Below are 56,500 nucleotides of genomic sequence, written 5' to 3'. Positions count from 1 at the left end.
TCCCGTCCGGGCGTCGACGGGGTGCTGGCCACCGCCGACATCCTGGAGGACCTGCTGCTCCTCGGGGTGCTGGAGAACAAGGTCGTCATGGGCTCGATGAACCGCGGCGGCCTGGCCGGCGCGTCCTTCGAGATGGACGACCGCTTCACCGGCCACCGCGCCGAGGACATCTCCCGGCTGGGCTTCGACGCGGGCAAGCTGCTGGTGCGCATCGACTACGACGACCCCGGCTCGCTGACCACCATGGAGTCCGCCGCCCGCGCCGTCGACGCCATGGCCGAACGCCGGCTGCCGGTGTTCGTGGAGCCGTTCATCTCGCGCCGGGTGGACGGCCGGGTCCGCAACGACCTGTCCGCCGAGGCCGTCACCCGCTCCATCGCCATCGCCTCCGGTCTGGGCGGCACCTCCGCCTACACCTGGCTGAAACTCCCCGTCACCGACGACGTCGACGCCATGCCGGAGGTGCTGGGGGCCTCCACGCTGCCCGTCGTCCTGCTCGGCGGCGAGGTCGGCGACCAGGAGGCGGCGTACGAGCGGTGGGGCAAGGCGCTGCGGCTGCCCACCGTGATGGGGATGGTCGTCGGCCGCTCGCTGCTGTACCCGGCCGAGGGCAGTGTGGAGACGGCGGTGGACACGGCCGTCGGTCTGCTGTGAGAAGCCCGTTCCGAGACGGAGGCATGCCATGACGTACCACCTTCCCGCGGGCAAGGCCCTCGCCGGCCCCCACGTCGTCGACGTGACACCGGAGACCGCCGGCTGGGGCTACTCCAGCCTGCGCGTCCTTCAGCTGCCGCCGGGCGGCACCCACACCTTCGACGCCGGCGACAGCGAGTGGATCGTGTTGCCGCTGAGCGGCGGCTGCACCGTCACCGCCGACGACGACTTCGGCCACGACACCTTCGAACTCACCGGCCGCACCAGTGTGTTCGACGGCGTCACCGACTTCGCCTACGTCCCGCGCGACGCCCGCGCGACGGTGTCCTCGACGGACGGCGGACGGTTCGCGCTCACCGGCGCCCGCTGCACCCGCCGGCTGCCCGCCCGTTACGGACCGGCCTCGGACGTTCCCGTGGAGCTGCGCGGCACCGGGAACTGCTCACGGCAGGTCAACAACTTCGGTGCCGCGGGCACGTTCGAGTGCGACAAGCTGATCGCGGTCGAGGTGCTCACCCCGGGCGGCAACTGGTCGTCCTTCCCGCCGCACAAGCACGACGAGCACCGGCCGGGCGAGGAGTCCGTGCTGGAGGAGATCTACTACTTCGAGTTCGCCGCCCACGACGGCACGCCCGGCCTCGGCTACCAGCGGGTCTCCCCGTCCGGGCAGGGACAGGGCACGGACGTACTGGCCGAAGTGCGCGACCAGGACGTCGTGTTGATCCCCGACGGCTGGCACGGTCCGTCCATGGCCGTGCCCGGCCATCACATGTACTACCTCAACGTCATGGCGGGACCCGGGGCCGAACGCGCCTGGCTGATCTGCGACCACCCCGACCACGCCTGGATCCGCGACAGCTGGCCGGACCAGGCGGTCGACCCCCGACTCCCCCTCTACACCGCACCGGAGAGGTCCTCATGAGCGCCACCACCCGCCGACTGACGACCGCCCAGGCACTGGTGCGGTTCCTGTCCGCCCAGTACACCGAGCGGGACGGCGTGCGCCGCCGGCTGATCGCGGGCACCTGGGGCATCTTCGGCCACGGCAACGTGGCGGGCATCGGGCAGGCGCTCGTCGAGTACTCCGCCGTCATGCCGTACCACCAGGGCCGCAACGAGCAGGCGATGGTGCACGCCGCCGTCGGGTACGCCCGCCAGCTGAACCGGCTCTCGGCGCAGGCGGTGACGACCTCCATCGGCCCCGGCGCGACGAACCTCGTCACCGGCGCCGCCCTCGCCACCGTCAACCGGCTGCCGGTGCTCCTGCTCCCCGGCGACTACTTCGCCTCGCGCGTCGCCGACCCGCTGCTCCAGCAGCTGGAGCACCCGGTCGAGGCCGACGTGTCGGTCAACGACACGCTCCGCCCGGTGTCGAGGTACTTCGACCGCGTCACCCGCCCCGAGGCCCTGATCCCCTCCGCGCTGGGCGCCGTGCGGGTGCTCGCCGACCCGGCCGAGACCGGTGCGGTGACGCTGGCCCTCCCCCAGGACGTGCAGGCGGAGGCGTACGACTGGCCGGAGGAGTTCTTCGCCGAGCGCGTCTGGTCCGTACGCCGTCCCGCGCCGGACCCGGCGGAGCTGACGGCGGCCGTGGCGGCCGTACGGGCGGCGCGGCGGCCCCTGATCGTCGCGGGCGGCGGGATCCACCACAGCGAGGCCGAGGAGGCGCTGAAGGCGTTCGTGGACGCCACCGGCATCCCGGTCGCCTCCACCCAGGCCGGCAAGGGCTCCCTGCGCCACGACCACCCCGCCGACCTCGGCGGCATCGGCCACACCGGCACGGCGGTGAGCGACGGACTCGCCCGCACCGCCGACCTGGTGATCGGCGTCGGCACCCGCTACTCCGACTTCACCACCGCGTCCGGCACCCTCTTCCAGAACCCGGACGTGCGCTTCCTCAACCTCAACATCACCGGCTTCGACGCGCACAAGCTGGCGGCGCGCACCCTGGTCTGCGACGCGCGCACGGGTCTGGAACAGCTGGCCGGGGCCCTCGCCGGCCACCGCGTGGAGCCGTCGTACGAGGCGGAGTACCGGGCCGGCAAGGAGCGCTGGGAGCAGGTCGTCGAGACCGCCTACCGCGCGGACGACGACACGGCCGTACCGACGCAGACGCAGGTGCTCGGCGCGCTCGACGCGGTCGTCGGCGACCAGGACGTGGTGATCAACGCGGCCGGTTCGCTCCCCGGTGACCTGCACAAGCTGTGGCGCTCGCGCAGCCCCCGCCAGTACCACCTGGAGTACGGCTACTCCTGCATGGGCTACGAGATCCCGGCCGCGCTCGGCGTCCAGCAGGCCGCGCCCGGCGTCCCGGTCTGGGCGCTGGTCGGCGACGGCACCTACCTGATGAATCCGACGGAGATCGTCACCGCCGTCCAGGAGAATCTCCCGGTCAAACTGGTCCTGGTGCAGAACCACGGGTACGCCTCCATCGGCGGTCTGTCGGAGTCGGTGGGCGCCGAACGCTTCGGCACCGCCTACCGCCACCGGGCCGACGACGGCACCTTCACCGGCGCCCCGCTGCCCGTGGACCTCGCCGCGAACGCGGCCAGCCTCGGCATGGAGGTGCTGCGCGCCAAGACCGTGCGGGAGCTGCGGAACGCGCTGGCCGAGGCGCGCGCCTGTGACCGTCCGACGTGCGTGTACGTCGAGACCGACCCCGCTCCCACCGCTCCCCCGGCCGAGGCCTGGTGGGACGTGCCGGTGGCCGAGGTGTCCACCCGCGAGGCCGCCGCCCGGGCCCGCGCACGGTACGACACCGAGGTCGCCGGCCGTCGCCGCCACCTCTGAACCCGCCCGCTCCGCTACAGGAAGGTATGTCCATGGCGAAGACCGGTGACCCCGCACGTGCCGCGACCGGACCCGCGCTGAGCACCCTGGACTTCGCCCTGGACCGGGGCAGTCCGGTGCCGCTGTACCACCAGCTCGCGCAGCAGCTGGAGGCGGCGATCGAGCAGGGCGTCCTCGCTCCCGGCAATCTCCTGGGCAACGAGGTCGACCTGTCCGTGCGCCTCGGCCTGTCCCGCCCCACCGTCCGCCAGGCCATCCAGTCGCTCGTCGACAAGGGGCTGTTGGTCCGGCGGCGCGGGGTGGGCACGCAGGTGGTGCACAGCCAGGTGAAGCGCCCCCTGGAGCTGAGCAGTCTCTACGACGACCTGGAAGCGGCCGGGCAGGACCCGAGCACGGAGGTGGTCCGCAACGAGACGGTCCCCGCGCCCACGGACGCGGCGGCCGCCCTGGGGCTGGCCGAGGGCGACGAGGTCGTCCTGCTGGAACGCCTGCGCCGCACCCACGGCCGGCCGGTCGCCCTCCTGCGCAACTACCTCCCGTCGGGACTGCTCGGCCTGGACAGCGCCCGTCTGGAGTCGACCGGCCTGTACCGGATGATGCGCTCGGCCGGCATCACCCTGCACAGCGCCCGTCAGACCGTCGGCGCCCGCGCGGCCACCGCCCAGGAGGCCGGCCGGCTGGACGAGAAGGAGGGCGCCGCCCTGCTCACCATGCAGCGCACGGCCTATGCCGACACCGGGCGGCCGGTGGAGTACGGCACCCACGTCTACCGTGCGTCCCGGTACTCGTTCGACTTCCAGCTGCTCGTCAGACCGTAGGGCGGGGCCCGGCGGGTCAGTGCGCCGCGTCCAGCCGGGCCCGCTGCTCCGCCGACAGTTCCAGGGCCACCGCGCCCAGGTTCTCCTCCAGTTGCTCCAGTGCCGACACCCCGGCCAGCGGGAGGATCGGCAGTTCATGGCCGATCTGCCAGGCCAGCACGACCTGGTTGAGTGTCGCCCCGGTCTCCCGGGCGACCTCGCGCAGCACGGCGAGGCGAGCGGGGGTGCCCGGGTGGTCGTAGTCGCCGGGCAGACGTTCGGGGCGGGTGTAGGCACCCCTGAGCAGCGGCGAGTAGGCGACCAGGGTCAGGGCGGGCTCGGCCCGCAGATACCCGGCCAGCTCCGCGCCCGCGTGGCCGAGGCTGCCGTCGGGGAAGAGCGCGTCGGGGACGTCGGTGCGGGCGCGCAGATAACTGTGGTGGTACTGCAGGACCTCGTAGCCGGGCAGCCCGGCCGCCGCGGCGAGTGTGCGGGCCCGCTCCACCCGCCACACGGCCTGGTTGCTGACGCCGAGCAGCCCCACCGCGCCCTCGGCGACCAGGGCCCCGAAGCCCTCGACCGTCTCACGCTGGGCGACGGTGTGGTCGTCGATGTGCGCGTACAGCAGGTCCAGCCGCTCCAGCCCGAGCCGTTCGCGGCTGCGTTCGGACGACTCCCGGATCACCTTCGCGGACAGGCCCTCGGGGTTGTCGGTGTAACTCGTGCCGGGGGCGAGGGGGCGGGCGCCGAGCTTGGTCGCGAAGACGATCTCGTCGCCGACCCTGCGGCTGCGCCGCCAGCGGCCGAGCAGTTCCTCGCTCTGCCCGCCCTGGCCGCCGTCGGTCCAGAAGGCGTAGTTGTCGGACGTGTCGATGAAGTTCCCGCCGGCCTCGACATAGCGGTCGAGCAGGGCGAAGGAGGTCTTCTCGTCGGTCACCGACCCGAACAGCATCGCCCCCAGCGCGAGCACGCTCACGTCGCGGCTGTGCGGACCGGTCCCGATGGTGCGGTACTTCATGCCTGATCCCTCCCGTCACGCACCCCGCTGTCGGGGCACGGCCGGGAGTCTTCCGCTTGAAGAGCGCTCCAAGTCAAGCGTGGGCGCGGCACATCGAGGCGAACGTGACTCGGCGGCGATGACGGTCTTCCGCCGGATCCGGACATGACCGTCCGGCGCGATGGAGACCGTGCCCGCGGTGGGACGGGCGGGCGTTCTCCCGTACCCGCTCACACCCTTCACGGGAGTTCTCGACAGACTCCCGCACGATCCCGTCCGGCCGTCCGGGCCCTGTGCGGGCCGGCACCCTGCGATCGACGCGCCACAGTCCAGTCAGGTGCGCCGGTCCCCGGGAAAGATCGAGGGGCCGTTTCAGATCTCCTCTGAAACGACCCCTGACCTGCGACTTCATAAAGTCGGGACGACAGGATTTGAACCTGCGACCCCTTGACCCCCAGTCAAGTGCGCTACCAAGCTGCGCCACGTCCCGGTGCGATCACATGGGGTGGATCCGCGTGATCGCGCGAACAGCACTTTACCCCACGCCCCCGGGACGACCCGAACCGGAGCGGGCGCGGGACAATCGGCGTATGGGCAGCATGGAGAGCACTTCCTCGGGCCGGACGGCCGACGCGCGGGACCGGGACAGCGAGGGGCGGGCGCGCAGTGCCCGGCCGCGGGACGGACTCGGGCGGCCCCTGCCGTACGGCGCACCGGGCGTGCCCCGGCAGCCCGAGGGGATCGTGCGGCGGCCGGAGGAGAGCGTCGCGGAGGCGCAGCGACTGCTGGACGAGGGGAAGCCGTTCCACGCCCACGAGGTGTTCGAGGACGCCTGGAAGTCGGGGCCGGAGGAGGAGCGTGAGCTGTGGCGGGGGCTGGCCCAGCTCGCCGTGGGGCTCACCCACGCCGCGCGCGGGAACGTCACCGGCGGGGCGCGGCTGCTGCGGCGTGGAGCCGGTGCGGCGGAGGCGTGGGCCGCGGGGGCGGGGGCCGGTCAGCGGCCGCACGGGATCGATCTTTCCGGTGTGATCGCCTGGGCCCGGGAGCTGGCGGCCGAAGTGGAGCGGGGTGCTCCGGTGGACGCGGGGGCGCGGGCGCCCCGGCTGCGGGGGGCCTCCTGACGCAGGGACCGGGTGCGGTGCACGCGCTGTCGGTGGTGTGCGGCAGACTCGGGGACGTGCGAGAGATTCATGTCATCGGTATCGGCGCGGGCGACCCCGACCAGTTGACCCTGCAGGCGGTCAGGGCGCTGCGGAGCACGGACGTGTTCTTCATCCTGGACAAGGGCGAGGCGAAGGTGGACCTGACCCGGCTGCGCCGGGACATGCTCGACGCGCACGTACCGGAGGGCGCCTACCGCGTCGTCGAGGCGCGTGACCCGGAGCGGGACCGGGCGGCCGGGGGTTCGGCCTACTCGCCCGCCGTCGGGGACTGGCGCAGTGCCCGCGCGGACATCTACGAGCGGCTGATCGCGGAGGAGCTGGGCGAGGACCGGACCGGGGCGTTCCTGGTGTGGGGCGATCCGTCGCTGTACGACAGCACGATCGGCATCCTCGACGAGGTCCTGGAGCGCGGCCGCGTCGCCTTCGACTACGACGTCGTACCGGGCATCAGCAGTGTCTCGGCGCTGGTCGCCCGGCACCGCACGGGGCTCAACCGGGTCGCCCGCCCGGTGCAGATCACCACGGGCCGGCGGCTCGCCGAGGGGTTCCCGGAGGGGGTGGACGACGTGGTGGTGATGCTGGACGCCCATCAGGCCTTCCGCGCGTACGCCGACCAGGACGTGGACATCTACTGGGGCGCCTACATCGGTACCCCGGACGAGATCCTCGTCTCCGGGCCGCTGGCCGAGGCCGCTCCCCGTATCGAGCGGCTCCGCGCGGAGGCCCGCGAACGCAAGGGCTGGATCATGGACACGTACCTGCTGCGCCGGGGGCCGGCCGAGGGCTGAGCCGACGGTCAGGTCAGGGCGTCCAGTCGGCGCAGGACCGCCGGCACGTCACCGACCGCGATCACCCCGTCCGGCAGGGGCGGGCGGCGTACGACGACGACCGGGAGGCCGAGGTCGCGGGCCGCGGTGAGTTTGGCGGAGGTCGCCGCGCCGCCGCTGTCCTTCGTCACCAGTACGTCGACGCGGTGGTCGCGCAGGAGGGCCGTCTCGTCGGCCGTGGTGAAGGGACCGCGGGCCAGCAGGACGTGCGTGTGCGGCGGCATGGGCGGCTCGGGAGGCTCCACCGACCGGACGACGAAGCGCAGGTCCGTGAGATGGGCGAAGGCCGCGAGGCCGAGGCGGCCGGTGGTGAGGAGGACCCGGTGCCCGAGTCGGGGCAGCAGGTCGGCGGCCGCGTCCAGTGACGGGACCGGGTGCCAGTCGTCGCGCGGGCCCGGTCGCCAGCCCGGCCGGCGCAGGACCACCAGCGGCAGCCCGGTCGCGGTCGCGGCCCGTACCGCGTTCGCCGTGATGGTCTCCGCGAAGGGGTGCGTGGCGTCCACCACCGCGTCCGCCCGCTGTGCGCGCAGCCAGTCCGCCAGCCCCTCCGCACCACCGAAACCGCCGACGCGCACCTCGCCGGCGACCGCGCCCGGCCGTCTCACGCGTCCGGCGAGGGAGGTGGTCACCCTGGTCCCGGGACGGGCGGACAGCTCGGTGGCCAGCGCGCGTGCCTCGGTGGTACCGCCGAGAACCAGGACGTGGGGGGACATGGCGCCGAGGGTACGAGGCCCGGATGCCGTGGCCGGCACCGGCTCGCCCGACGAAGATCGGCATCCGGCCGCACACTCGTACGCACACGCCCTACGATGACGCCGGGTGACTGGAGGAAGTATGGCCGTGGACTGGAGTGGGCGGGGCTATCACGCCCAGCGATGGGCGGCGCGGGGAGCGCTGGCCGCCGCCGCGCTCGCGGTGGCGACCCCGCTGGTCTACGGAGGGCTGACCGGTCTGCTGCTGCTGGTGTGCGGGGTCGCGGGACTGGGACTCAGCGCGGCCGCCGTGTGGTGGACGCTGACCCTGCGGGGCCCGCTGCGGTGGGTGTCCGCGCTGGTCGCCGTGTGTGTGCCCGCCGGTCTGATCGCCCTGTTCGCCGTGACCCTGTTCTGGGCGCTGCTGGTGTCCCTGGCCCTGTGGGGGCTGGCGGTGTGGAGCGGCAGGTTCGCGCTGCGGGGCACGGGCGGCGGGCACGTACATGTGCGGGAGCGGCGGCTGCCGCCGCCCCGGAAACCGGTGCTGATCATGAATCCCCGGTCGGGCGGCGGCAAGGTGGGCCGGTTCCGGCTGCGGGAGAAGGCGGAGCGGCTGGGCGCCCGGGTGGTGCTGCTCGAACCCGGCAGGCAGCACGACGTCACCGCGCTGGCCCGGGCCGCCGTCGCGGACGGCGCGGACCTGCTGGGCGCCGCCGGCGGCGACGGCACGCAGGCGCTGGTGGCGGCCGTGGCCGCCGAGCACGACGTCCCGTTCCTGGTCATCAGCGCCGGGACGCGCAACCACTTCGCCCTGGACCTCGGCCTCGACCGCGGGAACCCCGCCGCCTGTCTCGACGCGCTCACCGACGGCGTGGAACTCCGTATCGATCTGGGTTTCGCGGGTGAGCAGCCGTTCGTGAACAACGCCTCCTTCGGCGCGTACGCGGCGATCGTGCAGAGCCCCGCCTACCGCGACGACAAGATCGGTACCAGTCTGGAGATGCTGCCCGGTCTGCTCACCGGCCGGCAGGGGCCCCGGCTGGTCGCCCGCGCGGGGAACACCACGCTCACCGCTCCGCAGGCCGTGCTGGTCAGCAACAATCCCTACCGCACCGGCGACCCCTTCGGCCTCGGCCGGCGGGAACGGCTCGACTCCGCCGCGCTCGGCGTCCTCGGGGTGAGGCTGGAGGGCGCCATCAGCGCCGCCGCCCTGCTGCTGAACCCCGAGCCGAGCGGGCTCACCATCGTGACCGCCACCGAGGTCGTCATCGAGGCGGACCGCGCGGAGATCGAGGCCGGGGTCGACGGGGAGGCCATGGTGCTGCCCGCCCCCGTCCACTGCCGCATCGCACCCGGCGCGCTGCGCGTCCGGGTCCCGCGCAGGCGGCCCGGTGCCACGCAGTCCCCGCCACGGCTGGACTGGCGGCGGCTGCGCAAGCTGGCGGCGACGGTCGGCCGTACCGCCGCGCCGAGCCGGCTCCACCACTCCCACGAGGCGCCCCACGAGCCGCAGCAGCCGGCCGGGCCCCGCTCAGGGCACAAGTAGCTGCAGACCGCCCACCACCGTCGCCGCGATCACCAGCCGTTCGAACAGTCGCTGGTTGATCCTGTTCACCGCCCATCTGCCGAGCAACGCGCCGGGCACCACGAACAGCACGAGCGCCGCGTCGAGGAGCAGCGAGTCGGCGTCGATCAGGCCGAGACCGGCGCTGAAGGGCAGCTTGGAGGTGTTGACGATCAGGAAGAAGAACGCCGAGGTCCCCAGGAAGCCGAGTTTCCGGAAGCCCGCGGAGAGCAGGTACATCGACATCACCGGGCCGCCCGCGTTGGCGACCATGGTGGTGAAGCCGCCGAGGACGCCGTAGGAGCGGGCCCTGGCACGGCCGGCCCGGGTGGTGACCCCGTCGGGCCCCTCGTCCGCGTCGGCCGTCCGCCGCCGCCACACCGTCACCCCGGCCATCAGCAGCAGGATCACCCCGATGGAGATCCGTACGATCCCGTCGTCCGCCCACACCAGGAACAGGGTCCCGGCGACGACGCCCGCCGCGACCGCCGGGAACAGCCGCCACAGCGTGGGCCAGTGGGCGTGCCGGCGGTAGGTGAGGACGGCGAGCACGTCCCCGGCGATCAGGATGGGCAGCAGGACGCCGGTGGAGGCCCGGGCGGGCAGCACGGCGGCGAAGATGGCGAGGCTGACCGTGTTGGCCCCGCTGACGGCGGTCTTGGAGAAGCCGACGAGCAGGGCCGCGCAGGCGAGCGCGGCGAATTCCCAGCCGTTGAGGTGCCAGAGCGTCATCATGTTCATTGCGGGGACCGATGCTATGCGCAAGCAATCGACGCCCGTAAGGAGCGTCTCGCCTGATGGCGCCCCAGGGCGGTGGTCAGTGCCTCTCGACCAGCACCGCGCTCCCCTGCCCCACGCCCACGCACATCGTCGCCAGGCCCCGTTCGGCGCCGGTGCGGCGCATGCGGTGCAGCAGGGTGGTGAGGATGCGGGCGCCGGAGCCGCCCAGCGGGTGGCCGAGGGCGATGGCGCCGCCGCTGGCGTTGACCAGGTCGGGGTCGATGCCGAGTTGGTCGACGCAGGCCAGGGCCTGTGCCGCGAACGCCTCGTTGAACTCGGCCTCCTGGAGGTCGCCGATGCCCCAGCCGGCGCGGGCGAGCACCTTGCGCGTGGCGGGGACGGGGCCGATGCCCATGACGTCCGGGTGGACGCCGGCGGAGGCGCCGGCGACGTAGCGGCCGAGCGACTCCAGGCCCAGCTCGTTCAGGGCCTCCTCGCTGACCAGGATCAGGCCGGCGGCGCCGTCGTTCATCGGGGAGGCGTTGCCCGCGGTGACCGAACCGCCCGCGCGGAAGACGGGCTTGAGCCGGGCCAGCTTCTCGACCGAGGTGTCCTCGCGGATGCATTCGTCGGCATCGACGACCACCCCGTCCGGGCGGGTCACGGGCAGGAGTTCGTCGTCGAAGTGGCCGTTCTTGCGGGCGTCGGCGGCGCGTCGGTGACTGCGCAGCGCGAACTCGTCCTGGCGTTCGCGCGGGACGCCGTACCGGGCGGCGACCTCCTCGGCCGTCTCGCCCATGGCCAGCAGCCCGTGGAGGTCCTTCATCGCGGGGTTGACCAGCCGCCAGCCGAGGCGGGTGTCGGCGGTCTCCATGCGGTGCGGGAGGGCCTCGTCGGGGCGGGGCAGGACGAAGGGGGCGCGGCTCATCGACTCGGAGCCGCCGGCGATGACGATGTCGGCCTCGCCGGCCGCGATGGTGCGGGCGGCGGTGGTGACGGCCTCAAGCCCGGAGGCGCACAGCCGGTTGACCGTGGCGCCCGGGACGGACTCGGGGAGCCCGGCGAGCAGCGCGGCCATGCGGGCGACGTTGCGGTTGTCCTCGCCGGCCTGGTTGGCGGCGCCCCAGTAGACCTCGTCGACGCGGGCCGGGTCCAGCGCGGGCACGTCGGCGACCAGGCCGCGGATCACGGCGGCGGCGAGGTCGTCGGGCCGTACGGTGGAGAGGGCTCCGCGCAGTTTGCCGATGGGGGTGCGGCGGGCGGCCGCGAAGTGGACGGGACGCACGACAGGACTCCTGACCGATGCCGATGGCTGTGCTGTGTGATCGGCGACTGCTCTTAATTAGCACCGCTAGTTTTAGACTATAGACCGCGGACCGGCCCGCGGGGAAGCTCCCGGGCCCGCGGTCGCCTCCCGCCCCGCACCCGGGCCGGGTTTGCGCCGGAGGGCCGGGGGCACCCGCGCGTTCACAAAGTGGTCGCGGAACGCGACCCGTGTGGGAGAGGACCCGGAGCCGTTCTTCCCCGTCGGACCGACGGGGCCGGCGTTGCGGGACCTCACCGCCACCGAGCGCGTCCGCGCGCGGTGCACGGGTGACCACGCGGTGTCCCGGCTTCGCGTTCGACAGCGGTTCGGCCCCGGGCGTCCGGGGCGGCACCGGCGAGGACGAGCGCGAGGCACCCCTCCGCGGGACCACGGACGATTCGAGAAGGAGGAACAGCACTCCATGACCGTTGTGAGGAGCACCCTGCCCGACGAGGCCCGCAGGATTTCCTGCGAGGCCCTCCAGGACACCCTGGTGGACCTGCTCGGCCTGTCGCTGATCGGGAAGCAGGCGCACTGGAACGTCGTGGGCCCGCGGTTCCGTTCCGTCCACCTCCAGCTGGACGAGGTGGTCTCCGCCGCGCGCGCCCACGCCGACACGGTGGCGGAGCGGGCCGCGGCGCTCGGTGTGCCGCCGGACGGCCGCCCGGAGACCATCGCCAAGGTCTTCTCGCTGCCGGCCCCGAAGGAGGGCTGGCTGCGCGACTCGGAAGCCGTGAAGGTGATGACGGAGGCGCTCGGCGCGGCCATCACGCGCCTGCGCGAGCGCATCGACGCCACCGAGAAGGCGGACCTGGTCACCCAGGACCTGCTGATCTCGATCACCGCGGACCTGGAGAAGCAGCGCTGGATGTTCGAGGCGGAGAACTTCCCGGGCGAGTCCTGACCGCCCCGGCACCGGGGAACGCACACACGTAAGGGGCACACCATGAGCGATGCCCTCGAGAGGGACGCGCTGTGGGAGGACTTCCACCGCGTGGTGAACATGACCTCGGCGGAACTGGCGGCCTGGCTGCGGGTGAGTGACGCCGACGAGGCGACGGAACCGCTGCCGGACCGGGCGGGCAGCGGGACGGGGCAGCATGTCCTCGCCATCCTGCAGAAACGCCGCACCGACCTCACCGAGGACGACTTGCGGGTGATGGAGGAGGTCGTGGACGCCGTCACGGCGCAGACGGATCCGGAGAACGAGCCCGCGGCCGAGGACACGCCCCGCCGGCACCGCCTGATGACCCTCGGCCACGACCCGCTCAAGCCGTAGCCGCCGTGGCCGGCAGGGACGAGCGGGGGGTCCGCGCCCTCGTCGACGCGTACGGCCGGACGTACGCGGAGGAGGCCGGCATCGGGCTGGAGGACACCCCGCAGCCGCTGTACCGGCTGCTGGTGCCGGCCCGTCTGCTCAGCGCCCGTATCAAGGCGTCGATCGCCGTGGCCTCCGCCCGTGCCCGGCACGGGGCGGGGCCGCGCGATCCCCGCCGTACGGCGGAGGCCGACCGGCAGGAACACGTGGACGCGTTCGGCCGGGGTGGCCACCGGCGCCACGACGAGCGCACCGCGACCCGACTGGGCGCCGGGGCCGAGCTGTTGACCGAACGCCGGGGCGGTGACCTGCGCGGGCTCCGCAAGGCGGCGGACGGTGACGTCGACGAACCGCGCCGTCCGCCGCAGGAGTTCCCCGGCGTGGGTCCGGCCGGTGCCGGCGTCTTCCTGCGCGAGGTCCGGCGCGTCCGGCCGGAGGCGGCACCGCGGCTGGACGCCAAGGCCCTTCGAGGCGCGCGGCGGCCGAAGCCGCCGCAGGACCCGGACCGGCTCCTCTGCCTCGCGGGACGCACCGGACCGGCCGTCCTGGCGGCGGCACCGGTCCGCGCGGCGATCGACGGACACGTGGCCGAGAACCCGCCGCACCGGGCGGATTCCCCGTGACCTTCTGTCAACAGGGCTTTTCCGCTCCCCCGTTCGCGGGACAACGTGATCACCACGCGGCACAATGGCCGCGGCGGCCCGATCGCGGCCGTACGGGCGAGGGAGAGGGAGAGACCGTGAGTGAGAGCCACACCCCGTCGAGCGGCTCGGCGAGGCTGAACACCGGTGTGGCGCACAACGCGCGCGTGTGGAACCACTGGATCGGCGGCAAGGACAACTACGAGGTCGACCAGCAGGTCGGCGACCACGTCGCCTCGATCAACCCGGTCGTCCGGGACATCGCCCGCGCGGACCGGGACTTCCTGGGCCGGGCGGTGACGTATCTGACCCGCGAGCGCGGTGTGCGGCAGTTCCTCGACATCGGCACCGGCCTTCCGACGGCGGACAACACCCATGAGATCGCGCAGCGGATCGCGCCGGACTCGCGGATCGTCTACGTCGACAACGACCCGATCGTGCTCGTCCACGCCCGCACCCTGCTGACCGGCACACGCGAGGGCGCCACCGACTACATCGACGCCGATGTGCACGACCCGGAGGCCATACTGGAGCGCGCCGCAGGGACCCTGGACCTCACGCGGCCCGTCGCGGTGATGATGCTGGGGATCCTCAACTTCGTGCTCGACACCGACAAGGCCCGGGAGATCGTCCGCCGGATCATGGCGGCGGTTCCCTCCGGCAGCTTCCTGGTCCTCACGCACCCCACGTACGACCCCGAGGTCGGCGGCGAACTGCAGGTACCGGCCATGGAGTTCTGGAACGAGAACGCCACTCCCCCGATCACCGCCCGGAGCGCCGCGGACATCACCGCGTTCTTCGAGGGACTGGACCTGGTCGAGCCCGGTCTGGTGTCCTGCTCTCAGTGGCACACCACCTCCGACTCCGCCGTCACGGTGCCGCAGTACGGTGCGGTGGCCGTGAAGCCCTGACCGCTGAAAGTATGATCAAGCAATGTCTGACATGACCGAAACCACGCCGGGCTGGCTGTCCTCCGACGATCTGGAGATGACACGCGCCCGGATGCCGATCCTGTATGTCGAGGCCGTGCCCGTGCGCGTCGACGACAGCGGTGAAGTCACCAGCGTCGGTCTGCTGCTGCGCATCGGACCCGACGGAACGGTCAGCCGGGCTCTGGTCTCCGGCCGGGTGCTGCACCACGAACGGGTCCGGGACGCCCTGCTGCGCCATCTGGAGAAGGACCTCGGCCCGGTGGCGCTGCCCCTCGTCCCGGCGTCACTGCAGCCGTTCACGGTCGCGGAGTACTTCCCCACGCAGGGCGTCACCCCCTTCCACGACCCCCGTCAGCACGCGGTGTCACTGGCGTACATCGTGCCGGTGACGGGTGACTGCCGGCCCCGGCAGGACGCCCTCGACCTGGTGTGGTTCAGCCCGCAGGAGGCCGTGTCACAGGCGGTCCACAGCGAGATGCCGGGCGGTCACGGGGTGCTGCTGAAGCAGGCACTGGCCCACGCGGGCTGCGTGATCTGACGGGCGGGTGGCCTCAAGGACTTCCCGCGTGGGTGAGGTTGGTGCCGGTCGACGGGTCGAAGACATGGGCCTTGCCCATGTCGACCCGGAGTTCGACGGGTGCGCCCTCACGGGCCCGGGTGGCGGCGTTCAGCCGGGCCACGATCTGCTGGGTTCCCCCGGCCCCGGTGTCGCGCGCGCCCGAGTCCGTGGCGAGTTCCTCCAGTTCGGCGGTGGTCACCGGCCCGCCCTCCGCGCTGAAGTAGACGTACGCGTCGGAGCCCAGCGATTCCAGCACGTCCACGGTGGCGGTGACGACGGGGCCGCCCGTCCCGTGCGCCAGGCTCGCGTCCTCGAAGGCCTCGGGGCGCAGCCCGACGATCACCTCGCCCGGCGCGTCCCGCCGTTCCAGCGCCCGGCGCACGCGGTCGTCGATCGGCAGGTCGCCCAGCGGGGTGCGCAGGACCCCACCGGACAGGGAGGCGTTGACGAAGTTCATCGCCGGGGAGCCGATGAAGCCCGCGACGAACAGGTTGCGCGGCATGTCGTAGAGCTGGGCGGGGGTGCCGACCTGCTGGACCAGGCCCTGCCGCATCACCACGACCCGGTCGCCGAGGGTCATCGCCTCGGTCTGGTCATGGGTGACGTACACGGTGGTGGTGCCCAGGCGGCGCTGCAGCCGGGAGATCTGGGTGCGCATCTGCACCCGGAGCTTGGCGTCCAGGTTGGACAGCGGTTCGTCCATGAGGAACGCCTTGGGGTCACGGACGATCGCCCGCCCCATCGCCACCCGCTGGCGCTGGCCGCCGGAGAGGTTGGCGGGCTTGCGGTCCAGGAACTCGCTCAGGTCGAGCACCCGGGCGGCCTCCTCGACCTTGCTGTCGATGGTGGCCTTGTCCACCTTCGCCAGCCGCAGCGGGAACCCCATGTTCTCCCGCACGCTCATGTGCGGGTACAGGGCGTAGCTCTGGAACACCATGGCGACGTCGCGCTCCTTGGGGGCGAGGTCGTTGACGACCCGGCCGCCGATGCGCAGGGTGCCCTCGGTGATGTCCTCGAGCCCGGCGATCATGTTCAGGGTGGTCGACTTGCCGCAGCCGGACGGGCCGACCAGGATCACGAACTCGCCGTCGGCGATGTCGAGGTCCACGTCCCGCACGGCGAGGGATCCGTCCGGATAACGCTTGGTGACCCCCTCTAGGACGATCTCGGCCATGGGCGGCTCCTCCTTGCCTTCACGCTCATCCCTTGACCGCCCCGGAGGTCAGTCCGGCGACGATCCGCCGCTGGAAGAGCAGGACGAAGATGATGATCGGGATGGTGATCACCACGGCGGCGGCGGCGATCGACCCGGTGGGCTGCTGGAACTGCGAGCTGCCCGTGAAGAACGCGATCGCGGCGGGGACCGTGCGCGCGGACTCGGTGGAGGTCAGCGAGATCGCGAACAGGAAGTCGTTCCAGCAGAAGATGAACACGAGGATGGCGGTGGTGAACACGCCTGGCGCGGCCAGCGGCACGATGACCAGCCGGAAGGCCTGTGCGGGCGTGGCCCCGTCCACCTTGGCGGCCTTCTCCAGGTCCCAGGGGATCTCCCGGAAGAACGCCGACAGGGTGTAGATCGCCAGCGGCAGCGAGAAGGTCATGTACGGGATGATCAGGCCGAGCCAGGTGTCGAAGATCCCGATGATCCGTTCGATGTTGAACAAGGGAGAGACCAGGGAGATCGGCGGGAACATGGCGATGAGGAGTGACATGCCGATCAGCAGCCGCTTGCCGGGGAACCGCAGCCGGGCCACCGCGTAGGCGGCCATGGTGCCGAGGATCACCGCGATCACCGTGGCGATCAGGGCGATGCCGATCGAGTTGATCAGCGCCCGGGTGAACTCGGAGGTCTCGAAGATGCCCTGGTAGTTCTCCCAGGTCCAGTCCCGCGGAATGTAGTTGCCGTCGGTGAGGGTGCCGGGGTCCTTGAACGACAGCGCGGCGATCCACCACACCGGGAACAGGGCGTACAGCACCACCACGACATTGACGACGCCCCATCGGGCGGCGTGGGACCTGCCGGCGGCGGCCATCAGCGCTTCACCTCCGCGCCCGGTGCGGCGGCGCCGAACAGCTTGACGAAGGTGAAGGCGATGATCCCGACACAGAGGAAGATCAGGACCGAGATCGCCGACCCGATGCCCAGGTTCAGCGCGGTGAACAGGTTGTCGTAGCCGAGGATCGACAGGGAGCCGGTGCCCTGGGCGCCCGCGGTCAGGACGTAGATGTTGTCGAAGATCCGGAAGGCGTCCAGGGTGCGGAAGAGCAGGGCGACCAGGATGGCCGGTTTCATCAGCGGCAGCATGACCTTGGTGAACCGCTGCCAGGGGGTGGCGCCGTCGACCATGGCCGCCTTGAGGGTCTCCTCGGGGACGAGGGCGAGGCCGGCCAGCAGGAGCAGCGCCATGAACGGGGTGGTCTTCCACACCTCGGCGAGGACGATCAGCCACAGCGCGGGCCACTGTTCGGTGAGCGGGGCGTCACCGCTGGGCAGCAGCTCGGCGAGGTAGCCGAGTTCGGGGGTCCAGGCGTACTGCCAGGAGAAGGCCGCGACGACGGTGACGATGCCGTACGGGATGAGGACCGCGGTGCGCACCGTGCCGCGCAGGAAGAGCGTGCGGTGCATCACCAGGGCGAGGCCCATGCCGAGGACGAGCTCGATGGCCACGGACACGACGGTGAGGAACACCGTGACCCAGAAGGCGTCCCACCAGAACGGGGAGGACAGCACCGCGCCGTAGTTGCTCAGGCCCACGAACTCGGCCCGTGCAGGGAAGCGCAGGTCGTAGCGCTGGAGGGACAGGTAGACCGCGTAGCCGATGGGATAGGCGGTCACGGCGGTCATGACGAGGACGGCCGGTGCGCACAGCAGCCGGCCCAGGCGGCGCTCCTGCCTGGCTCCGGCCGACAGGGCCTTCTTGCCCTTCGTCCTGCCCTTGGTGGGCTCCGCCCTCGTGCTCACGGGATCACACCCTCGGATCGCAGGGCCTCGTCGATCTGCTCCCCGATGGTGTCGACCGCGCTCTCCGGCTCGATGCCGGACGGCGGGGACAGGGTGTGGGAGACGGCGATCGACACGTTCTGGTAGGCGGGGGTGAGCGGCCGTACGCTCGCCGATTCCAGGGCTGCCAGCACCTCCTCGGAGAAGGGGTACTCCTTCATGAAGGCGGGCTCGTCGTACAGGGCGCGCAGGGTGGGCGGCAGTCCGCCCTCGAGCGCGGCGGTGAGCTGGTTCTCCCGGTTCCGCAGGCACAGGGCCGCTTCGAAGGCCAGGTCGGGGTGGCGGGAGTAGGCGCTGACGGCGAGGTCGATGCCGCCGATGGTGGGGCGGGCGGGGCGGCCCGCGTCGACGCGGGGGTAGGGCGCCCAGCGGAAGTTCTCGAACAACCGCGGGTTGTTCGCCTTCATCGACGGATAGACGAACGGGTAGTTGAGCTCGAAGGCCGCCACGCCCGACTCCATGGCCAGGCGGTTCTGGTCCTCCATCTGGTTGGGCAGGGAGGGGTCGGCTGCCGGGGAGTTCGCGAGTTCCCGCATGATCGAGGCGGCCCGTACGGCGGGCGGGCCGAGGGAGGGCTCGGTGGCGCCGGTGTCGAGGATGGTGCCGCCCGCGCTGTTGATCAGCGAGTTGAACCAGACGGTGAGGCCCTCGTACTGGGCGCCCTGGATCTCCACGTGGTGCGGCCTGCCCTGCCGGGCGAGGTCGCGGGACATGTTCAGCATCTCGGACCAGGTCTTCGGCGGGGTGGGCACCAGGTCCTTGCGGTACCACAGGAGCTGGGTGTTGGTGTTGTACGGGACCGCGTACAGCTTGCCCTTCCAGGTGGCCGTCTGCAGCGGGACGCGGAGCGTGCCCTCGGTGGCCCGCCGTTTCGCCTCGCCCGTCCACTCACGGATCCAGCGGGCCTCGGCGAACTCCGCGGCCCAGGTGACGTCCAGGCCGAGGATGTCGAGGGAGTCGTCCTCGGCGGCGAGCCTGCGCACCATCTGCTGACGCTGGCCGTCGGCGGCCCGGGGCAGTTTGTTGTAGCTGATGCGGTAGCGGCCGCCGGACGCCCGGCTGCAGCGGTCGGCGGCCTGCTGCAGGGCGCCGGAGTCGTCGGGGAAGTTGTACCAGTCGAGGGTGGGCCGGGAGGTGTCCTCGTCGCCGCCGCAGGCGGCGAGCGCGGATGCCAGCAGGGTCAGCGCGACCAGCGCCCGCGTCCGTCGCGGCCTTCCGGTACGTCCGCGCCTCGCGTGCACGCGCTCCACACCTCGCTTCCGGGATGGCGGCGCGGGTGTCCGACCCCGCGGTAGTGCCTACCCGGCGAACATTAAACGGGACATAGGGTTACATCAAGGACATTCATTGATGACTCACCCACGGCACTCGGCGTGCGGGTGCCGGTTCAGCCGGTGGAGCCACCCGGCACCACCGGGCCGGTCCCGTAGGCCACGACGACGGCCCGGGCGTGGCTGTCGAGGTCGGGCTCGGTCATCGTGCGGTTCGGACGGGTTCGGCGAGGATCTTCGGCGCGCGGGGAGCGGGAGGCCCCGGGCGGTCCTCTTGACGAGGCCCCCTCCCCGCGCTCGGCCGTGCCCTGCTCGGCGCACGTCGGGTCGCGCGGCTTCCCCGTGTACCGCGCCGGCTCCGGGTCCGCGGGCGAGGTGCGGCCCGAGAGCGCTACGGCCGTGGTCGCGGTCGGTGCCGCGCGGAGGGAGGCGAGCAGAGCCCTCGTCCCGCCGTGACCATTCCTGATCACGGGTGAATCCACGCCGTCGGCTCCGGCGGATCGTCAGCCCGCTGGTCGACGATCGCGGTGAACCTCGGCGGTACTCCGTCGGAGGCACCCGACCGCGGTAGCAGGCGGCCCCTTCGGCCGGCGCGTGGAGAAATGGCGAAGAGGCCGCCTCGGGTGTCCCCGATACGGCCTCCGACCTGCTGCTCAACAAGTCGGGACGACAGGATTTGAACCTGCGACCCCTTGACCCCCAGTCAAGTGCGCTACCAAGCTGCGCCACGTCCCGTTGCCCGCCTGACCTGGGGATTCCCCGGGCCGAACGCGCACGGAAACCATACCGCACTCCGGGCGGTGATCGCGCACCCGTTTACGGCCGCGGGCGCTCCTCGGGGGCCGGGCGGACCGGGACGACGAGGCCGGTCGCCCCGGCGATCAGCGGTCCGAGGCGTTGTCAGTCCGCGGGCGGCAGACCCAGCAGGGGGTGTGCCTCGAGGAGCCGGGTCGGGGCCGCCTGGCGCCAGGAGTCGGCGAGGATGTCGCGCAGCTCGCCCTCGCCCTCCAGGGCGGCGAGGCGGACCCTGACCCAGGCGAACTGTGCCTCGTGGCCGGCTATCCAGAACTTCCCCGGTTCGGCGAGGGCCAGTTCGTCACGCTCCTCCTTGGGGCAGCGCACGGCGATGGAGGTCTCGTCCTCTGGCAGGGTGGCGAACATCTTCCCCGCGACCCGGAACGTGGGCATGCTCCAGGCGACCTTCTCCGTGGTGTCCGGCAGGGACAGGGCGATCCGTCGTACGTCTTCGGCATCCGGCATGGCAGGCACCGTAGCGGCCGGCACTGACACTCACCCTGTGACGGCCGGTACGGCGTCCGCTCCCGGGCGCTTGTAGTAGATCGTCGTCGGCCGCAGCACCCCGGCGGGGTCCGCCGCGTAGTCGGGGATGGCGCCGACGGGGGTCCAGCCGGAGGAGCGGTAGAGGTGCTCGGCCGGGCTGCCGGTCTCGGTGTCCAGGTGCAGCAGGGTGACGCCCCGCGCGGTGGCGGCCTCCTCCGCGACGGTCAGCAGCCGCCGGCCGAGGCCCCGGCCGCGGGCCGCGCGGTGCACCATCAGCTTCACCAGTTCCGCGCGGTGGGCGCTGTTGGGCTTGTCGGGGAGGGCGAGGCTCACGGTGCCCAGCACCCGCCCGGGTTCCTCGTACGCCACCCACACCGCGAGCCGGCCGGCGGCGACGGCCGCGGCCCGTTCCCTCCACCAGGCGGCGGCCTCCGCGCGGTCGAGCGGGGCGAGGAAGCCGACGGAGGCGCCGCCGTCCACCGTGTCGGCCAGCAGCTCGGCCAACGCCGGGGTGAAGTGGGTCAGTTGAGCGGCATCCAGCCGGATGGTGTTCACGGTCGCACCACCGCCAGTACGTAGCGCACGCCCCCGGGGCCGGGGCAGCGGAACCGGGTGGGTCCCCAGACGCGGAGTCTGAGGCAGTCGCCGTCGCCGAGACGGTGCTCGACGTCCCGGTCCGTCACGGCGAGGGTTCCCGCCAGGACCCAGATGTGCTGCTCCAGGCCGGGTACGGGCGGCCGGTCGTAGGCGATGTCCGCACCGGGGTCGAGCCGGCCCTCGACGAGCTCGCCGCGCAGTCCGCCGTGCGGCGGGGAGACGGAGCGTCGGACGAAACCGGAGGCCCTGTCCTCCCACACCGGTTGGTCGGCGGCCCGCACCACCGGTGCGGGTTCCGCCTCGATCTCGCTGAGCAGCTGGGACATGGTCCGACCGTAGACGGCGCACAGCCGGTTGAGCAGGGAGGCGGTGGGACTGGTCTCCGCCCGTTCGGCCCGGGACAGGGTGGACCGGCTGATCCCACTGCGCTCCGCCAGCTCTCCGAGCGACCAGCCGTGCTCACCCCTGAGCTCGGCCAGCCGCGCACCGAGCCGGACGTCGACGGGGTCCGGGGGCACGACCTCATTGCGTTTCACATTCGGGATAGTATCCCAAATACGAGATCTATTATGTCGCGTTCATGACAACATCGAGGCGGTCCGACCGGGCCGGAAGCCCGGCCGCTGACGGACGGGCCGTGGCCACCGTCCCGGGCGGTCCGGGCCGGGACCGGGAACGGCTCACTGTGGCCGCGCCCGGACGAGGCCGCGACACGTCCGGCCACCCGCCCGGGCGCTCCCCCCCGCCGCCTGACGGGTCTCCGATCTGCGATCAGGGACCCGTCCCGCCGAATGAGACACCCCTCGGTGTTCATTGACAGGCGCGCGCGGCTGCCCACAGGATGTGGCACATGCTCACGACGCACCCCGGCGTGGTGTGCCGCTACGTGGACCTGCGGCGCACCTGCAGCGCCCTCTGTCGCTGACCGACCGCCCTCCGCGGCCCCCAGGCGCCTGACCCCTTCCGTCGGTCACGGCCGTCCGCCGCTCGGCCGAGCCGCGCCCGCCGTCCGCGCCGCCCGCCTCCTGCGCGTTCCCCACCCCCCTCTCCGTGCGGGTCCGCCTCCGCGAACCCGTCGACGCCGTGTGCCCCGGCACACGGTGGCCCGCCGTGTGCGCCGAGCCCGTCCCGGCATGCCCCGGCACGCCCTGCCGGCGTCGGGGCGGTGGCGCGGCCCTCCCCTCCCCCGCCCCGCTCCCGCCTCCGGCCGTACGGCCCCGGGGGCCGGCACCGTCACAGAAAGTACGAGATGCCCGGACGACCCACGCCCCGACGACCCGGACCGCACCGCCGATCCGGCCGACCGCGTGCCGCCGCACCCGGCGCCGACCTGTCCGTCCCGGCCCTGTTGCCCGTCGGCGACGCGGACCGGCTCGCGGACCGCGACGCCCTCACCCGTACGGCCGAGCCCCGGTCCCGGGCCCGCCTTTCGGTGGTCCGGGGCGCCCGCCACGGCGTCCTCGACGACGTGAACCACCGCTCGGTGGCCGCCGGGACCGTCGCCTTCCCGGAGACGCCGCGCACCGCGCTGGTGCCGGTGGAGCCGAGCACCTGGTGAACACCGGGGCCACCACCGGAGCGCTCCCCCGGCTCGCCCTCCCCGCCCGAACCCCGATCCCGAAAGGTCCACCCATGGCCTCCATCCTGTCCGTCTCCGGAAGCCCCTCCACCGGTTCACGCACCGCGCGACTGCTGCGCCATCTCGACGACCGGCTGCGGCTGCACGGACACGACGTGACGCCGCTCGACGTGCGCACCCTCCCGGCGGAGGCACTCCTCGGCGCCGACTTCCGGCACCCGGCGATCACCGCCGCCACAGCCCTGTTCGAACAGGCGGACGGTGTGGTGATCGGCACTCCCGTGTACAAGGCCGCCTACTCGGGCCTGCTGAAGTCCCTGCTGGACCTGCTCCCGCAGTACGTCCTGACGGGCAAGACGGTCTTTCCGCTGGCCACCGGGGGCAGCACGGCCCACGTCCTGGCCATCGACTACGCGCTGCGTCCCGTGCTCAACTCCATGGGCGCGCTGCACATAGTCCCCGGCTGGTTCACCCTCGACCGGGACATCATCGTCGACGACGACGGCGCGACGGTCGTCGCGCCGGGCGCCGCCGAGGCCCTGGCACAGGTCACGGACCAGTTCTCGGCGGCGCTGGGAGGGGTCACGGCCAGGCTCGCGCCCACCGGCTGACCGGCGGGCCGCCGCGGCCGAGATCCACCTGCCCGACGGGGCACGGACGACGGCCGGGCCGGGCACGCACACGTTCACGACGCGGGGGGAGTGACCGGGAGGCGGCCGGGCTCCGGGAGGAGGGGCACGGGCAGGAATCACCTGGCCGGCTGGGGTGCGGAGCGGCGGGCGTCGACCGGCACCACTGCTCCCAGGGCTCCGAGCCCCAGCTCGTTCCACATGAACCAGGAGCGTTCCTGGCCGGAGGGCCCGAACAGATGGACCGCCAGTTCGTCACTGACGGTGACACGCCCGAAGCGCGGGACGACGGTGGTGGTCCTGACGTCGACGCCGGCCAGGTCGTCCGCGTCCGACCCGGTCGGGGGAGCGGCTCCGAGGCCGTGCCGCTGGATCGGCGGGTGCTTCACGGCAAGGGGAAGGCACGCACGGTCCGTGCCGTGCCGCTCGACAGTGTCCGGTCAGTTCTCCTGGAGCACGGAGAGGACGTTCCCGGCCGGGTCGGTGAACCACGCGATCGCCGCGGGGCCGTCGCCGCCGACCCGGACGACGCCCTTCTCGTCATGGTCGAATTCCGCGTAGCGCTCCAGGGTGACGCCGCGCCGCTCCAGTTCGGCGACGGCCGCCACGATGTCGTCGACGGGGAAGTTGAGGATCGTGAACGTCGCGGGGGCGTGCGTCTCCTTCGGGTAGACGAAGACCCGCGCGCCGCTGCCGAGCGTGAGGGCCAGCACCCGCATGTCCCCCTGCCCGGTCTCCTCCATCGGGAGGCCCAGAGTCTCGCCGTAGAACCGGCGGGCCTCGCCGAGGTCGTCGACCGAGAAACCGCTGAACGCCTGCGCCTGACCGAACATGCTCCGTGTCTCCTTCGCGGGTGGACCGTCCCACACGTCTCAGGCCACACCATGCGCGCCGGTGCGCGCCACACGGGGCGGCCGGATGGTCGCACGCCCTTCGTCCCGCAGGGAGACCGGTCCGTCCGGGAGCAGGTCACCCTGCCGCCGCTCCCGGACGGGCAGGGCGTCAGCCCCCCGAACAGACGGCGCCGTTGAGGCGGAGGACCGTCGGCTGCGGGTTGGGTCCGTCGTTGGCGCCGACGAAGCCGAACGCGGCCGTCGACCCGCCGTCCGGGGCCAGCGGCCCGGCGCCCTCGGGGGCGGTCACCCGTACGTGCCGGCCGGTCTGGTGGAACGTGGCGTTCCAGCCGGAGGAAACCGACTGACGGTCGGTCGGCCAGTCCCAGTCCACGGTCCAGCCGGTGATCGGGGTGTCCGAGAGGTTCCGGACGGTGACCGTGGCCACGAAGCCGTTGCCCCAGCTCGTGTCATGGTGGTAGGTCACCGCGCAGGGGGCGTCCGGCGGAGCACCGGTGGTGAAGGTCAGCGGGGTGGACGGTGCGGAGATCCGGCCCGAGGCGTCGGCCGCCAGCACGTTGACCGTGTGGGTGCTGCCCGGCGGCAGGTTCCCCAGGGTCACGGACGTGCCGGTGGTCTCGCCCACCACGTGGGTGTGCGCGCCGTCACGCTCCTGGACCAGGTAGCGGGTGGCGCCCGCCGCGCCCTCCCAGGACAGGCTCGCGGTGGTGTCGGTCACCGCCTCCAGACGCGGAGTCCCCGGAGCCTCGGCGCCGGAGGCGCCGGGCCCGGTGCCGGCCTCCGGGGTGAGGGTGACGGTGAGCATCCCGTACGGCGGCACGGTGACCCGGGAGGCGGACGCCCCGCCGTCGGAGAGGTCGGTGATGTCGCTGTCACCGCGCGCGTAACGGCTGACCTCGGGTGCGGCGGCGGACGGGGTGAAACCCGCGTACTCGAGGTCCACGGTCCGGGCGGCGTCCGGGCCCTTGTTGATGAGCAGGACGCTCAGCCGCCCGTCGCGACGGTGCACGGCGTGTACGGACACGTCCTGCGCGGAGGACGCGGCGGCGACCAGGGTGTCGCCCGCGGTGCCCAGTTCGCCGGTCATCTTCATGCCGTAGTAGGGGTGGAACGGCGTGTTGGGCGCCGGCTCGCAGACATCACCCGTACAGGCGCCGCTGGAGAGCATCCCCATGTCACCGTAGTCCGTCTCGCCGTCGACGGTGGTGATCCGGTCCGCGCCGTTGTGGGTGTTCCACCAGTCGACGGTGAAGACACCGTTCTCCAGGGCCGTCATGAAAGCGTCGGCCGCGAACAGGCCGTTGGGGCGGGCGGTGAGCCTGGCGCCGCCCGTGTTGGTGTTGATCTCGGTGAGGGCGATGCCGATGCGTGGTGAGTCGGCGCCCGCGTACCGGTCGAGCTGGCCGCGTACCTCCCGCAGTTCGCCGGGCAGCCTGGTCAGCCTCGTCATGGCGTCCTCGGCGGTGGTGTCGGCACCGCCCGCGTACCAGTGGACGCTCACGAAGTCGATGACGTCGGTGACTTCGGAGAGCACGGTGTGGTTCCAGTCGCCCGGATCGCCTTCGCCGACGACGCCGTCCGGCCAGTGGCCCGGGGTGGTGAGGACCGCGCCGATCTTGATGGTCGGGTCGACGGCCTTCATGGCCTCGGCGTAGGCGCGGACCTGACGGGCGTACTCCCGCGGGCTCTTGTCCTCGTGCTCGTCGTGCTCCCAGCCGTTGCCGTAGTGGCCGTTGCCGTAGATCTCGTTGCCGATCTCCCAGTACCGCGCGCCGTAGTCCTTGGTGACGTTGGCGTACCGGACCCAGCCGGCCGCCTCCTCGGGCGTGCCGGAGCCGTAGTTGGCGATCAGGATCGGCTGGGCGCCGGTGGCGCGGACGGTGCCCATGAAGGAGTCGAAGCCGGTGCCGGGGGCGACGTAGCCGCCGGGCGCCGTGTGCGTCTCCCAGTGGTAGATGTCCGCGTACGAGCCGCCGGGGTAGCGCATCGCCCCGACGTCGGCGGCCTTCATCAGGTCGGCGACCTCGGGATCGTTCATGTGGGAGTCCCAGACGGCCGCGTTGACTCCGCGTGCGGTGTCGGGCATGCGGCCCAGCGATGCCTGCGTGTTGACCCGGACGTCGACGTCCGCGGCAGGGGCCTCGGGGGCGGCGGCGGCCGACGCGACACCGGCGGCGTTCAGCGGGGACAGCAGGGCGAGCGCGGCGGTCAGGGCGGCGGCGGCGCGTGCGAGGTGGCGGGTGCCGGTACCGGCCGGCCGGCCGGGTCTCTGCGGCAAGGGCATGGGGGTCCTCCCTCGGGGTCCGGCGGCACGGGCGGGGCAGCGGGGGCCGGACCGTGCGCCCGGACAGGCGGAGTGCCGGCGCGGCAGCAGGACGTTCCGCGCCGGTGGCACAGGAAACGGTGCGTGGATGCGGTGCGGTCGTGCACGGGCGGCGCGCGGCGGATCCCGCCGATGGGAGCGCTCCCATGATGGGAGTGGTGTGACGTTCTGTCAACAGGCGGGCGGACTCCGGGGCATCGGACGCCCGGGGCGGCTGTTCCTCGCCGGTGCCGCGGTCCTCGCCGTCCCCGTCCGGTGGCGGCGCCGTCTCGTCACCCGGAACGCCCGGCCGGGAAGCACCGGGAGACACGCCGGACATGCACAGATCCCCCGACAGCGTGTCCTCGTTCGTGCGCGACGACCGTGGCGACGACGCGGAACCGGCCGTCGAACACGGACCGGACCTCGTCCAGCGGGTCCTCGGCGGTCTTCGTCTCGACGGACGCGCGGCACGGCCGGGGTGCGCCGCGCCTTGACGATCGCCGCCGATCCCGGTGACGGCGGTCGGCGGGTGCGTCACAAGCGGAGCGCGTGTGCCGCGGAACACCGGCCTGGCCCATGCCCAGGCCCCGGGGTCAAAACCCTTGGTCAACAGGTCTTCACGACGCGGAGGGCGAGGCACACGACGGGGGTGTCGTCCTCGACCTGCGCGCCCTCGCACCTCCAGAACCTGCGGTGGCCGGTGCGCCACTCCTCCAGGGAGGCGTCACCCTCGCCCTCGGCGGCGGCGTGTTCCCACGTGACCTCGCTGAAGGACCTCTGCTCCACCCCCGTGATCTCTATGGTGGCGATCGCGTGACCGTCGTCGTCCAGGAGGGCCATCCGCTCACCGACGAACTCGAGGCCCTCGGTCTCCTCGACGTACTCGGCCAGCAGACCGGTCGTGGCGGTCTTCCGCCCGGCCAGGACCAGGGAGTTCAACCGGCCCCGCAGCTCGCCCGGAGTGCCGAGCTCCATCGTGCGCATACCGTCAACTCGCGGCCACACCGCTCATCGCCTCGCTCGATCGTCCACGCGACGGGCGTGGGCCGCTTCGGAACGATCATTATGCGCCGCCGGCGAGCCCTCGCCCTCCCGCATCCCGTGGACCACGTGAAGGGCGGCCACCACAGCGTCTTCGGATGAGCCGCCCCGACGGTCCGGCGCGTCACCCGGGCCGGACCGGCGTGGTTCGTCCGGCGTGTGGCGAGCACTGCGACGAGAGACGTCACGGCCGACCCCGGCGGACCGGGCAGGAGCGGCCCCGGAGTGGTCGCCCGTTCGCAGGAGGAGCCGGGCGCCGAGCATGCGGGTGCCGTTGCACCCGCCCCTCGGGCCAATGATCCAAAACGCCCGTTGTGACCTTGGATATACCCTTTGGCTCCCGGTTGCGCGTAGCTTGGCCGACTGCTCTCGCACACGGTGCCGCAATATCGGATGCGCCTTACATCGATCGTTCAGGAGACCCATGCGCCCCCGGATAGCCTCTCTCCCGCCCGTCGCCCTGGCGGGTGGCGCGCTGACCGTCGGCATCGGCGGCCTGTACCTCGCCGGGCTGCTGCTCACCGGCGGTGAGATCGAGGCGGGGACGACGGTGCGCGGCGTGGACATCGGGGGCCTGACCCGCGAGGAGGCCACCCGGAAACTGGAGCGGCACCTGGTGGCGGCCGGCCCGCAAGAGCTGGCCGTACAGGTCGGCGACCGTAAAGGCGCGGTCGATCCGCGGCAGGCGGGGCTCACCTTCGGCATCCGGGAAACCCTGGACCGGGCGGCGTCCACCGGCGCCGGTCCGGTCAGCGTGATCGGCGGGCTGTTCCGCTCGGGCGGTGACATCGAGCCGGTCGTGCGAGTCGACGAGGACAGGGCCCGTACCGCCCTCGGGAAGCTGGCGAAGACGCTCGATGCGAAGGTCCGCGACGGTGCCGTCTCCTTCGCCGACGGCCGTGTCGAGCAGACCGCCCCGCGCACCGGGTACGCGCTGGACGTGGACGCCGCGATCGGCTCACTGCGCGCCCCCTTCCTGCGCGGCGCGGCGGACCCGGTCACGGTACTGCCCGCACGCGAGACCAAGCCCGAGGTCACGGCGGGAGAGGTCCGGCGGGCGGTGCGCGGGTTCGCGCAGCCGGCGATGTCGGCACCGGTCACGCTCACCGCGGGCGGCAAGCGGTTCACGCTCACCCCGGCCGTGCTGGGCGAGCACCTGACGATGCGGCCGGACGGCGCCGGCGGGCTCACACCGGAGCTCGACAGCAAGGGCCTGCGTGCCGCGCCGGTGGTGACCGACGCCCTGAACGGCCTCCCCGCCACACCCCGGAACGCCCGGCTGGGGCTCGAGGGCGACAGGGTCGTGGTGGCCGCCGACGCCAGGGCCGGCGTGGAGGTCACCGACAAGGCCCTGGGCAAGGCCGTCCTGCCCCTGCTCACCAAGTCGGGCACCGCCCGCACCGGCGAGGTGGACACGCGACGGATCCAGCCGGAGGTCACCCGCGAGAACGCGGCACGTCTGGGGCTGACGGAGCGGATGTCCTCCTTCACCGTCCATTTCGAACCGGCCGCCTACCGCACGACGAACGTCGGCCGGGCCGTGGAACTCATCAACGGCTCCGTCGTCATGCCGAACGAGACCTGGAGCTTCAACCGGACCGTCGGCGAGCGCACCGAGGCCAACGGCTTCGTCGACGGCGTCATGATCTACGACGACCAGTACAGGAAGGCGCCGGGCGGGGGCGTCTCCGCCGTGGCCACGACCGTCTTCAACGCGATGTTCTTCGCCGGGGTCAAGCCCGTCGAGTACGGCGCCCACTCCTTCTACATCGAGCGCTACCCCGAGGGCCGTGAGGCGACGGTCGCCTGGGGCAGCCTGGATCTGAGGTTCACCAACGACTCCGGCAAGGCCGTCTACATCCAGGCCGAGTCCACCGACACCTCGCTGACCGTCAGCTTCCTCGGTACGAAGAAGTACGACGAGGTCACGTCGGTCAAGGGGCCGCGCACCAACGTGCAGCAGCCGGAGACGAAGGTGAGCACCGATGGGCAGTGCGTGCCGCAGACCCCGCTCGAGGGCTTCGACGTCACCGTCGAGCGGGTCTTCCACGACGACGGCCGGGAAGTGAAGCGGGAACCGTTCCGCACGCGCTACACCCCGCGCAACGAAGTCACCTGCGAAGAGACGCCGAGCACGCGCCAGCCCTGAAGGACGCGACCCCGCCGGCTCGTCCGGCGTGACGTCGTCCCGGACCTCACCGGCCTGCACTCCCCGGTCGACCGACGGGTGCGCTGAACCGGGCCCCGCAGCGCCGCCCGCCCGGGTGGCCCGAACCGCTGGGGCCGTAGAACGCCCCGCGTCCGGCGTGCGGCGACGTGGCCGCAGCGCGGGCGGCGGCGCAGTGCGGACCGTGCCGAGGAGGATGCCGCGAGCAGGTTCGTGAGGGCGACGCCCGCATGGGACAGGTTGCCGGTGATGCCCCGGTCACCGGCTGCGCTGCTGCGGCCGGGTTCCAGCCCGAAGAGTCCGAACGCGATCTTCGACTGCTCGGCCGACACCCCCGCCGAATCATCACCGAACTCGGGGAGACCCGCGCCAGGCCCCGCTCGGCGTGGCCCTGACCGGCGACACCACCCGGTTCACCGGACCGCCTTTCCACGAGTCGGCATGGTGGCCGCACACATAGCCAACCCTCAAACCATGTTCCCTCGCCACATGTGCGCCTGACCTGCGGATTCCTACGGTGTGGCGACACGCAAACGTCCCCGTCACACCCCAGGAAGTGATGCCGATGTCGTCGCCCGCAACCGCTCCACCAGCCCCGAACAACCTCAAGCGCATCGTCGCCACGTCCCTCATCGGCACCACCACCGAGTGATACGACGACTTATTCGATCAGGGCCAGGGCCTGGGGTTTTACCTCATCGGCGGACTGAAGGTCAGCACCGAACCAGCACCGGAACCCGACCGTTGCCGGTCGGGCAGCGGATAGGGGCTCGACTCGGTGCCGGGGAGGGGGTCCAGAGGCCGGCGGGACTCACAGACGTCGGAAAAGCCGGTGTTCTCATCTGCCACCGTTTCGGTCCACGCCGCACCACCCCTGACTTCGCTCTGTCACGAGTGGTAGAGCACCCGCACCACCATCGTGTCGGCGGACAGGCCCTCCAGACAGGCGTTGAACATCCGCTCGTAGTCGGGGCCGCCGCCCTCCACCCACCGCCCGCCGAGGGTGAGCGGGCCGGCGACGGACTGGACGGTGTTACTTGTGCTCCCGGCGGCCGAGGTGTCGAACCGGGGCCCGCCGGTTCTCCAGATGGGCGATACCACGCTCGATCCGGACACGGCGTGAGGCGTGCGCCTCGCGTCGGCGCTCGCACATCTCCCCGTACCGGTCCGGACGTTCTTCTTGAACGTGCGGTGCGGCCGTGTCACCACCCGGCCACCGGTCCGGGCGCCCGGGTTCTGGAGCCGGCATCGGCGAGGATCTCGAGCGCAGGAACGCCGGACAGGAGCCCGACCAGCCCCAGCCGGCGTGCCGACGGGCGTGGTCGGCAGTACTGACGGCCAGGTCGGAAAAGGCTCCGTCACAGCCCCATGACAACAAAGTCAGTGGTCCCCGTGCACCTCGAGGATACGATGACAGTATCGGCCGCGCGATGCTCTCCGGCCTCAACTTTCGTCACTTGATGCGATAAACCCAGGGGTAGGTTGCGCGCGCGAGAATGAGTAATCGCCGATTGCGGTCACGAATTCGGAATGCATGTCGGACAGTCACGAAGGGTTGATGTCATGCCACTTCCACCGCCGTCTCCGCAGGGGACCGCTCTGATCACGGGAGCGTCATCGGGCATCGGCGCGGCCATGGCGCGCGCGCTTGCGTCACGCGGTTACGGCACCACCTTGGTGGCGCGCGACGGGGACAGGTTGTGTCGCATTGCGGATGAGCTGCGAGAGCACGGTGCCCGTGTCGAGACCATCGAAGCCGATCTCACCAGTCGGACGGACCGAGCCGAGCTCGAGGCACGCGTCAGACGGAACGGGCTGGCCGTCGACATACTGATCAACGGTGCCGGTGCGGCCACCCGCGGCAGCATCGCGGAGTGCGACTTCGACACTGAACTCGGGCATATGGAGCTGAACATGATCAGCGTCGTGGATTTGTGCCGCAAGTTCGTCAACGGCATGATCGCCCTGAATTCCGGAGCGATTCTCAACATAGCCTCGACGGCAGCCTTCAAGCCGATGGACGGACAGGGCACTTACGCGGCATCGAAGGCGTTCGTGCTGTCCTTCACCCGTACGCTCAGGCTCGAACTCCGCGAAACCCCGGTGACCGTGACCGCACTGTGCCCCGGTCCGGTTCCTACTGATTTCGACCGACGCGCAGGATTCACAGCCGAGGAGATCGCGGCAGTCCCCGCGATCATGTGGAAATCCGCCGACGATGTCGCCGCCGTCGCGGTGGACGCACTGGAGCGCGGAGCGGAACTGTGCATACCGGGCCGGGCGAACGTGGCAGACGCGACGATGTCGCTGCTGAAGGCCAAGCAACAGGCGTCGCAGGCGGTGAGTCGGTGATCCGCCTCGGCGGAGAACCTCGCGGGTTTTCCGCCGAGGCGCCAGGAGCGCCCCGGCGGCGCCTCGGAAGGCTCCGCCGGGCCGGGCTGGTCAGTGGCCGTTGTGCGCCTCCGCCCGCGCGAGGCTGGCTCGGGCGGCGGCCACGACCCGGTCCACGGTGAGACCGAACTTTTCATACAGGACTTCGCAGGGTGCGCTGGCACCGTAGTGCGACAGGGCGACGATCTCCCCGTGCTCGCCGACGAATTCACGCCAGCCGAGGGCGATCCCGGCCTCCACCGACACGCGTGCCCCGACCTCCGGCGGCAGGACTTGGCGGCGGTAGACCGGGTCCTGCTCGGTGAACCACTCCACGCAGGGCATCGACACCACCCGGGTCGCGATCGCCTCCGCTTCGAGCAGTTCGGCCGCCCGCACCGCGAGCTGCACCTCGGATCCGGTGCCGATCAGAATGACCCGGGGCGTCGGAGCCGAGGATTCGACGAGCACGTAGCCGCCCCTGGCAACCCCGGCGTCCGTGGGCTGGTCGAGCACGGGCAGATCCTGCCGCGACAGGAGCAGGCCGGCGGGACGGTCGCCGTGTTCGAGGATGGTGCGCCACGCGGCCACGGTCTCGTTCGCGTCCGCCGGGCGCACCACATCGAGTCCAGGGATCGCGCGCAACGCGGCGAGGTGCTCGATGGGCTGATGCGTCGGGCCGTCCTCGCCGAGACCGATCGAATCGTGTGACCAGACATACGTCACCGGCAGTCCCATCAGGGCCGCGAGACGGACCGCCGGGCGCATGTAGTCCGAGAAGACGAGGAACGTGCCCCCGTAGGGCCGGAACCCGTAGAGCGCGAAGCCGTTGAGGATCGCACCCATGGCGTGCTCACGGACGCCGAAGTGCAGGTTGCGGCCGTAGGGTGAGCCGCCCTTGGGCTCGGGCAGGAAGCTGTCGGCCCCGTGGATCACCGTGCAGTTGTTCCCACCGAGGTCGGCGGAGCCGCCCCACAGCTCGGGCAGCGACGCGGCGATCGCGTTGAGCACCGAGCCGGACGCAGCGCGGGTGGCCGTCCGCGTACCGGCCGGGAAGACGGGGAGTTCGGACCACCACCCATCCGACAGACCGCGGCTCCTCATGCGGTCGAGGAGTTCCGCGCCCTGCGGATTGCCGGCGCGCCACTTGTCGAACCGAACGTTCCAGTCCGCACGCGCCCCCTGGCGTCGCTCAGTGCCCTGACGCGTGTGGCGGAGCACGTCGTCGGGGATGTGGAGGATCCGGTCCTCGGGGAGTCCGAGCAGGCGCTTGGTCGACGCCACCTCGTCGGCGCCCAGCGGCCCGCCGTGCGATTTCGCGGTGCCCCGGGCGGTCGGCGCCGGCCAGGCGATGACGGATTCGACCGCGATGATCGAGGGACGGTCGGCCTCGTCGCGCGCCGCAATCAGCGCGCCGTACAGCGCCGAAAGGTCATTGATGTCCCGGACACGTTGCGTGTGCCAGCCATAGGCGTCGTAGCGTGCGAGTACGTCCTCGCTGAATGCCAGATCGGTGTCGCCCTCGGTGGAGATGTGGTTGTCGTCGTAGAGGAGGACGAGGTTGCCGAGCCGCTGATGGCCGGCGAGAGAGGACGCCTCGCTGGTCAGCCCCTCCTGAAGATCGCCGTCCGACGCGATGACCCAGACGGTGTGATCGAACACGGATCGGCCGGGCGGGCTCTCCGGATCGAACAGACCGCGCTGCTTCCGTGCCGCCATCGCCATGCCCACCGCCGTCGCGAGGCCCTGGCCGAGCGGCCCGGTCGTCATTTCGACGCCGGGTGTGCGACCGTACTCCGGGTGTGAGGGGGTCGGTGATTCCCACTGTCGCAGCCGCGCGAGATCGTCGACGGACAGCTCGTAGCCCGAGAGGATCAGCTGAACGTACAGTGCCAGGCTCGTGTGCCCGCATGAGAGAACGAACCGGTCGCGGCCGATCCACGCCGGGTCCGCCGGGTCGTGCCGCATCAGGTGCTGAAAGAGCAGGTAGGTCGCCGGGGCGAGGGCCATCGCCGCGCCGGAGTGGCCGCCCCCCGCCTGCTGGACGGCGTCGGCGGCCAGGGTACGGCTGACCGCGATCGCCTTGTCATCGAGATCGGACCATTCGAGGGCGGTCTCGGCGCTCACTGTGCTGGTTCCCCTTCGTTCGCGGTGATGTGTGGTACCTCGTTCACGAACTGACGGATCTCGGCCAGCTCGCCGCGGACCAGATGGTCCATAAGGCTTCTGTCCGCTGCGGGCAGGGCCCTGATGAGTTCGGCGGGCACCCGCTCGACGAACGAGCGTGCCAGCGACAGCGTCTCGTCCAGGGCCTGCTCGTCATGCAGCTTCAGGCCGTCGAGCGCGTCCCGGACATCTCCGCGGCACATGTCGTCCGCGTACGGGGGGATGAGGTCTTCGGCCAGTCCCGTGATGACGTCGAAGGTGTCGACCACCATCCGCATGCAGGCGGCGAGGTTTGCGGGCTCGTCGCGCCGCTGGGTGATCGAGGGCGCGCCGGCCTCGCGGATCCGCCAGTGGTAGACGACTTCCGAAAGGACGTCGACCGCCGATGCCTCGATGTGGGCGCGCATCATGACCGGCGCGTCCTCGTACGCCGGCAGCGCGAAGACCAGTTCCCGCGAAGTCCAGAACGAGCGGCGGAACACCTTGTTCCAGACCATGCGGTCGCGTATCAGTGCGGTGTGGCAACGGATGTGGGTGCGGCGCCGGTTCTGCGCGAACACGTCCCGGTATCCGGGGTGGGGACGCACGCCGGTGCTGTCGATCCGCCGCACGTCGCCGGTCGAGAAGTCGGATCCGGAGGCTTCGAGCGAGGCGATGTGGGCGGCGTACGCGCCGGGCGGCACGATGTCGTCGCCGTCGCAGAAGGCAAGGTATGTCCCGCGCGCTGCCCGGACGCCGGCGTTGCGGGCGGCACTCAAGCCGAAGTTGCGTTGCTCGAGGATTCGCACCCGGGAGTCCTTGCGTGCCCACGCATCGGCGATCGGGCGGCTGCCGTCCGCCGAGCCGTCGTCGACGACGATGATCTCGGTGTCGGCAATGTGCTGGCCGGCCAACGACTCGAGGCAGGCGGAGAGGTAGAGCTCGACATCGAACACGGGCACGATGATGCTCAGCATCGGTGGCATGGTGCTTCCGGTCCTTCCTCAGCGGTACTGCGGCGGCAGAGCGCTTTCGGAAGCGTACGAAGCGTCCGGTGTGTTCAACACCGGTGATCTTTCATGAAGCGGCACAGACGACGGCGAGGGCCCGCCGATTTCAGCGAACACATGCACAACAGGACCGGATCGGGTGGAAAAGGATACAGACCGTCACCAACGAGCCCCTCGAACTCGAATCAAGTCATCCATACGGATGAGCACGGCTCGCGTCGATTCTCGGCCTATGCAGCAGTTGTCGGCGAAGAGCTTGAACTGCGTGTCCGGCCCATGAGGCCGAAGCGCAGGAAACCGGATTCCACCTTCCCCTCGGCCGAAACCCACGGAGGTCGTCGATCCCTCTGGACGCCAAGGCGCGGGCGGCACTCGACATGAGAACAGCCGACTCCCAGACGCTCAAGTCGCCCGCTGCTCGCCGATCGATCTCGCCGAGCGACTTCGAGTGAAGAGTCATCCTCGGAAATCCGATGCCACCCTCGGAAGGACGTCGTTCGCCCAAGCTCAACCGTGGCACACCGTGCAGGTCTTCCTGCCGATGACCTACTGCCACATCCAGCGCTTCCTTGCCGGCCTTCGAATTCTCGTAAGCAGCCCGGCGCAGCGGCTGGAGCGGCCGCGGTGCCAGGACGGTCCCCTTGTCCGCCCCCACCAGTACGTTCCAGTCGCGCTCCATGATCGTCATCGCGGCGGCGTCCGCCGCGACGTGTGAAACAGCGCCACACACCCAGAGCGGCCGGTTCGCTCGCCCCATCAGGATCCCGAAACTTGCAGGCCACTCATGAGAGAGCTCGAACCTCCTGGAGGCGAGCTCCTGCACACAGTTCGAGGCCAGTGAGGGGGACCGCCGTAGTCACCCACGTCACACACGGAAACAGGCGCCTCACCCGTCCTGTGAACAGTCTGCGACGACCTCTCCTCCGCCTCGGAAGTGATCAATACGCCCAGGAGTTCTCGGTCCTCCCGGCCGTGCCGGTGTACTGGCGCTGGGCAGCGACAGCGTGCGTGCCCTCCTCGCATCCCCGGTCACACCGACGACCAGCACCGCGGCCTCGTCACGGAGGCGCTCGACCACCTATTCACGCACGTCATCACGGACAGCGTCGGTATCCCCGGCAGCCCGTCACAGCAGATGCCGCACGCCGTGCGGGCCGGCCTCCCCGGCCCGCTCCGTGATCGACCAGCGGTTCTTCCGAGCAGGTCCGGCAGCAACCCGAGCACCAGAAGTCCAGCCCGGCGCCGGGGCCCGACCCGCTTGAACCGGCACGCGATCCGCCCCATCGGTCCCTCGAACACCCCGCTCCAGAGCACGGGATCCATGCTGTTACCTGCCGCCACCGTCTCTTCGCGAGTCCACACGACTCACGATGATCAACGGTTGCCCCTCCGTCTCCGCACCGGCCCGACCAGCAAGATCACGATGTACAGCTGGAGTATTCACTGACCTCCGCGGACGGCGGACGAAGACCTTTCCGAGCCGGTCAAAGACGCGCCCATCCGGGGCTCCGCCCCCCGAACCAACGGCGCCGGCTCGACGGTGCCACAGCCCATGGCGCTCGAGACGCCCGGACATTCACCAGCGCAACGCATCACTGAATGGACTCCTCGAGGCGCACAGCATGCGCTTTCGACGCACTCGCAAACACTCGATCGCACTCCATCACCACGAGGCGATCAGAATCGGCCAAGCAGCGAACAAGGGGATCGTTCGATGTGAATCCGCAGATCAGCACAGATGGAGCCCGGCCTTCCCAGGTGACCACGCAGCCATCCGAAGCCGATGCGAACCTCGGGCCCGAAGTGGAACGTTGGCTCAAGGTGTGCGCATCCGGCAAACCCGCTGTTGATCTCTGCGGGAGAAAGCGCATACTCATTTACGCCATAGCGCTAACGTTCGAAATGTCAAACACGCTGTCATTGAGCCGCTGCCCAGCACGGCTGCCCGCTCGGGTCGGCCGCGCCGTACATCAGATCGCGTGCCATCACGGAGTCGAGAGGTGCGATGGTGTCAGTGCTTTCCGTTTCCAGTGAGAACGACCTGGTCTCCGGGAACAACCTCATCGGTCAGGTCACCACAGTGGAAATCGATCAGCTTCTTCCCGCCGACCTGATCCGGCTCGACGGCATCAACGAGGAGCACGTCGCCCTCATCGCCGATTCTGAACTGTGCCTGCCGCCCATCATCGTGCACAAGGCCACGATGCGCGTGATCGACGGCATGCACCGGCTGAGGGCGGCGAACCTCAGGGGGGACAAGAGCATCCAGGTCAAGTTCTTCGACGGCAGCCCGGAAGCGGCGTTCATCCTCTCGGTGACGGCCAACACCGCGCACGGCCTGCCGCTGACCGCCGCGGACAGGCGCGCGGCGGCCGTCCGACTACTCGTCCTGTGCCCCGACTCGTCGGACCGCGCGATCGCCGCGATCGTGGGTGTCTCGGCGCACACCGTCGCCGCCGCGCGATATTCAACTGAGCAGACTGCACAGTTGAACAGCCGCGTGGGCAGGGACGGTCGGGTGCGGCCGGTCAGTACCGTGGAAGGGCGCCGGAAGGCCGCGGAACTCATGGCGGCACGGCCTGCCGCCACCCTGCGCGAGGTCGCCAAGGAGACCGGGCTCTCGCTCGGCACCATCGCCGACGTGCGACGCCGTGTGCTGCGCGGTGACTCCCCGGTTCCGGCCGGCCACTCGAGACATGCGGTCGCGGTGAACTCGCCCGAAGCGCACGCCGGGAACGGTGCCGACTCGAGCGTTGATGTGACCGCCTCCTGGCGGCAACTCACCCGCGACCCCTCACTGCGGTACACCAGTCACGGACGGCAGTTACTGCGCCTGCTCAAAGCGCACTCCTCCATTGTGCAGATGGCCCACTCGGTTCCGAGCCACTGCTCGCAGAACGTCGCGCTGCTGGCGCGGGAGTGCGCCCATGCCTGGAGTCAGCTCGCGCAGCGGCTCGAAGGATCAGAGCGCAGCCCCGTCGACAGCCGCGGCTGAGCCGTGACGCTCGGCGCCCTGCGGCCTGAATCCCGTTCGCCCGCCGCGTCATCGGACGCCTCAGGACGCAGCGGGGGCATCCGGTGCCGCGGGCGGCGTGCGCCGGTCGAGGCGGTACAACAGCAGCAGCGCGCTCGCCGCAGTGGCGAACTCTCCGGCGGCGAGGCCGAACCATACGCCGCCCGTGCCCCAGATCAGGCCGCAAACGATCACGAGGGGCGCCTTCAGCAGGATCAGGGACCCGACGGTCAGGACATAGGCGGGCAGCGGGCTTCCCAGCGCCTGGAAATAGGCCGCGATCAGCGGGGCGATACCGATGACGATCCCGCCGACAGCGATGACGCACAGCGCGAACCTGGCCTCCTCGGCGGCTTCGCCGCCGCTGACGAAGATGCCGACGAGCGGTTCGGCGAACACTGTCAGCAGGATCGCGGTGGCCGCGCCGTAGATGAGCGAGGCCCGCAGCGCGAGCGTCCGCGTTCGCGCTACTCGGGCGTCCAGGCCACGCCCGGCGTTGTAGCTGACGATGGGCTGCAGGCCCTGGCTCATGCCGGTGTGCGGCATCACGGCGAAGGTCTGCAGGCGGGAGCAGACGACGTACGCGGTCAGCGCCATCGCTCCCCCGGTCACCGCGAGGGTGCCATTGACCAGCACGGCGAGCACGGTGAGGCCGATGTTGGCCAGGAAGGAAGGCAGCCCGATGCCCACCAGCATGCGCAAGGTCACGGCATGTGGGCGCAGGTCGGCGAGGCGGACGCGGTACGGCCGTTCGCGCCGCGCGAAGAAGAACCACCAGCTCATCACGGCGGATACGGTCTGCCCACCGACGGTGCCCAGCGCGGCTCCGCTCACTCCCAGGTCGAGGCCGAAGATCAACAGCGGGTCGAGAACGATCTGCACCACGATGGCGCCGATCCACATCCGGGTGGAGAACCCGACCCGTCCCTCGGCGCGCACCAGGCTGGAGAACCCGGTGTAGGACAGTGACCCGCACAGCAGGATCACCGCGTACTGCCGGGCGTACCCGTGCAGTGAGCCGGTCGCGCCGAGCACGTCGAGAAGTGGGTCGATGAAGACCAGCCCGGCCACGGTGGTGACGGCGGCGGTGACCCAGAACAGCGTGAAGGCGTTGCCCGCTGCGCGAGAGGCCGCGCGCTCGTCGCCGGCGCCCAGCGCGCGGGAGACCAGCGTCGCGCCGCCTGCGCCCACCGTAGTGGACACGGCTCCGAGCAGGAGCAGCAGCGGGGCGACGAGGTTGACCGCGGCCATCGCCTGATCGCCGACCCCGTGGCTGACGAACCAGGCGTTCGTCAGGGCGTAGAAACCGAACATGCCGACGGACGCGATGGTCTGTACGCAGTTCTCCCACAGCAGCCTGCCCACGGGGCGGGTCGCCATACGGCCCACGGCATCCTCGGCCGTGGCCGGCGTGGCCCCCAGCTTTTTCGAGTGCTTCGAAGGGCTCTTCACGCCCAGCAGGAAACCACGCGCGTGATCGGTTCAACCACCGCGCACAGCACCGCGAATCGCGACGAGTCGGCCGCCCCCAAGCGGTTGCCGTTGCTGTATGTGCACGCGATCTCCGGGCCCTCCAATACGTCCCTCGGCCTCTCGGATCACACGTCGGTCGAGGGACTCGTACGACGTCTCGATGGCCACGACCCCCAATCCCGAACCCCACGATGTCTCAGGGGAGTTCGGTGGGTTCGGGTGGTTCCGTCACTTGGTGCTCAAACCGTCTGACCGGGCTGGGACCGGTGACCACTCGAAGAATCCAACTCGCGTCCGCGGCAGCCAGGTTGGAACTGTTTGACGCCCGGCGAGGCATCGACCACAGTGAAGATCCCGTACTTCTCGGCCAAGGCTCAATCCGAACAGAGCACATCTCAGTCCATCGATGTCGCCCGCCGGGGAATACACGCGGCGGCGGTCAAGAGCGCAGGGAAGAGCAGGTCGCGGCATGGCAGAACTCGGCACGGGGGCAATCGGGCCCCAGACTTCACGCAACCTCGACAACCGCGAGTTCCTCGATCTGCGCAGAACGGTTGCGGTTCGATCGAAGACCCTTCACGCGCTCGAGGAAGACCCGCACTATGCGTCGGAAGTACCGGACGAGGTGAGCCTTCAGCTCACCTACAAGTGCAATCTCCGCTGCCTGCACTGCTATCAGTGGAGCGAGCAGGGTTTCTTCCACGAACTCAGCGTCGCCGAGCAGAAGACCGAACTCGGCGTCGACATCGTGCGGCGGGTGCTCTCGGCGACCTCCGAGCGGAAGTCGAAGCTGTTCGTCTGGGGGGGCGAGCCGCTCATGTACTCGAAGTTCGGCGAGTTCGCCGAACTACTGGCCGCCGATCCGCGCCCCGTGACGATGTGCACGAACGGCCTGCTCATGCAGCGCCACGCGGATGACCTGATGCGGATCGGGAAGAACCTCAGCCTGCTGGTCAGCCTCGACGGGCTCAAGGAGCACCACGAAGCGCTGCGCGGGCCGCGCAGCTTCGACCGGACGATGCGCAACATCCAGTACATGATCGACCTCCAGCACTCCGGTGACTTCGGCGGCACCCTCTCGCTGTCTTGCATGGTCAGCAACGAGACCGTCGGGCAGATGTACGAGTTCATGCAATGGGCCGAGGAACTGGGCGTCGACAGCGTCTATTTCCAGTTCCCCTGGTACATCAATGAGGACGTCGCCGCCGAGATGGACGACCTGTATCGCGAGGAGTTCTCCTGGCTCAATCCGCCTGAGCCGGGAAAGCCCGCGACGTGGCACTCGTACACATACCGCCTCAAGGCTGAAGCCATTCCGACCCTGCGGGAATCGATGGCCAAGCTGTCCGGACGGCGCTGGAAGTCGCGGGTCCGGTATCAGCCGCAGGTCGGGCTGGACGAAGTGGACGACTTCGTCCGGGGTACCTCGAAGCCGGCCCAGGGCCGGCGGCGCTGCCTCGCAGTATCGAACCGCATGGAGGTCCACGCCGATGGAAACGTCAGTTCCTGCAAGTTCTTTCCCGAGTTCGTGGTGGGAAATCTGAATGAGACGGACGTCCTCGATCTCTGGCACAGCGAGCGTTTCCGGCGCGTGCGAAAAATCCTGCGGAGCAGAGACCTCATGCCCGTGTGCTCAAAGTGCGTACTTCTCTATCTGAATGGAGTCTAGGCGTGGACCCGGTCTTCAGCACCGTATCAACGTGCCTGCACAAGGTTCTGGGACGCGAGGTCTCCATCGAGCCGGAGACGAACATCATCTCCGATCTCGGTCTCGATTCCCTGCAGATGATCGAGTTCCTGCTCACGGTCGAGGATGCTCTCGAGGTCGAACTCGACTTCGAGAACATGGACATGGATTACCTTCAGTCCGTGGACGCGTTCTGCCACTTCGTGTCCACCAGGGATTGAGGGTCAGGGAAACGGATGCGAGCCGTGGAACCGCGGAAGAGCTCCCTGCACGTCGGCCCGGTGGGGGTGGAGGATTCCTGGCGGCCCGCCGACCTCGCCCTGCTGCCCCGCATCGGGTCCGCCCACGGCTCCGCCATCGCGCAGGCCCTGGACGAGGTCCTTTCCGCGCTGAGCGAGGAAGGGGACCGGTTGATCACGGCCTTCGAGCTTCCACCCGGCTTCGTCGAGGCGATGCGGGCGGCGGGCTTCCCCGTGGACCCCGTGCCCCGCGGCGACGGCGTCGGCGGCGTCGTCGCACGCACGCTGGCCCAGGCGGACGTGATCCGTCCCCAGGTCGCCGGGATGACCCTGCGGCCGTACGCCGCGCGCCCGGAGTACGAGGACCTCGCTTCCGCGCTGGATCTGGCCTACACAGCGCCCACCGCCGAGTGCGCGATGAGGGTCAACTCGAAAACGTGGTCCAACGAGGTCGTCCTGGCGCACGGATGGAACGGAGCCGCGTGGCCTGTCACCTCGCTCGCCGAACTGGAGCGCAGGGTCGCGCAAGCCGGCTCCGTCGTGCTGCTGAAGGACCCTTACGGCGTGTCCGGCCAGGGAACCCTGGCGATCCGCTCGAAGGCCGCGTATCGCTCCGTCGCCCGGCACCTCGCCCGGCAGGTCGACCGGGGCAAACGGCTCGAACTGCTCGTCCAGCCCTTGTTCGAGAAGCACAGGGACATCTCGTCGCACTGGCACATCTGCCCGAATGGCTCCGTACGGAGCACCGGGCTGCTGGAGAACGACGTCGAGGGCTTCCGCTACCGGGGCTCTTCCCCGGTGGACCCGGAATCCTTTCGCCGGCAGGAGTTGGAGCACATCGACACGGCGGGCAGGACGCTGTGCAAGGAACTCTTCGCGGCCGGATATTTCGGCCCGGTGGACATCGACGGGCTCATCACGACGGACGGGACGGTCGTGCCGTGCCTGGAGGTGAACGCCCGCGTGTCCATGGGCACCGTCGCGCTGGCATTGACACGCCACGCCGCGCGGCTCGGCCTTCGCGCGACGCTCGAGTTCATCAACGTGCGGCTGGACGCCGAGGCGCGCCCCTTCCCGTCGTTCGTGAACAGGCTGGACGACGCGGGCCTGCTGTACCGGCGGCAGCGGCCTGGTGTCGTGCCCGTCGCGGCCAACACGCTCACCCGGGGAGAGCGCGGCCGCCTCGTCCTCGGCGTGTTCCACCCACCCGGCGACGCGGCGCGCGTGCTGCGTGAGGCCATCGGGATCGCGTGTGCGTGCGGAATCCACCCGGAGGATCAGCGCCACCCCTGCCACGCACGGCCCACCGACGATCCGGAGCGATGACGGCCATCCGCCGTCCACCCCCCTTGGAGAGAAACGCCCATGTCCAATACGCTCACCCGCTCCCCCAAGGCAGGCCCGTCCTGGCTGGTGCTGCAACTACTCGAGCGATGCAACCTGCGCTGCCACATGTGCTATGAGTGGGGTGACGGAGGGTCCTTCCACGTCCTGCCGGAACTCGCCGAGCTCGACGTCGACCTGGTTCTGCGCACCCTTGAGGAGTGCCGGCCGGTCCGGCCGTACGTCGAGCTGTTCGGCGGGGAGCCGTTGCTCTACAAAGGAGTCTGGCGGGTCATCGACGCGATCCACGCCGGCGGGAGCCAGCTCGTCTTTCCCACCAACGGAACGACGCTGCGCAGCCACGCTGACCGGCTGGTGGCCGACCGTCACATCAGGGTGTGGGTATCCGTGGACGGGCCGCGCGAGGTCAACGACGTGCAGCGCGGCGCCGGGGTCTTCGACAAGGCCATGGCCGGGATCGACGCGATCGACAGCCTCAAACGCCGCCGCGGTGTGAGGTTCCCCGAGATCGGCATCACCTACCTGGTCACGCCGGACAACGCCGCACACATCTCGGAGTTCTTCAAGGAGATCGACCTGAGCAAGCTCGGCGCCGTGAGCCTCGAATTGCAGAGCTTCGCGACGGCCGAGATGCACCGGCACTACGGACGCGTGGCCCGCGACAGCTTCGGTATTCCGGCGGTACGGCACTCGGCCCCCTATATCCGCAGCCCTCAGTTCTTCGAGTCCATCGATGTAGAGGATCTCGTCCGGCAGATGACCGACGCGCGGGACACGTGCGAGCAGGCAGGCGTGAAGTTCTTCTCCCGGCCGGCGGCGCTTGAGGTCGAGACCGTCGGGGCCTACCTGCGCGCCGACTGGACCGCGATGAAGGACTTCCACGAGCGCTGCGCCGTCCCGTGGCGCTACGCGGAGATTTCGGCGCGCGGCGACGTCACGACCTGCCACACGTTCTACGACATACCGCTCGGGAACATCCACGAATCCTCGCTGCTGGACATCTGGCAGGGAGAGCAGGCCACGAAGATCCGTAAGCACCTGCGCTCCTCGTTGTGGCCCATCTGCCCCACCTGCACGCGGTACTACTCGCTGGAAACCCACCCGGTCTGACGAGGACGAATTAACGAGGACGATGAATATCGCATTGACGTCCGGAGTGGCACTGGGGACGTACATACCCGGGCTGTTGCTCGACCGGGCCCTGTCAGCCCGGGAGTTGCCGAGCAGGGTGTACGTGCTGGAGAAGTACTTCCCCGACGAGGCCAGGAAACGCATTCAGATCGCGAAGGGCCGGTACAGCCGCGACTACCGGCTGGCGAAGGCGGCTCACGCGCTGGCCACCGACCACACGGAGCTGATCACGCCGGAGACGCTCGCCGCGCTCTTCGACGAGTGGGACGCGGCCGAAGTGGGCTCGGTCACCGTCCTCTCCGGGTTCTGGACGGAGATCGTCGCGGCATACGTCGACCGGCGTCCGGACGTCCTCGTCGACGTATGCCATGTAGACGCAGTGCCCTCCCCGTCGCATCGCCACGCGGCAGAGCTCACCGGCAGCACGCACACGTGGCTGCTCGACGCGCGGACGAACACGTTGAACGAGACGATCCCGGTGACGAGGGCCGGGGCGCGGCTCCCCTGGGAATCGCGGTCGATCGGTTTCCTCGCCCACGGCGGCGGATGGGGCATGGGGACCCATGCGGCCGCCGCCTCGCGGCTCGTCGCGGAGGGGCAGTCGGTGAGCCTGATCCTGCCGGAACCCTGGAGCGACCCGCCGGCCGGGCTGAGCACGTACCACCAGGACCCCAGCTGGGAGACCAGTCCGGGAACGGCCTTTCCGCGACTGGTCGCGGGTCCGGACACGGTCGCCCCATCGTTCGGCTCCCGGGAGCACTGGGCCGACACGTTCGAGCTGACCCGGCGCAGCCGGGCGGTGGTCAGCAAGCCGGGCGCGGGCACGCTCATCGACTCGCTCAACGCCGCGACGCCCGTTCTGTTCACGGAGGCGCTGGGCGGCTGGGAGCTCGCCAACGAAAGGGTCTGGTGCGCGCTCGGGTTCGGGATGCGCCTGTCGGAGTGGCTGGACAAGCGTGATCCGGCGGTACTCAGGGCCATGCACGAGCGCCTTCACGCGGCACGCGACGGGGTAGCGTCCTATCCGGACCGTATCGCCGCCCGGGGAGTCGGGCGGCGAAGCCACTGATGGTTCGGGGGTGCGGCGGCCATCGCGCGTTGATGTACCGCAGTGTCCACGCGGGTCAAGAGATTGATGATGCGGCGAGGGAAATTGATGGCCGTCGGCAACAGTGAATCGCACAGCCTCTTGCTCCGGGGGACCGAGCAGGGCCCGATGCCCCTCACCTGGGGGCAGGGGAACATGTGGGACAGCATGACCGCTCTCGGTCCGTTGTCGGACCGTCTCAATATCTCGTGGCCCATCCGCTCGTTGAAGGACGGCATCAGCGTGTCCGAGGCGTTCGACCGGCTCCGGGTAATGCTGTCCTCACTCGACATCTTTCGCGTGTCGTTCGATACGGAGCGCGTGCGGCAGGCCTTTCAGCCCGAGGCCCGTATCGAGATCCGCGTGAACGAGGCCCAGGCCGACGCGATTCCCGTGCACCACGGGTACAACACGCGGAAGGATCCGGCCTGCGCGGAGCTGGCGAGCAGGGCGTTCGCCATGGACGAACCCCAGATCCGCCTGGGACTGCAGCACGTCGGCGGAATCTGCACACAGATCAACGTCGCGATGTCGCATCTCGCGTTCGACGGCGGCGCTTGCCGTCCGCTGGACCGCCTGATCCGCGACGCGGTCGAAGGGCGCGAAACCCGTGCCCCCGGAATGCAGACCGCGGAACTGGTCGGACACGAGCAGTCGGCCCACCAGGTGCGCAGAAGCGACTCCGTGATCGACAGCTGGCTGGCCTCGTCCTCGAGGCTGCCGCCCGGCGGCGGCCTCAGGTCGATGGCGCCCGGCGCGTTCTCGGTGACGATTCTCCGGTCGCGGGCAGCAGCGGTCGCCGTCGAGGCGCTCGCCCTGCGCCACGGGGTGAGCACGAGCGGCATCGTCGTCTCCGCGCTGACGAGAACCATCCGCCGGCACGTCAACAGCGAGCTTTCCGCTCTTCTGCTCGTCTGCAACAACCGGTCGCATCCAAAGCTCACGGACTTCGTAGGCCAGACGATCGGGAACGGGCTGCTCGTCCTGCCGAGCGAGAATCGCGGCGACCAGTTCGCCGAATACGCCAAGAACATCTACGCCCGCACGATCCTCACGTACAGCCGCGCGCGGTACGACTGCATCAAATGGCGTCACGCACTCACCGAGCTCACGGCGAAGGGGCTCGCGACCGACCTCTCGTACTACTTCAACGACGTGCGCAGCGATCGCGGTGCATGGGCGGGCATGGAGAGCGGGCTGCCGGATCTCGAGGGCCTGCTCGAAGAGTCGTCCGTCACCACCGTCAGCCGACGCGATATGGGCGATGCCACCCTCTTCGCCGATCTCGGCAACGACGGCGACGAGCTGATCCTGCAAGTGGTCTGCGACGACACGCGGATTCCGCCGGCCAACGCCGTCTCAGCGCTTGCCGCGCTGGAGAACCTCCTCGTCGCCGAGGCCCTGGAAGCCTGAACTGAGCGCGGCCGAACGGTTGAGCACGAGCCAGGAGCTGAGAGCATGCGCGACGAAGCCACCGAGCCGGAGATCCACCACTGTCCGGGGCCCTACGGCGTTCAGGAGCGGCTGACGCTGAACACCGAATCGACCGTCGAGTTCATCACCATCGATCCGGGGCAGGGGGTGAGTCTGCACCGGCACGCGAAACGCGACGAGCGGTGGACTGTTCTGGACGGCCCGCTCGACGTGCAGATCGACGATCGCGCGTGGACGGCGGCCACCGGCGAGCGCATCCGGATTCCACGCGGCCTCGCCCATCGCATCCAGAACCCGGGCGATGGGCCGCGCAGGTTCCTCGAATTGTCCCTCGGCTTCTTCGGCGAAGAGGACGTCGAACGCCTCGAGGACAGCTACCGTCGGCTCGCCTCCACGAACCGCTGAGCCCTCCTCCTGTCCACCACGGCACGCAACTCGTCGAGACGCGCCAATCCACTCAGCGCCGCGTCGACCGGCACGCCGAAGTCGATGAGGCACGCGATCTCGTCGACGCCCATCTCTTGCACGCGCTCCACGACGGGAAGCGCGTCCGAGACCGCGCCGAACAGGCCGTCCGAGGTGAGATAGCGCTGGTAGGCACCATCGACGGCGGCCGGAGCGAAGGTGGACCTGGCCCAGGCCCGGGCCCGCTCCTCCGCGGACGGCCGCCCCGCGGCGGTCCCCTTGCCTGCGGTCGACCCGGTCGAGCGCAGGTTCAGATCCAGCGCGGACATCAGATAGCGCCGCAGCGGCTCACGCACGAGGCGCTCCACCGACTCGAGATCCTCGCCGAGGCAGGTGTGCAGCATCAGGACGACGTGTCCGCGACCCTCGCGCCCCGAGTTCGCGTAGGCGCGCCGATATGCCGTGACGTTCTCCGCCAACGACTCCATGCTCTGCGTGAGCAGGTTCGTCAGCACACCGACACCGACGTGCCCGGCGGTCTCGAACGTGCCCGGGTTGCCGCTGCTGGTGAGCCACAGCGGAATCTCCGCCTGCACCGGCGGCGGGTAGACCCGGTACTCCGGTTCGGCGCCGAAGGCCTCGCCCCGCCAGAGCTGACGAAGGGTCTCGACGGCGGCCACGGTGCGTTCCCGGCGGTCGGCGTAGGCGTCCGGATCGAAGAGGAAGTCCCGTGGGTTCCACCCGGAGGCGAGCGCGACGCCGGCCCGGCCGTGGGAAAGGTTGTCCACCATGGCCCACTCCTCGGCCACCCGCACCGGATGGTGCAGCGGCAGCACCACGCTGCCCGCCCGCACCCGCACCCGCGAGGTCACGGCCGCCACCGCCGCGGCCGTCACGGACGGGTTCGGGAACAGGCCGCCGAAGCGGTGGAAGTGCCGCTCGGGTGTCCAGACGGCGGCGAGCCCGTGCTCGTCCGCGAAACGGGCGCCGTCCATCAGCAGCCGGTAGCGATCGCCTTCGGCTTCCCCGTCGTCGGCGAAGTGGAACAGGCTGAAGTCCACGGTTTCCCCCGTCAGTGGTCTGACGCCAAGGCTCGGATAAACCACGCATAATGTGCGCCCGGATCGTCGCCACGTTAGCAATCAACGACGTCGAGAGACCAGCAGCAAGGCGCCCCCGGGGGGCCCGAGTGCACAACTGCGCCCTGGTGCTACCGTCCGATCATGCTTGGGGCGGAGGATTGATGGAGAGCATCACAAAGAACCGGCAGCCCGTTGAGGTACTTCGCACCATGGTCGCCCACGCCTACGGCCCGGAAGAGGTGTGCGACGCGGGCGAGGACTGGGTCAGCGAACTGAGCGACGGCTGGTTCAACGTGGCCTACCGGATCCGGCTGCGATCCGGCACACAGGTTGTCCTCAAGATCGCGCCGCCACCGGATGTCGAGGTCATGACCTACGAGCGCGGCGCCATGGCCACCGAACTGAAGGCTCTGCGGCTGATCCGGGAGCACACGAAGGTTCCCGTGCCGGAGGTCGAGTTCGCCGATCGGACCCATGAGGTGTGCGACGCCGACTACTTCTTCATGACGTACATCGATGCGGACAACCTCCACGTCATCAGGGACACCCTGACCCAGACGCAGATCAACGCGTACGACGAGGCGCTCGGCGCGATCACCCGCGAGCTCAACACCATCCCCGGCACCGCCTTCGGCCCGCTGGCCGGACCGGGCGAAAGCACGTGGCGTGCGGCCTTCCTGCGGATGGTCGAGGAGCTGCTGGGCGACGGCAAGCGACGCAATGTCGTCCTCCCGCACGGCTACGACGTGATCCGCGAAGTCGTGGCCGCCCACGCCGATTCGCTGGACGAGGTGACAGAACCCCGGTTCGTCGAGTGGGACCTGTGGCCGGGCAACTGCATGGTGCGTGACGGCCAGGTCGTGGCGATCGTCGACCACGAGCGGGCGTTCTACGGTGATCCGCTGATGGAGTTCGGCTTCACCGCGAGTGAGTCGGCCGCGTTCGGGGACGCCACGGCTTTCATCCGCGGTTACGGCCACCGGCCGCTCACCACCACCGAGCGGACCCGTCGACGGCTGTACAACCTGCACCTCGCTCTGATCCAGATCATCGAGACGGACTTCCGGGCACACACCGGCACCGAGCAGTACGACTGGGCGTACGAGCGACTGCAGGAGACCGTGGCCCTGCTTGGCGAGTAAGGAACAGAGACGGTCTCCTCGACGCTGCGCGGCCACGGAGTGCGAGAACCCTTCGGAGCCCGATGAGGGAGCGCGGCGGCCGGAGAAGGTGGATCCGGGGCAGCCCGGCGCACATCGCCGCGGGGCCACCCGCACACCACCCGTCAGCGAAGCCGCCCTTCTCGCCCAGGCCCTTTCCCAGTAGCACTCCGGAGACACCGCAGCGGCACCGAATGCCGCGAGGACCGTCCGCGAGCCTTCACCCCTCCCGATCGAGCGTGCCCAGCCGGTCCACCACGCGCCAGCCCTTCGCTTCGAGGGGAGGACCGTCGTCCGGGGCGGTCACCGGTGTGTCTCCGTGGTTGACCAGTATCGCGACCGCTCGGCCGTCGCGCTGTCCGACAAGGACCTCAAGGTCCGGGTCGGCGTCCGGTACGAGCGGGGAAACGCCCGCCACCTCGGCAAGACGCTGATAGAACCGATGCGGCACACCGGACGTCAGGCGGCCCGGTTCGTTCAACTGCTGCTCGAAAGGTGCGTTGCAGAAAAGGATTTGGCCATGGCCGATGTCGTTGGCCACCAACGCGGGTGTCCCGTCCGGAAAGTGAGCCAGCACCCTGGCCGTGGTGGTGCGCATGGTCGTCGGCCGACAGGATGTCGCACTCCATCGGATCGGCCAGCTTTCGTTCCCCCAAAGCAGTTCGGTCTTGCCTTCCGGCAGGCCGAAGTCGACGATCTCCGCGCCGATGAGCTCCGTTCCCGGGAAGGCGTGCAGGTGATCGCCGAGGGAGAGGTAGACAGTGGCGCCACGGTGGGCGGCCTCCGTCATCCGCTCCAGGTCGGTGATCGTGAGGCGGCTGACCGACGGGTACAGAACGAGTTGCCGCCCGACCGTGTCGGTCGTGGTGATGTCGACCTCCAGGTGAGCACGCCGGGCCAGCAGATATGCGTGGAAGATTCCTGTCATGGCATCCGCGCCGTCGAGGTAGGTGCTCCCCCGGTGGCGTACACCCTCGGTGAGACAGAGCGAGACGGGCGCCCGGGAGAAGGTGATCGACAGCTCCGCCGCTCTTGCGAGGACCTCGGCGTACCGCCGCATCGTCGGTTTGGGCGTCCCGTCCAGGCGGTGCAGGCCCACCATGCGTTCCGCCGGCCGGTCCCGGTAGGGGGCCCGAGTGGAGGCGATGTCCTGCCAACACCAGACGAACACCCCGGCCGCCCCGTTCGCCAGTGCGGAAGCGGCCGCTGCGCCCAGGTACGCCGCCGCGGTGGTCTCGTTCACTCCGTAGCTGCCGAGTTCGTCGACGAGGACGACCCCGTAGGCCATGGCGACGCGCACCTGGAAGGCGGTCAGGCTCGTCGCTTTGTACGACAGGGTGGACTCGATGGATCCGGGCGCCCAGGTGGGGAAGCCATGGGTGCCGATCAGGTCCAGGCCGGTGCTGTTGTCCGCACCGTACGGGACTGGGGCGAAGACGCCGGACGCGTCGTTCGCCTGGAGCACCGGGAGACCCGGTGCCTGCGAGCGCACCACCGCGGCCAGCCGTTCCTGCCACTGCGCCACGTCGGCCCGGGTCAGCGAGCGCGCGGCCACCGGGTCGATGTTCCACAGTTCGTCGCCGAGGTCGACGGCGAGGACGTTGGCGTGGTGGCGCAGCCGGGCCGCGACGGCCCCGGCCAGTGTCTCCTGTGCCGCGAGCAGTTCGGCATCGTGCCAGGGGCTGCGACCGGCCCGCCACGGCAGGTCGAGAAGTTGGCCGTTCATCCACACCGTCAGCAGGGAGAGCAAGCAGTTCAGCCCCTCTTCGGCTGCCATGGCCAGCACCGCGTCCAGGCGTTGCAGCGCCTGCTCGCTTACCACGTGCGGCTCGGGCTGGAAGTCACGCCAGAACAGGAAGAGCCGCACGGAGTTCAGGCCGGCATCGGCCATCCGGTGGAAGTCTGCCTTGATCGTCTCCGGATCCCAGTCGACCCAGATGTCACATCCGGCTCCGCTCGGATGGTAGTTGACGCCCAGTGCCAGAAACGGCTCACCGTCTTTCCGGAGACGACCGTCACGAACCGTGAATGCCATCGCCTCACCCTCCCGTACGCGGATACAGGGCCGTCGAGAGTGAGTCCACCACGTATGCGACGTCCTCGTCCGACAGACGGCTGTGCAGCGGAAGCGAAAGCAGGCGGTCCGCGACGGACTCGGTCACGGGCAGCGACTCCCGTGCCGCCGCGGCGGCCCGCCAGCTGGTGTCGCCGGAGCGGTAGTGCCGCAGCAGGTGTGTGGGCGGATAGTGCACAGTCGTCTGCACCCCGGCCTTGCGTAACCTGTGCTGCACAGCGTCACGGTCTGTACCCGTAGGGAGCAGCACGGCCATGAGGTGGTGTGCCGAGTCTCCGGCGGCCCGTTCGGCCGGCACCTCGACTTCTGGTATCCGGGCCAGCAACTCCCGGTAGATCACCACCAGTTCGTGCCTGATCCGGCGGTCCTCGGACAGCCGACGGTGCTGCACCCGACCGATCGCCGCGGTGATCTCGGTGGGCCGGTAGTTGAGGCCGACGCCGGTCACGTCATAACCGAGTGCCGAGCCGTGCGCACGTTCCCAGGTGGAGCGGGACACGCAGTGCGAGCGCATCGATCTGACGCGGTTCAGGAGTTCGGAGTCCTGGGCCACTACGAGTCCGCCCTCTCCAGTCGTGAGATTCTTCGTGGCGAAGAAACTGAAGCAGCCGACATCTCCGACGGTGCCGAGGGCCGCGCCCGACGGGAGATGCACCATCGGCGCATGTGCGGCGTCCTCAACGACCGGCACGCCATGCGCCCGCGCCACCGCGGTGATCTCCTCCACGGCGGCCGGATGGCCGCCGTAGTGCATCACCACCACCGCCCTGGTGCGGTCGCCGATCAGTCGCTCGACGTCGGCGGGCGCCGCAGTCAGGTCCTGCACGGACCGCACGTCGGCGAAGACCGGAATGCCGCCGTGCAGCGCTGTCACCGCCGCGGAGGCGACGAAGCTGAGGGACGGAATCACCACCTCGTCCCCCGGGCGCAGGCCCAACGCGAGCAGAGCCAGGTGCAGAGCAGCGGTTCCGCTGCTGACCGCCACCGCGTCGTGGACACCGAGCGCCTCGGCCAGTTCCTCTTCGAAACGCCGGGTGACGTCGCCCGCCGACAGCCAACGGCTGTTCAGCACCTGCGTCACGGCGTCGATCTCGGCTTGGCCGATGGTGTTGTCCGCGAGGGTGACGCGGAAGGCGGGCGGTGTGCTCGTGGTCATGAGTGGGCTCCGCTCGCCCACGCACCGCTTGCCGCGTGGTAGCCCTTCGCCACCACGGTGGCGACCCTTTCCCAGGACATCGCGTCCGCCACGCGGCGACGGCCCGCGGCGCCCAGCCGTCGTCTCAGTTCTTCGTCGCCGAGGAGTCTCAGTAACGCTGCCGCCAGGTCCCGCGGCGTTCGCCGCGCCACCAGGCCGTCCACCCCGTCACGTACGACGTCGGCCACGCCCGGGAAGTCCGCGCTGACCACCGGTCGTCCGCACGACCACGCCTCGGCGAAGACGAGCGGGAACAGGTCGGCGCCCGTGGGCAGACAGAGCACGTCGGCGGCCGCGAGAGCGTCATGCTTGGCCAGTTCCTCCAGGGGGCCGACATCGATCAGACGCCGGTCGTGGCGGGAGCTGATGTCGTCGTCGCCGCCCGGGCCGGCGAAGACGAACGTGGCGTCGGAAAGGGTGCCCCAGACGAGCGGTGCCGCATCCAGGAGTACTGAGTGGCCCTTGCTCGGAACCCGGCGGCCGAGGAAGAGCACCATGGGACCGGTGATGCCGTACCGGCCGCGGAAGCGTTCCGGGTCCGGCGTACCGGTCAGATCCGGTGCCTGCGGGATGTACAGGATGTCCGCGCTCGGCCGGGCGACCGCCCTGGTCTCCGCTTCCTCCTTGGCGTTCATGACGAAGACGACGTCGGCCTCACCCAGGCATCTGCGGCCGAGTTCGGGATCGGGCCAGACTGTCGCCGCCGATGCGGGCGTCAACACCAGCGGGACGCCGCACCGGCGTGCCCACTCCCGCCCCACCTCCACGAAGGCCGGCCGGGCGAGGTCGTAGGCGTGCACCACGTCGGGGTGCCACCCCGGCTCGGGGGCTCCGAGAGGCCGGTCGCCGATCCCGGTGGCAAGTGCGCCGGGCCGATCGGCATCGGTGATCACGGCGATGTCGTATCCGCTACGCGCCAGTTGGTGCGAGGTGCGCCAGGCCATTCGCGTCGCACCCGCGTAAGTGCCCGCGCCGTAGCCGCCGAACGTGACAAGGACCTTGTGCAACTCGGTTTTCCCTTCGCCGCTCTGTCACTCCGCCACCACGTTCGTGGCCGCGGACCTGCTGAGCATCGGATTCCGGCCCGGAGCGACATCCCTACTGGCCGTCGGCACTTGGCAGGAGGGGCAGTGATCTGCGGTCCCTGTCCCGCTGTACCGCGTCCCATCGGTCGGCGATCTCGACCAGCCGGTCCCGGTACACCGGATCCCGCGGGGACGGTTCCAGCATCCGGTCGGTCCGGGCGGGGCAGTCGCAACCGGACCAGCCCAGCGCCGGGCTGAGCGTGGCGGCGGACGGTTCGAGCCGGAACGCCTCCAACACGTCGACGAGTACGGGACGGCATGCGGTACAACCGTCCGGCCGGGACTGGATCACACCCTCGAGACCCGGGTTGTACCACGAGATGTCGAGGTCGCGGCTGCGCCCTGTGGCTTCTCCTTCCGCCGCGCACTCGGCCAGCACCCGGATCAGCATCCACAGCGTCGGTGCCTCCCACAGGCCCTGCCCGTGCGCCCAGCCGAGCAGGGTGCCCGTCTTGGCGCTCAGGGGGAAGACCATCTGTGTGGTGAAGCCGGCGGCGCGCGTACCCCGTACGCTCGCGACCGTGTCGGTGTAAGCAGCGGCGTGCGTCAGTCCGAGTCCACCCAGCGTGATGTTGGCGATCACGTCGAAGCCGTGCTCGGCGGCCAGCCGCACCGCACGCTCGTAGGCCTGCTGCGGTGACGGCTTCAGGTGACACATTCCACGGATCGATGTGCTCCACGACTCGACGCCGAGTTCGACGACGACCTTCGTCGAACGGGGCAGCGCCGCCCCGATCTCACCGAAGATCTCGGGTGTGCACAGCTCGGGCCGGCTCTCGAAGGCGAACGCGGCCGGTTTGTGCCGCGCGACCTCGGCGAGCACCGACGTCAGCAGCTCGCGCGGCACCTCCCGCGGGTCCAGCAGACTCCCGGAGGGCGACACGTAGATGAAGGCGTTCTCCGGGACCGAGGTCATGCGCCATTGCAGCGCCCGGGCGATGTGGCGGGGGTCGATGTCCGGACCGACGCCGTAGTTGCACATGCTGCACTGGCCGGCCCTGTCGAAGGTGCAGCCGCGGGTCCGGAACCAGAACTGATACATCTCCCCCACCCGGCGCGGATCACCGGCGAGGGTGGTGAACCGGCGCAGCACGACATTCTCGGTGGCGCCGAAGGGGGGCCGGTCCGCACGGATGTGCTTGTTGATGGAGGTCAGTCTGGTGCGGAGCCGGCGATCGGTCGTGCTGTGCACGGGGCGCCTCCTCAGGTCGGCGAGTCCATTGCGTAAGCCCCACTGTCCGTTCGTTTGTCAGTCTTCAGCACCCGGCAGCGGGCCGGACACACCTCGTTGGGGCATAGCCGGTCGGTGCGGGAGATGTCAGCGGGCCCGGCGAATCAGATGCCGCGCGCAGTACCAGCAGGTGGCGAAGCCGACGATGTTGCCCGCGGCGAGCAGTCGCGCCAAGGTGGTGCTGCCGACCGGCGGCGGCAGACAGAGAGCGACCGCGAGCAGTACCGCGAAGTAGGCCATGTTGAGTGTGAACGCCGCCGAGGCCCTGCCGATCTGCTCGAGATACGTCAACAGGGCCAGTGTTCCGCCGAACAGCGCGAAGGTCGGGCCGGTCCACAGGAAGTAGTCGGCCGCGATCGCGGCGATGGCCTGGTCCGAAGTCAGCATTCCGGCCAGCGGGTGCCGCAGCAGGTACGCCAGGGCGCCGATGACCGCGTATGCGGGGAGAGCGACCTGTACGGTCGCGGTCAGGCCCGCGCTGTTGATCGGCCGACGGTCTTCTCCCGGGCGCAGGTTCACGGCGACAGCCGCACCGGACCCCACCGCCAGGGCCACCACCGTGAAGAACGAGGTCGCGTTCTGTCCGAGACCGAAGCCCGCGATCTCGGCCGTACCGGCGTCACGCAGCACCCACAGATAGCCGAAGTTGACCGAGGACAGCAAGAGGAACGTCGCCGCCACCGGCGCGCCGAAGGAGCGCAACTCAACTACCGCATCCCGCCTCAGCCACGGTTTGGACACCTGGGGAAGGTGCTCACGCAGCAACACGCCCGCGACCGCGCCGACCACGGCGCCGGCGACCAGCGTGCCGATCGGCACGGCCAACACCCCCAGTCCGGTCACGGCATTCAAGGACGCCGTCGCGGCCATCGTCAGCAGGGTGAACCCCACCGACAGCAGCGAGGACGCCCCCGCGCGGCCCATGCCGCGCAGCGCCGCGCCGCCCACGTACGGCAGCAGGCTCACCACGCTGGTGAGACACACCGCGACCACGAAGGCGACCACGCCGGACCGGTTCCGCGCCTCCACCCCGAGGACGCCGAAGACGACGTCCGATCCGGCGGCGAACACCGCTGCCGTGAGCAGCAGTACACCGCCGCCCACCGCGATATGGGTGGGTGACGACCGCAGCACGTCACGACGCCCGTTCCGGGTCGCGATCCCGGCCGAGACCTGCGCGGCGACCACCAGTCCCTCGGTCACCGCGAGCACGAGGAATCCCACTGGGGCGTAGATGGCGCGAATGTACAGAGCCTCGCTGCCCAGTCGGCCGAGAAAGGCCAGAGTCCACACCTGCAGCACCAGTCCCGCCAGCAGTCCCACCAAGATCGAGCCGGAAAGCCGGACGGTCTCACCGATCAGGGACGGCTTGCGGGCCTGTGGTGCGCTGTCCTTCCGGGTCAACGCAGCCATGGGAGATTCTTCGGAGACAACTGGGCACGAGGCACGGCGCACCGCCTTGGGATCGAAGGTCATTTCCCGCTGGTGGCGGGCGGGTAGGCTAGCAAAATGTGGCGGAAATCCTCGGCCCCTTCCCTGGCGACCGCCGCCGCGTATCCGGTCGGTACCGGCACGTCGGTGACCCTCCACGGACCCCGGAGTCTGCCGCGGTGGTCATCCACCACGACGCTGCCCGGCTCGGCGCCGACC

The 56,500-nt window shown here is 70.4% G+C and carries 52 protein-coding genes and 2 tRNA genes (2 of these 54 running past the window's edge); 26 read left to right on the top strand and 28 right to left on the bottom strand.

Annotation, left to right across the window (positions count from 1 at the left end; translation table 11 throughout):
- The 4 genes in view from ACH4VX_RS11950 to ACH4VX_RS11935 are tightly spaced (at most 32 nt apart) and all read left to right on the top strand, a layout consistent with a single transcriptional unit that may run on beyond the window.
- Positions 1-654: the 3' portion of a deoxyribose-phosphate aldolase gene (locus tag ACH4VX_RS11950; protein WP_398367244.1), read on the top strand. Its footprint begins 222 nt before the window's first position; 654 of the gene's 876 nt are visible here — the last part of the coding sequence; its start codon lies beyond the left edge, outside the window; the stop codon is at positions 652-654.
- 28 nt (positions 655-682) lie between these two features.
- Complete coding sequence (iolB, locus tag ACH4VX_RS11945; RefSeq protein ID WP_398367243.1) at positions 683-1,576, top strand: 5-deoxy-glucuronate isomerase; 894 nt, start codon at positions 683-685, stop codon at positions 1,574-1,576.
- On the top strand, positions 1,573-3,444 hold the full coding sequence (gene iolD / locus ACH4VX_RS11940; protein WP_398367242.1) for a 3D-(3,5/4)-trihydroxycyclohexane-1,2-dione acylhydrolase (decyclizing): 1,872 nt from the start codon (positions 1,573-1,575) through the stop codon (positions 3,442-3,444). The genes iolB and iolD overlap by 4 nt, the downstream gene beginning before the upstream one ends.
- A 32-nt stretch (positions 3,445-3,476) precedes the next feature.
- The gene (locus ACH4VX_RS11935; RefSeq protein ID WP_398367240.1) at positions 3,477-4,262 is read left to right on the top strand and encodes a GntR family transcriptional regulator; all 786 of its coding nucleotides are present in this window, start codon (positions 3,477-3,479) and stop codon (positions 4,260-4,262) included.
- A 16-nt stretch (positions 4,263-4,278) separates the two neighbouring features.
- Here the strand turns inward: ACH4VX_RS11935 and ACH4VX_RS11930 are convergent, their stop codons facing one another.
- Positions 4,279-5,259 (bottom strand): aldo/keto reductase, encoded by a 981-nt coding sequence (locus ACH4VX_RS11930; RefSeq protein WP_398367239.1) that lies wholly within the window; start codon positions 5,257-5,259, stop codon positions 4,279-4,281.
- 395 nt (positions 5,260-5,654) lie between these two features.
- A tRNA-Pro gene (locus ACH4VX_RS11925) sits at positions 5,655-5,728 on the bottom strand.
- Positions 5,729-5,828: 100 nt separating this feature from the next.
- Between ACH4VX_RS11925 and ACH4VX_RS11920 the strand changes: the two genes are divergently transcribed.
- Positions 5,829-6,359, top strand: a complete 531-nt coding sequence (locus ACH4VX_RS11920; protein ID WP_398367238.1) for a DUF309 domain-containing protein — start codon at positions 5,829-5,831, stop codon at positions 6,357-6,359.
- A gap of 56 nt (positions 6,360-6,415) precedes the next feature.
- A complete protein-coding gene (cobF, locus tag ACH4VX_RS11915; protein WP_398367237.1) occupies positions 6,416-7,189 on the top strand; it encodes a precorrin-6A synthase (deacetylating) in 774 nt (257 codons plus the stop codon).
- An 8-nt stretch (positions 7,190-7,197) separates the two neighbouring features.
- Here cobF and ACH4VX_RS11910 read toward each other — a convergent pair whose 3' ends face one another.
- On the bottom strand, positions 7,198-7,941 hold the full coding sequence (locus ACH4VX_RS11910) for a cobalt-precorrin-6A reductase (RefSeq protein ID WP_398367236.1): 744 nt from the start codon (positions 7,939-7,941) through the stop codon (positions 7,198-7,200).
- 121 nt (positions 7,942-8,062) lie between these two features.
- Here ACH4VX_RS11910 and ACH4VX_RS11905 point away from each other — a divergent pair, with 121 nt between their 5' ends.
- A complete protein-coding gene (locus ACH4VX_RS11905) occupies positions 8,063-9,466 on the top strand; it encodes a diacylglycerol/lipid kinase family protein (RefSeq protein WP_398367334.1) in 1,404 nt (467 codons plus the stop codon).
- Here the strand turns inward: ACH4VX_RS11905 and ACH4VX_RS11900 are convergent.
- Positions 9,452-10,225: a sulfite exporter TauE/SafE family protein gene (locus tag ACH4VX_RS11900; protein WP_398367235.1), complete on the bottom strand. Its 774-nt coding sequence runs from the start codon at positions 10,223-10,225 to the stop codon at positions 9,452-9,454. The genes ACH4VX_RS11905 and ACH4VX_RS11900 overlap by 15 nt on opposite strands.
- A gap of 76 nt (positions 10,226-10,301) precedes the next feature.
- Positions 10,302-11,489 carry a thiolase family protein gene (locus ACH4VX_RS11895; protein WP_398367234.1) on the bottom strand — a complete coding sequence of 396 codons (1,188 nt, stop codon included), beginning with the start codon at positions 11,487-11,489 and terminating at the stop codon, positions 10,302-10,304.
- Positions 11,490-11,931: 442 nt separating this feature from the next.
- Between ACH4VX_RS11895 and ACH4VX_RS11890 the strand changes: the two genes are divergently transcribed.
- The 5 genes from ACH4VX_RS11890 to ACH4VX_RS11870 all read left to right on the top strand — a co-directional run bounded on the left by ACH4VX_RS11890 (position 11,932) and on the right by ACH4VX_RS11870 (position 14,939).
- On the top strand, positions 11,932-12,414 hold the full coding sequence (locus tag ACH4VX_RS11890) for a Dps family protein (RefSeq protein ID WP_398367232.1): 483 nt from the start codon (positions 11,932-11,934) through the stop codon (positions 12,412-12,414).
- A gap of 42 nt (positions 12,415-12,456) precedes the next feature.
- Positions 12,457-12,789: a DUF3140 domain-containing protein gene (locus ACH4VX_RS11885; protein ID WP_398367231.1), complete on the top strand. Its 333-nt coding sequence runs from the start codon at positions 12,457-12,459 to the stop codon at positions 12,787-12,789.
- Between the two features lie 5 nt (positions 12,790-12,794).
- On the top strand, positions 12,795-13,451 hold the full coding sequence (locus ACH4VX_RS11880; protein WP_398367230.1) for an endonuclease: 657 nt from the start codon (positions 12,795-12,797) through the stop codon (positions 13,449-13,451).
- 116 nt (positions 13,452-13,567) lie between these two features.
- Positions 13,568-14,380, top strand: coding sequence for an SAM-dependent methyltransferase (locus ACH4VX_RS11875; protein WP_398367228.1), 813 nt, complete (start codon positions 13,568-13,570; stop codon positions 14,378-14,380).
- 22 nt (positions 14,381-14,402) lie between these two features.
- The gene (locus tag ACH4VX_RS11870) at positions 14,403-14,939 is read left to right on the top strand and encodes an NUDIX hydrolase family protein (protein WP_398367227.1); all 537 of its coding nucleotides are present in this window, start codon (positions 14,403-14,405) and stop codon (positions 14,937-14,939) included.
- Between the two features lie 13 nt (positions 14,940-14,952).
- Here ACH4VX_RS11870 and ACH4VX_RS11865 read toward each other — a convergent pair whose 3' ends face one another.
- From ACH4VX_RS11865 to ACH4VX_RS11830, 8 genes are all read right to left on the bottom strand, one after another.
- Positions 14,953-16,134, bottom strand: a complete 1,182-nt coding sequence (locus tag ACH4VX_RS11865; protein WP_398367226.1) for an ABC transporter ATP-binding protein — start codon at positions 16,132-16,134, stop codon at positions 14,953-14,955.
- 25 nt (positions 16,135-16,159) lie between these two features.
- Positions 16,160-16,993: a carbohydrate ABC transporter permease gene (locus tag ACH4VX_RS11860; protein WP_398367225.1), complete on the bottom strand. Its 834-nt coding sequence runs from the start codon at positions 16,991-16,993 to the stop codon at positions 16,160-16,162.
- Complete coding sequence (locus tag ACH4VX_RS11855) at positions 16,993-17,922, bottom strand: carbohydrate ABC transporter permease (protein ID WP_398367224.1); 930 nt, start codon at positions 17,920-17,922, stop codon at positions 16,993-16,995. The genes ACH4VX_RS11860 and ACH4VX_RS11855 overlap by 1 nt, the downstream gene beginning before the upstream one ends.
- Positions 17,919-19,202, bottom strand: coding sequence for an ABC transporter substrate-binding protein (locus ACH4VX_RS11850; protein ID WP_398367223.1), 1,284 nt, complete (start codon positions 19,200-19,202; stop codon positions 17,919-17,921). Before ACH4VX_RS11850 ends, ACH4VX_RS11855 begins: the two co-directional genes overlap by 4 nt.
- Before the next feature lie 691 nt (positions 19,203-19,893).
- Positions 19,894-19,967, bottom strand: a tRNA-Pro gene (locus tag ACH4VX_RS11845).
- A gap of 165 nt (positions 19,968-20,132) precedes the next feature.
- On the bottom strand, positions 20,133-20,492 hold the full coding sequence (locus ACH4VX_RS11840) for an MmcQ/YjbR family DNA-binding protein (protein ID WP_398367222.1): 360 nt from the start codon (positions 20,490-20,492) through the stop codon (positions 20,133-20,135).
- A 30-nt stretch (positions 20,493-20,522) separates the two neighbouring features.
- A complete protein-coding gene (locus ACH4VX_RS11835; protein ID WP_398367221.1) occupies positions 20,523-21,068 on the bottom strand; it encodes a GNAT family N-acetyltransferase in 546 nt (181 codons plus the stop codon).
- Positions 21,065-21,646, bottom strand: a complete 582-nt coding sequence (locus tag ACH4VX_RS11830; protein ID WP_398367220.1) for a helix-turn-helix domain-containing protein — start codon at positions 21,644-21,646, stop codon at positions 21,065-21,067. Before ACH4VX_RS11830 ends, ACH4VX_RS11835 begins: the two co-directional genes overlap by 4 nt.
- A gap of 713 nt (positions 21,647-22,359) precedes the next feature.
- Between ACH4VX_RS11830 and ACH4VX_RS11825 the strand changes: the two genes are divergently transcribed.
- Together ACH4VX_RS11825 and ssuE are read left to right on the top strand one after the other, a co-directional pair.
- On the top strand, positions 22,360-22,668 hold the full coding sequence (locus tag ACH4VX_RS11825; protein ID WP_398367219.1) for a hypothetical protein: 309 nt from the start codon (positions 22,360-22,362) through the stop codon (positions 22,666-22,668).
- A 74-nt stretch (positions 22,669-22,742) separates the two neighbouring features.
- A complete protein-coding gene (ssuE, locus tag ACH4VX_RS11820) occupies positions 22,743-23,300 on the top strand; it encodes an NADPH-dependent FMN reductase (RefSeq protein ID WP_398367217.1) in 558 nt (185 codons plus the stop codon).
- 137 nt (positions 23,301-23,437) lie between these two features.
- On the opposite strand, the gene ACH4VX_RS11815 is transcribed toward ssuE, so the two are convergent.
- The 3 genes from ACH4VX_RS11815 to ACH4VX_RS11805 all read right to left on the bottom strand — a co-directional run bounded on the left by ACH4VX_RS11815 (position 23,438) and on the right by ACH4VX_RS11805 (position 26,456).
- On the bottom strand, positions 23,438-23,707 hold the full coding sequence (locus ACH4VX_RS11815; protein ID WP_398367216.1) for a hypothetical protein: 270 nt from the start codon (positions 23,705-23,707) through the stop codon (positions 23,438-23,440).
- 51 nt (positions 23,708-23,758) lie between these two features.
- Complete coding sequence (locus ACH4VX_RS11810) at positions 23,759-24,151, bottom strand: VOC family protein (RefSeq protein ID WP_398367215.1); 393 nt, start codon at positions 24,149-24,151, stop codon at positions 23,759-23,761.
- A 169-nt stretch (positions 24,152-24,320) separates the two neighbouring features.
- On the bottom strand, positions 24,321-26,456 hold the full coding sequence (locus tag ACH4VX_RS11805) for a cellulose binding domain-containing protein (RefSeq protein ID WP_398367214.1): 2,136 nt from the start codon (positions 26,454-26,456) through the stop codon (positions 24,321-24,323).
- A gap of 356 nt (positions 26,457-26,812) precedes the next feature.
- On the opposite strand from ACH4VX_RS11805, the gene ACH4VX_RS11800 reads away from it, so the two are divergent.
- Positions 26,813-26,971, top strand: coding sequence for a hypothetical protein (locus ACH4VX_RS11800; protein WP_398367213.1), 159 nt, complete (start codon positions 26,813-26,815; stop codon positions 26,969-26,971).
- A 112-nt stretch (positions 26,972-27,083) separates the two neighbouring features.
- Here the strand turns inward: ACH4VX_RS11800 and ACH4VX_RS11795 are convergent, their stop codons facing one another.
- A complete protein-coding gene (locus ACH4VX_RS11795; protein WP_398367212.1) occupies positions 27,084-27,461 on the bottom strand; it encodes an ASCH domain-containing protein in 378 nt (125 codons plus the stop codon).
- Positions 27,462-27,942: 481 nt separating this feature from the next.
- Here ACH4VX_RS11795 and ACH4VX_RS11790 point away from each other — a divergent pair, with 481 nt between their 5' ends.
- Complete coding sequence (locus ACH4VX_RS11790; RefSeq protein WP_398367211.1) at positions 27,943-29,667, top strand: VanW family protein; 1,725 nt, start codon at positions 27,943-27,945, stop codon at positions 29,665-29,667.
- A 906-nt stretch (positions 29,668-30,573) separates the two neighbouring features.
- Here ACH4VX_RS11790 and ACH4VX_RS11785 read toward each other — a convergent pair.
- On the bottom strand, positions 30,574-30,786 hold the full coding sequence (locus ACH4VX_RS11785; protein WP_398367210.1) for a hypothetical protein: 213 nt from the start codon (positions 30,784-30,786) through the stop codon (positions 30,574-30,576).
- Positions 30,787-31,215: 429 nt separating this feature from the next.
- Between ACH4VX_RS11785 and ACH4VX_RS11780 the strand changes: the two genes are divergently transcribed.
- Complete coding sequence (locus tag ACH4VX_RS11780; RefSeq protein ID WP_398367209.1) at positions 31,216-32,037, top strand: SDR family NAD(P)-dependent oxidoreductase; 822 nt, start codon at positions 31,216-31,218, stop codon at positions 32,035-32,037.
- A 90-nt stretch (positions 32,038-32,127) separates the two neighbouring features.
- Here ACH4VX_RS11780 and tkt read toward each other — a convergent pair whose 3' ends face one another.
- Together tkt and ACH4VX_RS11770 are read right to left on the bottom strand one after the other, a co-directional pair.
- Entirely contained in the window at positions 32,128-34,182 is a 2,055-nt protein-coding gene (tkt, locus tag ACH4VX_RS11775) for a transketolase (protein WP_398367208.1), read from the bottom strand.
- The gene (locus tag ACH4VX_RS11770) at positions 34,179-35,177 is read right to left on the bottom strand and encodes a glycosyltransferase family 2 protein (protein ID WP_398367207.1); all 999 of its coding nucleotides are present in this window, start codon (positions 35,175-35,177) and stop codon (positions 34,179-34,181) included. Before ACH4VX_RS11770 ends, tkt begins: the two co-directional genes overlap by 4 nt.
- A gap of 2,047 nt (positions 35,178-37,224) precedes the next feature.
- Here ACH4VX_RS11770 and ACH4VX_RS11765 point away from each other — a divergent pair.
- A complete protein-coding gene (locus tag ACH4VX_RS11765; protein ID WP_398367206.1) occupies positions 37,225-38,205 on the top strand; it encodes a ParB N-terminal domain-containing protein in 981 nt (326 codons plus the stop codon).
- Positions 38,206-38,265: 60 nt separating this feature from the next.
- Here the strand turns inward: ACH4VX_RS11765 and ACH4VX_RS11760 are convergent, their stop codons facing one another.
- On the bottom strand, positions 38,266-39,675 hold the full coding sequence (locus ACH4VX_RS11760; protein WP_398367205.1) for an MATE family efflux transporter: 1,410 nt from the start codon (positions 39,673-39,675) through the stop codon (positions 38,266-38,268).
- A gap of 490 nt (positions 39,676-40,165) precedes the next feature.
- Here ACH4VX_RS11760 and ACH4VX_RS11755 point away from each other — a divergent pair, with 490 nt between their 5' ends.
- The 7 genes from ACH4VX_RS11755 to ACH4VX_RS11725 all read left to right on the top strand — a co-directional run bounded on the left by ACH4VX_RS11755 (position 40,166) and on the right by ACH4VX_RS11725 (position 47,023).
- Positions 40,166-41,365, top strand: coding sequence for a radical SAM protein (locus ACH4VX_RS11755; RefSeq protein WP_398367204.1), 1,200 nt, complete (start codon positions 40,166-40,168; stop codon positions 41,363-41,365).
- A gap of 2 nt (positions 41,366-41,367) precedes the next feature.
- Positions 41,368-41,604 carry an acyl carrier protein gene (locus ACH4VX_RS11750; RefSeq protein ID WP_398367203.1) on the top strand — a complete coding sequence of 79 codons (237 nt, stop codon included), beginning with the start codon at positions 41,368-41,370 and terminating at the stop codon, positions 41,602-41,604.
- Between the two features lie 24 nt (positions 41,605-41,628).
- The gene (locus ACH4VX_RS11745) at positions 41,629-42,948 is read left to right on the top strand and encodes a hypothetical protein (RefSeq protein ID WP_398367202.1); all 1,320 of its coding nucleotides are present in this window, start codon (positions 41,629-41,631) and stop codon (positions 42,946-42,948) included.
- Positions 42,949-42,987: 39 nt separating this feature from the next.
- Positions 42,988-44,076, top strand: coding sequence for an SPASM domain-containing protein (locus ACH4VX_RS11740; protein ID WP_398367201.1), 1,089 nt, complete (start codon positions 42,988-42,990; stop codon positions 44,074-44,076).
- 22 nt (positions 44,077-44,098) lie between these two features.
- Complete coding sequence (locus ACH4VX_RS11735; protein WP_398367200.1) at positions 44,099-45,166, top strand: hypothetical protein; 1,068 nt, start codon at positions 44,099-44,101, stop codon at positions 45,164-45,166.
- A 186-nt stretch (positions 45,167-45,352) separates the two neighbouring features.
- Positions 45,353-46,597 (top strand): hypothetical protein, encoded by a 1,245-nt coding sequence (locus ACH4VX_RS11730; protein ID WP_398367198.1) that lies wholly within the window; start codon positions 45,353-45,355, stop codon positions 46,595-46,597.
- A 45-nt stretch (positions 46,598-46,642) separates the two neighbouring features.
- Positions 46,643-47,023, top strand: a complete 381-nt coding sequence (locus ACH4VX_RS11725; protein ID WP_398367197.1) for a phosphomannose isomerase type II C-terminal cupin domain — start codon at positions 46,643-46,645, stop codon at positions 47,021-47,023.
- Here the strand turns inward: ACH4VX_RS11725 and ACH4VX_RS11720 are convergent.
- Positions 46,993-48,084: a MupA/Atu3671 family FMN-dependent luciferase-like monooxygenase gene (locus ACH4VX_RS11720; protein WP_398367196.1), complete on the bottom strand. Its 1,092-nt coding sequence runs from the start codon at positions 48,082-48,084 to the stop codon at positions 46,993-46,995. The two genes, ACH4VX_RS11725 and ACH4VX_RS11720, sit on opposite strands and share 31 nt — an antisense overlap.
- Positions 48,085-48,266: 182 nt before the next feature.
- On the opposite strand from ACH4VX_RS11720, the gene ACH4VX_RS11715 reads away from it, so the two are divergent.
- Positions 48,267-49,247, top strand: coding sequence for a phosphotransferase family protein (locus ACH4VX_RS11715; RefSeq protein WP_398367194.1), 981 nt, complete (start codon positions 48,267-48,269; stop codon positions 49,245-49,247).
- A 238-nt stretch (positions 49,248-49,485) separates the two neighbouring features.
- Here the strand turns inward: ACH4VX_RS11715 and ACH4VX_RS11710 are convergent, their stop codons facing one another.
- The 6 genes from ACH4VX_RS11710 to ACH4VX_RS11685 all read right to left on the bottom strand — a co-directional run.
- Positions 49,486-51,300 (bottom strand): cellulase family glycosylhydrolase, encoded by a 1,815-nt coding sequence (locus tag ACH4VX_RS11710; RefSeq protein WP_398367193.1) that lies wholly within the window; start codon positions 51,298-51,300, stop codon positions 49,486-49,488.
- A 4-nt stretch (positions 51,301-51,304) separates the two neighbouring features.
- Positions 51,305-52,495 carry a DegT/DnrJ/EryC1/StrS family aminotransferase gene (locus tag ACH4VX_RS11705; protein ID WP_398367191.1) on the bottom strand — a complete coding sequence of 397 codons (1,191 nt, stop codon included), beginning with the start codon at positions 52,493-52,495 and terminating at the stop codon, positions 51,305-51,307.
- Positions 52,492-53,541: a glycosyltransferase family 4 protein gene (locus tag ACH4VX_RS11700; RefSeq protein ID WP_398367190.1), complete on the bottom strand. Its 1,050-nt coding sequence runs from the start codon at positions 53,539-53,541 to the stop codon at positions 52,492-52,494. The genes ACH4VX_RS11705 and ACH4VX_RS11700 overlap by 4 nt, the downstream gene beginning before the upstream one ends.
- A 91-nt stretch (positions 53,542-53,632) precedes the next feature.
- On the bottom strand, positions 53,633-54,811 hold the full coding sequence (locus tag ACH4VX_RS11695; protein WP_398367189.1) for a hypothetical protein: 1,179 nt from the start codon (positions 54,809-54,811) through the stop codon (positions 53,633-53,635).
- Positions 54,812-54,937: 126 nt separating this feature from the next.
- Positions 54,938-56,263: an MATE family efflux transporter gene (locus tag ACH4VX_RS11690; RefSeq protein WP_398367188.1), complete on the bottom strand. Its 1,326-nt coding sequence runs from the start codon at positions 56,261-56,263 to the stop codon at positions 54,938-54,940.
- 59 nt (positions 56,264-56,322) lie between these two features.
- On the bottom strand, positions 56,323-56,500 hold the final stretch of the coding sequence (locus ACH4VX_RS11685; RefSeq protein WP_398367187.1) for a 4'-phosphopantetheinyl transferase family protein. Its footprint extends 509 nt past the window's final position; only the last 178 of its 687 coding nucleotides appear in the window; its start codon lies beyond the right edge, outside the window; it ends in the stop codon at positions 56,323-56,325.

It is taken from the genome of Streptomyces sp. NPDC020731 (genome assembly GCF_044334705.1).
Classification (GTDB): domain Bacteria; phylum Actinomycetota; class Actinomycetes; order Streptomycetales; family Streptomycetaceae; genus Streptomyces.
The sequence above is the reverse complement of the archived record's forward strand: the minus strand, read 5'-3'. Positions and strand labels throughout refer to the sequence as shown.

Excerpts from the sequence above, each read along its gene's own strand:
- ACH4VX_RS11905 (WP_398367334.1), top strand. The coding sequence starts at position 8,063 with ATGGCCGTGGACTGGAGTGGGCGGGGCTATCACGCCCAGCGATGGGCG.
- ACH4VX_RS11885 (WP_398367231.1), top strand. The coding sequence starts at position 12,457 with ATGAGCGATGCCCTCGAGAGGGACGCGCTGTGGGAGGACTTCCACCGC.
- ACH4VX_RS11865 (WP_398367226.1), bottom strand. The coding sequence starts at position 16,134 with ATGGCCGAGATCGTCCTAGAGGGGGTCACCAAGCGTTATCCGGACGGA.
- ACH4VX_RS11805 (WP_398367214.1), bottom strand. The coding sequence starts at position 26,456 with ATGCCCTTGCCGCAGAGACCCGGCCGGCCGGCCGGTACCGGCACCCGC.
- ACH4VX_RS11900 (WP_398367235.1), bottom strand. The coding sequence starts at position 10,225 with ATGAACATGATGACGCTCTGGCACCTCAACGGCTGGGAATTCGCCGCG.
- ACH4VX_RS11870 (WP_398367227.1), top strand. The coding sequence starts at position 14,403 with ATGTCTGACATGACCGAAACCACGCCGGGCTGGCTGTCCTCCGACGAT.
- ACH4VX_RS11860 (WP_398367225.1), bottom strand. The coding sequence starts at position 16,993 with ATGGCCGCCGCCGGCAGGTCCCACGCCGCCCGATGGGGCGTCGTCAAT.
- ACH4VX_RS11740 (WP_398367201.1), top strand. The coding sequence starts at position 42,988 with ATGTCCAATACGCTCACCCGCTCCCCCAAGGCAGGCCCGTCCTGGCTG.
- ACH4VX_RS11710 (WP_398367193.1), bottom strand. The coding sequence starts at position 51,300 with ATGGCATTCACGGTTCGTGACGGTCGTCTCCGGAAAGACGGTGAGCCG.
- ACH4VX_RS11735 (WP_398367200.1), top strand. The coding sequence starts at position 44,099 with ATGAATATCGCATTGACGTCCGGAGTGGCACTGGGGACGTACATACCC.
- ACH4VX_RS11715 (WP_398367194.1), top strand. The coding sequence starts at position 48,267 with ATGGAGAGCATCACAAAGAACCGGCAGCCCGTTGAGGTACTTCGCACC.
- ACH4VX_RS11935 (WP_398367240.1), top strand. The coding sequence starts at position 3,477 with ATGGCGAAGACCGGTGACCCCGCACGTGCCGCGACCGGACCCGCGCTG.
- ACH4VX_RS11705 (WP_398367191.1), bottom strand. The coding sequence starts at position 52,495 with ATGACCACGAGCACACCGCCCGCCTTCCGCGTCACCCTCGCGGACAAC.
- ACH4VX_RS11920 (WP_398367238.1), top strand. The coding sequence starts at position 5,829 with ATGGGCAGCATGGAGAGCACTTCCTCGGGCCGGACGGCCGACGCGCGG.
- ACH4VX_RS11690 (WP_398367188.1), bottom strand. The coding sequence starts at position 56,263 with ATGGCTGCGTTGACCCGGAAGGACAGCGCACCACAGGCCCGCAAGCCG.
- ACH4VX_RS11725 (WP_398367197.1), top strand. The coding sequence starts at position 46,643 with ATGCGCGACGAAGCCACCGAGCCGGAGATCCACCACTGTCCGGGGCCC.
- ACH4VX_RS11810 (WP_398367215.1), bottom strand. The coding sequence starts at position 24,151 with ATGTTCGGTCAGGCGCAGGCGTTCAGCGGTTTCTCGGTCGACGACCTC.
- ACH4VX_RS11795 (WP_398367212.1), bottom strand. The coding sequence starts at position 27,461 with ATGCGCACGATGGAGCTCGGCACTCCGGGCGAGCTGCGGGGCCGGTTG.
- ACH4VX_RS11840 (WP_398367222.1), bottom strand. The coding sequence starts at position 20,492 with ATGCCGGATGCCGAAGACGTACGACGGATCGCCCTGTCCCTGCCGGAC.
- ACH4VX_RS11730 (WP_398367198.1), top strand. The coding sequence starts at position 45,353 with ATGACCGCTCTCGGTCCGTTGTCGGACCGTCTCAATATCTCGTGGCCC.
- ACH4VX_RS11930 (WP_398367239.1), bottom strand. The coding sequence starts at position 5,259 with ATGAAGTACCGCACCATCGGGACCGGTCCGCACAGCCGCGACGTGAGC.
- ssuE (WP_398367217.1), top strand. The coding sequence starts at position 22,743 with ATGGCCTCCATCCTGTCCGTCTCCGGAAGCCCCTCCACCGGTTCACGC.
- ACH4VX_RS11800 (WP_398367213.1), top strand. The coding sequence starts at position 26,813 with ATGCACAGATCCCCCGACAGCGTGTCCTCGTTCGTGCGCGACGACCGT.
- ACH4VX_RS11825 (WP_398367219.1), top strand. The coding sequence starts at position 22,360 with ATGCCCGGACGACCCACGCCCCGACGACCCGGACCGCACCGCCGATCC.
- ACH4VX_RS11780 (WP_398367209.1), top strand. The coding sequence starts at position 31,216 with ATGCATGTCGGACAGTCACGAAGGGTTGATGTCATGCCACTTCCACCG.
- iolB (WP_398367243.1), top strand. The coding sequence starts at position 683 with ATGACGTACCACCTTCCCGCGGGCAAGGCCCTCGCCGGCCCCCACGTC.
- ACH4VX_RS11770 (WP_398367207.1), bottom strand. The coding sequence starts at position 35,177 with ATGCTGAGCATCATCGTGCCCGTGTTCGATGTCGAGCTCTACCTCTCC.
- iolD (WP_398367242.1), top strand. The coding sequence starts at position 1,573 with ATGAGCGCCACCACCCGCCGACTGACGACCGCCCAGGCACTGGTGCGG.
- ACH4VX_RS11755 (WP_398367204.1), top strand. The coding sequence starts at position 40,166 with ATGGCAGAACTCGGCACGGGGGCAATCGGGCCCCAGACTTCACGCAAC.
- ACH4VX_RS11890 (WP_398367232.1), top strand. The coding sequence starts at position 11,932 with ATGACCGTTGTGAGGAGCACCCTGCCCGACGAGGCCCGCAGGATTTCC.
- ACH4VX_RS11790 (WP_398367211.1), top strand. The coding sequence starts at position 27,943 with ATGCGCCCCCGGATAGCCTCTCTCCCGCCCGTCGCCCTGGCGGGTGGC.
- ACH4VX_RS11910 (WP_398367236.1), bottom strand. The coding sequence starts at position 7,941 with ATGTCCCCCCACGTCCTGGTTCTCGGCGGTACCACCGAGGCACGCGCG.